58 protein-coding genes and 1 tRNA gene (2 of these 59 only partly in view) are annotated in these 56797 nt (G+C 53.1%); 20 read left to right on the top strand and 39 right to left on the bottom strand.

The genetic code is table 11. The annotated features are described in order from the left end of the window. Positions 1-483, top strand: partial view of a DUF1152 domain-containing protein gene (locus AACY98_RS00545; protein WP_339800248.1) — the 3' portion only. The gene continues 459 nt to the left of window position 1, outside the view; only the last 483 of its 942 coding nucleotides appear in the window; its start codon lies off the left edge, out of view; the stop codon is at positions 481-483. Between the two features lie 65 nt (positions 484-548). On the opposite strand, the gene AACY98_RS00540 is transcribed toward AACY98_RS00545, so the two are convergent. The 4 genes from AACY98_RS00540 to prfB form a co-directional block, all read right to left on the bottom strand. Beyond that, a tRNA-Thr gene (locus AACY98_RS00540) sits at positions 549-624 on the bottom strand. A gap of 85 nt (positions 625-709) precedes the next feature. Further along, the gene (locus tag AACY98_RS00535) at positions 710-1705 is read right to left on the bottom strand and encodes a class 1 fructose-bisphosphatase (protein WP_339800245.1); all 996 of its coding nucleotides are present in this window, start codon (positions 1703-1705) and stop codon (positions 710-712) included. Positions 1706-1708: 3 nt separating this feature from the next. Next, positions 1709-4414: an aminopeptidase N gene (gene pepN, locus AACY98_RS00530; RefSeq protein WP_339800242.1), complete on the bottom strand. Its 2706-nt coding sequence runs from the start codon at positions 4412-4414 to the stop codon at positions 1709-1711. A 93-nt stretch (positions 4415-4507) separates the two neighbouring features. Beyond that, positions 4508-5606 (bottom strand): peptide chain release factor 2 gene (gene prfB / locus AACY98_RS00525; protein ID WP_339800943.1). Its coding sequence is split into 2 segments (ribosomal slippage): positions 4508-5524 and positions 5526-5606, totalling 1098 coding nucleotides; the frame shifts between segments, so codons are not numbered across the junction. A gap of 329 nt (positions 5607-5935) precedes the next feature. On the opposite strand from prfB, the gene AACY98_RS00520 reads away from it, so the two are divergent. The 5 genes from AACY98_RS00520 (at position 5936) to AACY98_RS00500 (ending at position 8937) form a co-directional block, all read left to right on the top strand. Further along, positions 5936-6463: a GNAT family N-acetyltransferase gene (locus tag AACY98_RS00520; protein WP_339800239.1), complete on the top strand. Its 528-nt coding sequence runs from the start codon at positions 5936-5938 to the stop codon at positions 6461-6463. Between the two features lie 17 nt (positions 6464-6480). Next, positions 6481-6975, top strand: a complete 495-nt coding sequence (gene ybaK / locus AACY98_RS00515) for a Cys-tRNA(Pro) deacylase (protein WP_339800236.1) — start codon at positions 6481-6483, stop codon at positions 6973-6975. A gap of 117 nt (positions 6976-7092) precedes the next feature. Next, complete coding sequence (gene plsY / locus AACY98_RS00510; RefSeq protein ID WP_423817506.1) at positions 7093-7719, top strand: glycerol-3-phosphate 1-O-acyltransferase PlsY; 627 nt, start codon at positions 7093-7095, stop codon at positions 7717-7719. Positions 7720-7723: 4 nt separating this feature from the next. Continuing rightward, positions 7724-8086, top strand: coding sequence for a RidA family protein (locus AACY98_RS00505; protein ID WP_339800231.1), 363 nt, complete (start codon positions 7724-7726; stop codon positions 8084-8086). 212 nt (positions 8087-8298) lie between these two features. Further along, positions 8299-8937 carry a hypothetical protein gene (locus AACY98_RS00500; protein ID WP_339800228.1) on the top strand — a complete coding sequence of 213 codons (639 nt, stop codon included), beginning with the start codon at positions 8299-8301 and terminating at the stop codon, positions 8935-8937. 67 nt (positions 8938-9004) lie between these two features. Here the strand turns inward: AACY98_RS00500 and AACY98_RS00495 are convergent, their stop codons facing one another. Next, positions 9005-9493, bottom strand: coding sequence for a YajQ family cyclic di-GMP-binding protein (locus AACY98_RS00495; RefSeq protein WP_339800226.1), 489 nt, complete (start codon positions 9491-9493; stop codon positions 9005-9007). Positions 9494-9586: 93 nt separating this feature from the next. Between AACY98_RS00495 and murB the strand changes: the two genes are divergently transcribed. Beyond that, on the top strand, positions 9587-10606 hold the full coding sequence (murB, locus tag AACY98_RS00490; RefSeq protein WP_339800223.1) for a UDP-N-acetylmuramate dehydrogenase: 1020 nt from the start codon (positions 9587-9589) through the stop codon (positions 10604-10606). Positions 10607-10608: 2 nt separating this feature from the next. Here murB and AACY98_RS00485 read toward each other — a convergent pair whose 3' ends face one another. Continuing rightward, positions 10609-11217 (bottom strand): hypothetical protein, encoded by a 609-nt coding sequence (locus AACY98_RS00485; protein ID WP_339800220.1) that lies wholly within the window; start codon positions 11215-11217, stop codon positions 10609-10611. A 260-nt stretch (positions 11218-11477) separates the two neighbouring features. Here AACY98_RS00485 and AACY98_RS00480 point away from each other — a divergent pair, with 260 nt between their 5' ends. Beyond that, on the top strand, positions 11478-12593 hold the full coding sequence (locus tag AACY98_RS00480) for an AbrB family transcriptional regulator (protein ID WP_339800216.1): 1116 nt from the start codon (positions 11478-11480) through the stop codon (positions 12591-12593). A 78-nt stretch (positions 12594-12671) separates the two neighbouring features. Here AACY98_RS00480 and argG read toward each other — a convergent pair whose 3' ends face one another. From argG to AACY98_RS00455, 5 genes are all read right to left on the bottom strand, one after another. Further along, positions 12672-14018 carry an argininosuccinate synthase gene (argG, locus tag AACY98_RS00475; protein WP_339800213.1) on the bottom strand — a complete coding sequence of 449 codons (1347 nt, stop codon included), beginning with the start codon at positions 14016-14018 and terminating at the stop codon, positions 12672-12674. Positions 14019-14279: 261 nt separating this feature from the next. After that, complete coding sequence (argF, locus tag AACY98_RS00470) at positions 14280-15215, bottom strand: ornithine carbamoyltransferase (protein ID WP_126979589.1); 936 nt, start codon at positions 15213-15215, stop codon at positions 14280-14282. A gap of 191 nt (positions 15216-15406) precedes the next feature. Further along, a complete protein-coding gene (locus AACY98_RS00465) occupies positions 15407-15709 on the bottom strand; it encodes a hypothetical protein (protein ID WP_339800210.1) in 303 nt (100 codons plus the stop codon). Continuing rightward, positions 15706-16257 (bottom strand): hypothetical protein, encoded by a 552-nt coding sequence (locus AACY98_RS00460; protein WP_339800207.1) that lies wholly within the window; start codon positions 16255-16257, stop codon positions 15706-15708. The genes AACY98_RS00465 and AACY98_RS00460 overlap by 4 nt, the downstream gene beginning before the upstream one ends. Next, positions 16244-17368 (bottom strand): cupin domain-containing protein, encoded by a 1125-nt coding sequence (locus tag AACY98_RS00455; protein WP_339800204.1) that lies wholly within the window; start codon positions 17366-17368, stop codon positions 16244-16246. Before AACY98_RS00455 ends, AACY98_RS00460 begins: the two co-directional genes overlap by 14 nt. 14 nt (positions 17369-17382) lie before the next feature. On the opposite strand from AACY98_RS00455, the gene AACY98_RS00450 reads away from it, so the two are divergent. Beyond that, positions 17383-17901: an FKBP-type peptidyl-prolyl cis-trans isomerase gene (locus AACY98_RS00450; protein ID WP_126979581.1), complete on the top strand. Its 519-nt coding sequence runs from the start codon at positions 17383-17385 to the stop codon at positions 17899-17901. A gap of 18 nt (positions 17902-17919) precedes the next feature. Here AACY98_RS00450 and AACY98_RS00445 read toward each other — a convergent pair whose 3' ends face one another. Both AACY98_RS00445 and AACY98_RS00440 read right to left on the bottom strand, forming a co-directional pair. Then, entirely contained in the window at positions 17920-18234 is a 315-nt protein-coding gene (locus AACY98_RS00445; RefSeq protein ID WP_339800199.1) for a DUF3861 domain-containing protein, read from the bottom strand. A gap of 86 nt (positions 18235-18320) precedes the next feature. Further along, a complete protein-coding gene (locus AACY98_RS00440) occupies positions 18321-19064 on the bottom strand; it encodes an SDR family NAD(P)-dependent oxidoreductase (RefSeq protein ID WP_339800195.1) in 744 nt (247 codons plus the stop codon). A gap of 260 nt (positions 19065-19324) precedes the next feature. Between AACY98_RS00440 and AACY98_RS00435 the strand changes: the two genes are divergently transcribed. From AACY98_RS00435 to AACY98_RS00425, 3 genes are all read left to right on the top strand, one after another. Beyond that, a complete protein-coding gene (locus AACY98_RS00435) occupies positions 19325-20263 on the top strand; it encodes a DMT family transporter (protein WP_339800192.1) in 939 nt (312 codons plus the stop codon). Between the two features lie 102 nt (positions 20264-20365). Beyond that, a complete protein-coding gene (locus AACY98_RS00430) occupies positions 20366-20728 on the top strand; it encodes a rhodanese-like domain-containing protein (RefSeq protein ID WP_338056653.1) in 363 nt (120 codons plus the stop codon). Between the two features lie 28 nt (positions 20729-20756). Beyond that, the gene (locus tag AACY98_RS00425; RefSeq protein ID WP_339800185.1) at positions 20757-21518 is read left to right on the top strand and encodes a pseudouridine synthase; all 762 of its coding nucleotides are present in this window, start codon (positions 20757-20759) and stop codon (positions 21516-21518) included. A 126-nt stretch (positions 21519-21644) separates the two neighbouring features. On the opposite strand, the gene AACY98_RS00420 is transcribed toward AACY98_RS00425, so the two are convergent. Together AACY98_RS00420 and AACY98_RS00415 are read right to left on the bottom strand one after the other, a co-directional pair. Continuing rightward, positions 21645-22631, bottom strand: coding sequence for an LLM class flavin-dependent oxidoreductase (locus AACY98_RS00420; protein WP_339800941.1), 987 nt, complete (start codon positions 22629-22631; stop codon positions 21645-21647). Positions 22632-22673: 42 nt separating this feature from the next. After that, positions 22674-23573 carry a recombination-associated protein RdgC gene (locus tag AACY98_RS00415; RefSeq protein WP_162615278.1) on the bottom strand — a complete coding sequence of 300 codons (900 nt, stop codon included), beginning with the start codon at positions 23571-23573 and terminating at the stop codon, positions 22674-22676. Between the two features lie 154 nt (positions 23574-23727). Here AACY98_RS00415 and AACY98_RS00410 point away from each other — a divergent pair, with 154 nt between their 5' ends. Continuing rightward, on the top strand, positions 23728-25323 hold the full coding sequence (locus AACY98_RS00410) for a glucan biosynthesis protein (RefSeq protein WP_339800182.1): 1596 nt from the start codon (positions 23728-23730) through the stop codon (positions 25321-25323). Positions 25324-25373: 50 nt separating this feature from the next. Here AACY98_RS00410 and AACY98_RS00405 read toward each other — a convergent pair whose 3' ends face one another. The 19 genes from AACY98_RS00405 to AACY98_RS00315 form a co-directional block, all read right to left on the bottom strand. Next, complete coding sequence (locus tag AACY98_RS00405) at positions 25374-26039, bottom strand: DUF2242 domain-containing protein (RefSeq protein WP_126979567.1); 666 nt, start codon at positions 26037-26039, stop codon at positions 25374-25376. Between the two features lie 173 nt (positions 26040-26212). Further along, positions 26213-26800, bottom strand: a complete 588-nt coding sequence (locus AACY98_RS00400; protein ID WP_339800177.1) for an IMPACT family protein — start codon at positions 26798-26800, stop codon at positions 26213-26215. A gap of 87 nt (positions 26801-26887) precedes the next feature. Then, entirely contained in the window at positions 26888-27685 is a 798-nt protein-coding gene (thiM, locus tag AACY98_RS00395) for a hydroxyethylthiazole kinase (protein WP_339800175.1), read from the bottom strand. A gap of 161 nt (positions 27686-27846) precedes the next feature. After that, complete coding sequence (locus tag AACY98_RS00390) at positions 27847-29514, bottom strand: mucoidy inhibitor MuiA family protein (protein ID WP_339800172.1); 1668 nt, start codon at positions 29512-29514, stop codon at positions 27847-27849. Positions 29515-29575: 61 nt separating this feature from the next. Next, positions 29576-31249, bottom strand: a complete 1674-nt coding sequence (locus tag AACY98_RS00385) for a mucoidy inhibitor MuiA family protein (RefSeq protein WP_339800169.1) — start codon at positions 31247-31249, stop codon at positions 29576-29578. A 282-nt stretch (positions 31250-31531) separates the two neighbouring features. Then, positions 31532-32395, bottom strand: a complete 864-nt coding sequence (locus AACY98_RS00380; RefSeq protein WP_126979557.1) for a pirin family protein — start codon at positions 32393-32395, stop codon at positions 31532-31534. A 192-nt stretch (positions 32396-32587) separates the two neighbouring features. Continuing rightward, positions 32588-33820, bottom strand: a complete 1233-nt coding sequence (locus AACY98_RS00375; RefSeq protein ID WP_339800165.1) for a porin — start codon at positions 33818-33820, stop codon at positions 32588-32590. Positions 33821-34001: 181 nt separating this feature from the next. Next, positions 34002-34859 (bottom strand): isocitrate lyase/PEP mutase family protein, encoded by an 858-nt coding sequence (locus tag AACY98_RS00370; protein ID WP_339800162.1) that lies wholly within the window; start codon positions 34857-34859, stop codon positions 34002-34004. Between the two features lie 33 nt (positions 34860-34892). Then, complete coding sequence (locus tag AACY98_RS00365; protein WP_126979551.1) at positions 34893-35591, bottom strand: ABC transporter ATP-binding protein; 699 nt, start codon at positions 35589-35591, stop codon at positions 34893-34895. Then, entirely contained in the window at positions 35584-36330 is a 747-nt protein-coding gene (locus tag AACY98_RS00360) for an ABC transporter ATP-binding protein (RefSeq protein ID WP_126979704.1), read from the bottom strand. The genes AACY98_RS00365 and AACY98_RS00360 overlap by 8 nt, the downstream gene beginning before the upstream one ends. A gap of 17 nt (positions 36331-36347) precedes the next feature. Further along, the gene (locus AACY98_RS00355; protein ID WP_126979549.1) at positions 36348-37301 is read right to left on the bottom strand and encodes a branched-chain amino acid ABC transporter permease; all 954 of its coding nucleotides are present in this window, start codon (positions 37299-37301) and stop codon (positions 36348-36350) included. Continuing rightward, positions 37298-38170, bottom strand: coding sequence for a branched-chain amino acid ABC transporter permease (locus AACY98_RS00350; RefSeq protein WP_126979547.1), 873 nt, complete (start codon positions 38168-38170; stop codon positions 37298-37300). Before AACY98_RS00350 ends, AACY98_RS00355 begins: the two co-directional genes overlap by 4 nt. An 85-nt stretch (positions 38171-38255) precedes the next feature. Continuing rightward, on the bottom strand, positions 38256-39479 hold the full coding sequence (locus AACY98_RS00345) for an ABC transporter substrate-binding protein (protein WP_239442154.1): 1224 nt from the start codon (positions 39477-39479) through the stop codon (positions 38256-38258). Positions 39480-39573: 94 nt separating this feature from the next. Further along, entirely contained in the window at positions 39574-40980 is a 1407-nt protein-coding gene (locus tag AACY98_RS00340) for an FAD-dependent oxidoreductase (RefSeq protein WP_339800158.1), read from the bottom strand. 45 nt (positions 40981-41025) lie between these two features. Beyond that, positions 41026-41646, bottom strand: coding sequence for a 3-isopropylmalate dehydratase small subunit (gene leuD, locus AACY98_RS00335; protein ID WP_339800156.1), 621 nt, complete (start codon positions 41644-41646; stop codon positions 41026-41028). Then, complete coding sequence (leuC, locus tag AACY98_RS00330) at positions 41643-43070, bottom strand: 3-isopropylmalate dehydratase large subunit (protein ID WP_339800153.1); 1428 nt, start codon at positions 43068-43070, stop codon at positions 41643-41645. Before leuC ends, leuD begins: the two co-directional genes overlap by 4 nt. Next, a complete protein-coding gene (locus AACY98_RS00325) occupies positions 43063-43995 on the bottom strand; it encodes a polysaccharide deacetylase family protein (RefSeq protein WP_339800151.1) in 933 nt (310 codons plus the stop codon). The genes leuC and AACY98_RS00325 overlap by 8 nt, the downstream gene beginning before the upstream one ends. 12 nt (positions 43996-44007) lie before the next feature. Further along, on the bottom strand, positions 44008-44925 hold the full coding sequence (locus AACY98_RS00320) for a polysaccharide deacetylase family protein (RefSeq protein ID WP_339800148.1): 918 nt from the start codon (positions 44923-44925) through the stop codon (positions 44008-44010). Continuing rightward, positions 44922-45599 carry an isochorismatase family protein gene (locus tag AACY98_RS00315; protein WP_126979539.1) on the bottom strand — a complete coding sequence of 226 codons (678 nt, stop codon included), beginning with the start codon at positions 45597-45599 and terminating at the stop codon, positions 44922-44924. The genes AACY98_RS00320 and AACY98_RS00315 overlap by 4 nt, the downstream gene beginning before the upstream one ends. 331 nt (positions 45600-45930) lie before the next feature. Between AACY98_RS00315 and AACY98_RS00310 the strand changes: the two genes are divergently transcribed. Both AACY98_RS00310 and AACY98_RS00305 read left to right on the top strand, forming a co-directional pair. After that, positions 45931-46794 carry a GntR family transcriptional regulator gene (locus tag AACY98_RS00310; RefSeq protein ID WP_339800144.1) on the top strand — a complete coding sequence of 288 codons (864 nt, stop codon included), beginning with the start codon at positions 45931-45933 and terminating at the stop codon, positions 46792-46794. 177 nt (positions 46795-46971) lie between these two features. Then, entirely contained in the window at positions 46972-47826 is an 855-nt protein-coding gene (locus tag AACY98_RS00305) for a DUF2071 domain-containing protein (RefSeq protein ID WP_339800141.1), read from the top strand. 84 nt (positions 47827-47910) lie between these two features. Here the strand turns inward: AACY98_RS00305 and AACY98_RS00300 are convergent, their stop codons facing one another. Then, the gene (locus tag AACY98_RS00300) at positions 47911-48192 is read right to left on the bottom strand and encodes a GNAT family N-acetyltransferase (RefSeq protein ID WP_339800138.1); all 282 of its coding nucleotides are present in this window, start codon (positions 48190-48192) and stop codon (positions 47911-47913) included. Positions 48193-48412: 220 nt separating this feature from the next. On the opposite strand from AACY98_RS00300, the gene AACY98_RS00295 reads away from it, so the two are divergent. Beyond that, a complete protein-coding gene (locus AACY98_RS00295) occupies positions 48413-49375 on the top strand; it encodes a hypothetical protein (RefSeq protein WP_339800134.1) in 963 nt (320 codons plus the stop codon). 140 nt (positions 49376-49515) lie between these two features. Continuing rightward, positions 49516-50400, top strand: a complete 885-nt coding sequence (locus AACY98_RS00290) for a hypothetical protein (protein ID WP_339800131.1) — start codon at positions 49516-49518, stop codon at positions 50398-50400. A 119-nt stretch (positions 50401-50519) separates the two neighbouring features. Here AACY98_RS00290 and AACY98_RS00285 read toward each other — a convergent pair whose 3' ends face one another. Continuing rightward, a complete protein-coding gene (locus AACY98_RS00285; protein ID WP_339800128.1) occupies positions 50520-50849 on the bottom strand; it encodes a zinc ribbon domain-containing protein YjdM in 330 nt (109 codons plus the stop codon). 263 nt (positions 50850-51112) lie between these two features. On the opposite strand from AACY98_RS00285, the gene AACY98_RS00280 reads away from it, so the two are divergent. The 3 genes from AACY98_RS00280 to AACY98_RS00270 all read left to right on the top strand — a co-directional run bounded on the left by AACY98_RS00280 (position 51113) and on the right by AACY98_RS00270 (position 55184). Continuing rightward, positions 51113-51520 (top strand): hypothetical protein, encoded by a 408-nt coding sequence (locus AACY98_RS00280; protein WP_339800125.1) that lies wholly within the window; start codon positions 51113-51115, stop codon positions 51518-51520. Positions 51521-51918: 398 nt separating this feature from the next. Then, complete coding sequence (locus AACY98_RS00275; RefSeq protein ID WP_339800122.1) at positions 51919-54144, top strand: TonB-dependent siderophore receptor; 2226 nt, start codon at positions 51919-51921, stop codon at positions 54142-54144. Between the two features lie 158 nt (positions 54145-54302). Further along, positions 54303-55184 (top strand): alpha/beta hydrolase, encoded by an 882-nt coding sequence (locus tag AACY98_RS00270; RefSeq protein ID WP_339800119.1) that lies wholly within the window; start codon positions 54303-54305, stop codon positions 55182-55184. A 95-nt stretch (positions 55185-55279) separates the two neighbouring features. Here the strand turns inward: AACY98_RS00270 and psiE are convergent, their stop codons facing one another. From psiE to AACY98_RS00255, 3 genes are all read right to left on the bottom strand, one after another. Next, positions 55280-55696 carry a phosphate-starvation-inducible protein PsiE gene (gene psiE / locus AACY98_RS00265; RefSeq protein ID WP_339800116.1) on the bottom strand — a complete coding sequence of 139 codons (417 nt, stop codon included), beginning with the start codon at positions 55694-55696 and terminating at the stop codon, positions 55280-55282. A gap of 138 nt (positions 55697-55834) precedes the next feature. After that, entirely contained in the window at positions 55835-56653 is an 819-nt protein-coding gene (phnX, locus tag AACY98_RS00260) for a phosphonoacetaldehyde hydrolase (RefSeq protein ID WP_339800113.1), read from the bottom strand. Positions 56654-56712: 59 nt separating this feature from the next. Then, positions 56713-56797: the 3' portion of an HAD family hydrolase gene (locus AACY98_RS00255; protein ID WP_339800110.1), read on the bottom strand. Its footprint extends 698 nt past the window's final position; 85 of the gene's 783 nt are visible here — the last part of the coding sequence; the start codon falls outside the window, past its right edge; it ends in the stop codon at positions 56713-56715.

The raw sequence follows: 56797 nt of genomic DNA, 5'->3' as shown, positions 1-56797 counted from the left end.
GCAGCATCCCAAACTGGCATTCAAAAAAGCTACCTTGTTGCTACAGGATTCGGGGTGGAACAATTCCACCACCTGGATCATTATGCCTGCCTTGAAAATATCGCCACCCTTGCAAAAGATGGTACATATAAAGGCGCAATCTCACTCACTACAGAAATGAGTGAAGCAGGCAGTTACCTGGAACTGGTCAGCTATTTAAACCAGCAGATGCCATCCTCTGAAAGTATCGTAGCCAACTCAATTGCCAGTTCAATACAGGGAGAGTTCGGCAACCATCACGCCACGCAAAAAACAAAGGGTAGCGAGCTTTTTATCAACCCTTTTATGAGCATATACTGGTTCTTTACCCTTCAAGGCATTGCATCAAAAATTAAATTTGCATCCAAAATCGCTAATAGCCAAACCATGACGGAAGTAGCTCAGTGCTTTAAGCTGTACCGCGCAATGAACACACGCCGTGCGACAGGAAAAATTCCTTTTTGATTCTATTCGTTTATTTCAGACAGCCATAAAAAAAGCAGCCTTTTTAAGACTGCTTTTAAGATTTCTGGTGCCGGATAGAGGAGTCGAACCCCCGACCTTCTCATTACGAATGAGCTGCTCTACCAACTGAGCTAATCCGGCAGCAAGGTAGCTATTTTAGTGCATGTTGCCAATGCCAGGCAAGCCGCTTACAGATTAGCCTGAAAAGCGGCTTTTCCAAAGGCCATCAGGAATGGTAGGAGGTGGCCCGCTCCACCTCGTTTTGCGCACCCAGTATGACCGGAACCCGCTGGTGCAGCTTTTCAGGCTGAATATCGAGAATACGCTCTTTGCCATTGGTAGCCTTGCCGCCAGCCTGTTCAATCAGCAGGCTCATCGGGTTGGCTTCGTACATCAGGCGCAGCTTGCCGGGTTTTTCAGGCTCGCGCTTGTCCCACGGATACATGAAAATACCGCCGCGCGACAAAATACGGTGCACTTCAGCCACCATAGAAGCGACCCAGCGCATGTTGAAGTTTTTGTCGCGTGTGCCATCGGTGCCATCCAGGCATTCCTGAATATAGCGGCGAACCGGCTCGGCCCAATGGCGCATGTTGCTCATGTTGATGGCAAATTCTTTGGTATCTGCCGGTACGGTCACATTTTTACGGGTGAGTACAAATTCCCCTGTCGTGGTATCCAGCGTAAACATGACCACCCCTTGCTTCACAGTCAGCATCAGCGTGGTTTGCGGGCCATACAGGCAATAGCCTGCGGCCACCTGGTCGCGCCCGGGTTGTAGGAATTCAGCTTCTGTCAGTTGGCCACTGCCGGTGCGTTTGAGCACACTGAAAATGGTGCCAATGCTCACATTGACATCAATGTTGGAAGAACCGTCTAATGGGTCAAACAGCAGCAGGTAGTCGCCCTGGGCAGCCGCTGCATCCACCGGCAGGATTTCGTCCATTTCTTCCGAGGCCATACCTGCCAGCACGCCCATGCATCCGCACCCTGCCACCAGCATTTCATTGGCAATGATGTCAAGTTTCTTTTGTTCTTCACCCTGTACATTTTCACTGCCAGCAGCTCCCAGCACGCCTGCCAGGGCACCCTGGTGTACTGCTGCGGCAATGCGCTGGCAGGTTTGCGCGACGGACAGGATCAGTACCGAAAGTTCAGCCGGCAGTTTTCCGCTGCGTTGCTGCTCCAGCAAATATTGCATCAGCGTCACAGGTGCTTTCATACCTTATTCTCCTTGTTCAGGCAGTGCCAGGGCCCGGGTAATAATTTCTTTCACATCAGGCGACAGATCGGTGTGTGAAGCAACCTGCTGCAACGCCGCCTGCGCTTTTTCATGGTAGGGCTGCGCCAGTTTACGCCAATTGTCCAGCGCACGCGCCAGCCGTGCAGCGACCTGTGCATTCAGTTTGTTCAGTGCAAGTACCTGCTCCACCCAGAAGGCATAACCTGCGCCGTCGGCACGGTGAAAGCCTGCCGGGTTGGCTTGGCAATAGGCACTCATCAGGCTGCGGGCACGGTTGGGGTTGCTCAATGAAAAGTCGGGGTGTTTCAGCAACTCGCGTACACGCGGCAGCACATCGCCGTCATGGTCGCTGGCGGTAGACTGCAGGGTAAACCATTTATCTACCACCAATGCTTCATGGTGGTATTGCGTTAAAAAGCGCTCCATCGCAGGCTGGGCCAGTTTACTGCGGCATGCCAGCAATGCACGCAAGGCACCCAGTCGGTCTGTCATGTTATCTGCATCTTTAAAGCGCTGGTAAGCCTTGCCTTCCCATACCGCCATGCCTTCTTTGGCCGCGGCGCGGCAAATGCATGACAGCGCCAGGTTTGCCAGGGCACGCTGCCCTGCCGCAACATGGTTCAACTGATAGCCACCTGCTGGCTGATTGGCATTCCATACAGCAATCCAGTCGCCGTAAAGCAGTTCAGCCAGTTGCTGCTGCATGGCTTCCCGCACCTGGTGAATACGCTGCGGGTCAACCACGTCAAACTGTTCTGCCAAATAGACTTCTGAAGGCAGCGTCAACACCAGTTCTTTGAAACCGGCATCGAGTTTTTCGTCGCGCAGCACGGCACGCATGGCATCGACAAAAGGTGCATCCAGTTGTACCTCGGCATTGTCTTTGACAAACCGGATCGCGCGATCCAGCGCCAGCCGCTGCCCTGCTTCCCAGCGGTTAAACGGGTCGGTGTCGTTTGCCAGCAAGGTCAGCCAGTGCGCATCGGACATGTGCATTTCCAGAATCACCGGTGCTGAAAAGCCTCGCAGCAGTGAAGGCACGGGCTCTGTATCCAAGTTGACAAAAGTCCAGCTCTGCTCTGCTTCGGTCAGGGTCAGAATGCGGGTACCGTCCTGGCCAATTTCTTCATTGGCAAACTGCACTGGCATTTCACCGCCATCGCTGGCGGCAATCAGCCCGACGGCCACCGGAATGACAAACGGTTCTTTTGTCGGCTGCCCCGGCGTAGGCGGGCAACTTTGTGAAAGTGTCAGCCTGTAAGTGTTGTTGCCTGCATCATACCAGCCGCTGGCTTTGATACGGGGCGTGCCGGCCTGGCTGTACCAGCGTTTAAACTGGGGCAGATGTTTTGCCAGCTCGGAATGCGGATTGGCGTCAGCAACGGCCTGGGCAAAATCATCGCAGGTCACGGCCTTGCCGTCAAAGCGTTCAAAATACAGGCTGATGCCTTTGGCAAAGCCTTCGCGGCCCACCAGCGTTTGCATCATGCGGATGACTTCAGCCCCTTTTTCATACACTGTGGCTGTATAGAAGTTATCCACCTGCGCGTAGGCGTCAGGTCGTATCGGGTGCGCCATGGGGCCGGCATCTTCAGGGAATTGCACGGTCCGTAAAGCGCGCACGTCTTCAATGCGTTTAATGGCTTTGGCACTGGCTGTGCCGGCCATGTCCATGCTGAACTCCTGATCGCGGAAAACAGTCAGGCCTTCCTTGAGCGTCAGTTGAAACCAGTCACGGCAGGTGACACGGTTACCCGTCCAGTTATGGAAATATTCGTGCCCGACAACGCTTTCGATATTGAAAAAATCAGTATCGGTTGCCGTGGAGGGGTTTGCCAGCACATATTTGGTGTTGAAAATATTCAGGCCCTTGTTTTCCATCGCGCCCATGTTGTAGTCGCTCACGGCCACAATCATGTAGCGGTTCAGGTCCAGCAGCAGGCCAAAACGGGCTTCATCCCACGCAATGGCATGCATCAGCGAATTCATGGTGTGTTCGGTTTTATCCAGGTCTCCTGAGCGCACAAACACCTGCAACAGATGCGACTTGCCCACCCCTGACCGGATGCGCTGTTCACGGCAAACCAGGTTGCCTGCCACCAGCGCAAACAGGTAGCTGGGTTTGGGAAACGGGTCATTCCAGACTGCATAGTGCCGGCCATCGGGCAAATCGCCCTGATCGAGCAGGTTGCCATTGGAAAGCAATACCGGATACTGTTTTTTATCGGCCCGCAGCATCACCGTATATTCAGCCATGACGTCTGGCCGGTCTAAAAAGTAGGTAATGCGCCTGAAACTTTCCGCCTCACACTGGGTGAAAAACGTGCCCTGCGACACATAAAGCCCCTGGCATGTGGTGTTTTTTTCAGGCTTGCAGATGGTAAAGATTTCCAGATCGAACTCTTCTGCCGGCACCTGCTCAATCACCAGTTGGTTACCACGCTCAGACTCCTCAATGCGAAAAGTTGCGCCCTGCCCGTTGATCAGTACACGCACCAAATCCAACTCCTCACCGTCCAGCCGCAACGGCTCAGGGCGTGTGATATGGGTATTGGGTCGCACCCGCATGCGGTTGAGCACACGCGTTTTGGCCGGGTCCAGGTCAAAAGTCAGATTTACATCGCTGATCCAGTACGCGGGAGCAGCATAATTTTCGCGCCGAATAGATTTTAAAGCAGCGTCTTGCATAATGTTCTCTTTGGTCACCAGTTATATATCAATAAGTCGCGTATATGCACAAGGGCACAACCTCCCCTTGTGTTCTCGCACATCTGCACAATATCACACGCCTTGTTTCAGGCTCGCCTCAATAAACATATCCAAGTCGCCGTCCAGCACTTTCTGGGTGTTGGAGACTTCTACATTGGTACGCAGATCTTTTATCCGGCTGGAGTCCAGAACATAGCTGCGGATCTGATGCCCCCAGCCCACGTCCGTTTTGCTGTCTTCCAGCTTTTGTTGTTCTTCCATGCGCTTACGCATTTCATAGTCATACAGGCGCGAGCGCAACCGCTGCCAGGCCACATCGCGGTTACTGTGCTGGCTGCGGCTATCCTGGCACTGCACCACAATGCTGGTCGGTATATGCGTTAAACGCACGGCCGAATCCGTTTTGTTGATGTGCTGCCCACCTGCGCCACTGGCACGATATGTATCCACCCGCACATCTGCCGGGTTGATATTCACCTCAATCGAGTCATCAATTTCCGGATACACAAACACACTGGCAAAACTGGTATGGCGACCACCTGAAGAGTCAAACGGCGACTTGCGCACCAGCCGGTGCACACCGGTTTCGGTACGCAGCAGGCCATAGGCATATTCACCTTCAATATGAATCGTTGCCCCCTTGATACCTGCCGTATCGCCCGGGGTTTCATCTTCCAGCGTGGTTTTAAAACCTTTGCGCTCACAGTATTTCAGGTACTGGCGCAACAGCATAGAGGCCCAGTCACACGCCTCGGTTCCACCGGCACCAGCCTGAATGTCCAGAAAACAATTGAGCGGGTCTGCCGGGTTATTGAACATACGGCGGAATTCAAGCTGTTCCACCTGCGCTTGAATCTTGTCGGCTTCCTGACCGATGGTTTGCAGCGCATCCTCGTCGTCTTCCGAGAGCTCAAACAGCTCGCTGTTGTCAGCCAGCTCCTGGGTGATGTCATCCAACACCAGCACCACATTCTCCAACGTACGCTTTTCTTTGCCTAATTCCTGGGCACGCTTGGGCTCATTCCAGACATCTGGCTGCTCCAGTGCCGCATTGACTTCATTTAAACGATGCTGTTTGGCATCAAAGTCAAAGATACCTCCGTAAATCCTGCGAACGCTGCGTCAGATCATGCAGCTGATCGCGAATGGCATTGATTTGTTCTGCTTCCATCATTGATCGCCTCTAATTCCTAAAATTCTGTAAGTCGCAAGTATATAGGCCCAGCTTGTCACAAGACAAATTAGCCTTTAGCCCGGTAATTTTCTCATGTATAGCAACTTCGCAGAGCAAGCACAGAAAACATCCTTGCAGACAACGAGAAAATAACCTGTCGGCATCAGCTAATTTCACGGCGTTTGAGCGCACATCAGGCATGCCCCACCAGTCGGGATAAGCCCACCGGCACACTCACAACCCATACCATCACAAAACGAAGAGTGCCATAATATATAGTTTTATAACAAATCACCGTGATTTAACGCTTTTTGCCCATTCTAACCATGTCAACCGAACAAACCACTTCCGTCCACATCCGGCCGGCAACCCCGGACGATGTCAACACCATACAAGAACTCATCCTTGCGCTGGCAGAATACGAAAAACTGACCCATATGGTCGAAAGCACACCGGAAATGCTGCATGCCCAGCTTTTCGGCCCGCGCCCTGCAGCAGAAGCCGTCATTGCAGAAATTCAGGACCAGCAGCAACAGGTTCACCGGGTGGGGTTTGCGCTGTTCTTCCCGAACTTTTCCACCTTCCTGGCGCAGCCCGGCCTGTACCTGGAAGACTTGTTTGTACTGCCGCAATGGCGTGGTTATGGCATTGGCAAAGCATTGTTGCAACACCTGGCAGGCATTGCTGTAGAGCGGGACTACGGGCGCTTTGAATGGAGCGTACTGGACTGGAACCAGCCGGCCATTGATTTTTACCATGCCGCAGGCGCGCAAATGATGCAGGAGTGGCGCATTTGCCGCGTCACCGGACCGGCACTGCAAACACTGGCCAAAGGTTTCCCGGCAGCAAAATAAGCCCCTTGCAGCAACACATGGCTAAATCAGCACACAGCTCAGAAACACCGGCCACCCAATGGCTGCGCCAGCACGGTGTGGCATTCACCACGGCCACCTATGACTACATAGACCATGGCGGCTCTGGCGAGGCAGCCAGACAACTCGGCGCAGATGAACACCAGGTCATCAAAACCCTGGTCATGCAGGATGAAAAAGAGCATCCGCTCATCATCCTGATGCATGGCAACATGCAGGTCAGCACCAAAAACCTGGCACGTCAGATACAGGCCAAAAGCGTCACACCCTGCAAGCCCGACATTGCCCAACGCCACAGCGGCTACATGGTAGGCGGCACATCGCCTTTTGGCACCCGTAAAAACATGCCGGTTTACGTTGAGCAGAGTATTTTGGATTTGCCCGAAATATTCATCAACGGTGGCAAACGCGGTTTCCTGCTGAAAATATCACCGCAGGCATTGACCAGCCCCTTGGGGGCACAGCCCGTGCAATGCGCTTTAGAAAATGGTTAACCCCTGAGCCACCGGTTTTACAAAACAGGTTTGAACTCACCCTATAATGAACATCCCTCACAAACTGACCCCTTTGAAACCGACCTTTTTACGCCACTCAACCACCCATTTATATCCATCATGTCTATCCTAACCGCTGCCATTGCCATCATTGCAGCCTATTTGTTAGGCTCTATCTCGTTTGCCGTTGTCGTCACCCGCGCGCTGGGCATACAAGACCCGCGCACCTATGGCAGCGGCAACCCCGGGGCTACCAATGTACTTCGCTCCGGCAGCAAAAAGGCGGCCATCCTGACATTGCTGTTTGACGCGCTTAAAGGCTATATTCCTGCCGTTCTGGCACTCTGGCTGGCACCCCGGCTCGGCTGGTCGTCATACGTGGTTGCAGGTGTTGCTCTGGGTGCATTTTTAGGGCATCTGTACCCTGTATACTTCCAGTTCAAGGGTGGCAAAGGTGTTGCCACAGCCGCTGGCATCATACTGGGGCTTTCACCTTTGACAGGTCTGGCGATACTTGCCACCTGGCTGCTGATCGCGGTTGTATTCCGCTACTCCTCCCTGGCAGCCCTGGTTGCAGCCATTTGCGCACCCATTTACTACTATTTCATTCAGGGCCACCCCGCCAGCATGCCAATACTGGCGGCCATCATCATCATTGTCGTGCTGATGATCTACCGTCATAAACAAAACATTCAAAACCTATTAGCCCACAAAGAATCCAAAATCGGAAAAAAGAAGGAGTAAACCCATGTCGCTTATCCAGCGCTATCACGTCGGCAAACGCTTATCAGAAATGGCTGTGCATAACGGTGTGGCTTACCTGGCCGGACAGGTTCCCGAAGACCTGACACAAGACATTGCCGGGCAGACCCGCGAAGTGCTGGGCATGATTGACCGCCTGCTCGCACAGGTAGGCAGCGACAAATCACGCCTGCTTTCCGTGCAGATCTATCTGGCCGACATCAAAGACATCACCGCCATGAATGTGGTGTGGGATGAGTGGATTGGCCAAGGCTCCGCTATTGGCAATGCCCCGCCACGCGCCACTGTGCAGGCTGCGCTTGCTAACCCCGCATACAAAATTGAAATCGTGGTTAAGGCAGCTTGCTGATGTCTATGCCCTTGCTTCAACCCCCTCCTTTTCTGTAGAAAAACAAGGACATGTACGCAGGTTTCGCTATCTACAACACAGATACACTCACTCCCATACAGGCTTATGCACTGGGTGATTCATTCTTCGCCAGCATCCGTACCAATATTACAGGCTCCGGGTATTACCAATACCTGTTGAAAAAAGGAGATCACCCGGGAGATCACACCATTGTGGAAACCTCGTTTGCCGATCTGAAAAAGAAAATTCTCGCCAATCAAGCCAGTGCTTTCAGGTTGTATTGCCAGAACAAAACCGCCAAGCCGTGGCTGGCTTCTTTTGGGTATTCCACAAATACATTCGGCAGTGGTTTTTTTCATGTCGATGCACAATATCCCGACACAGGCACGCACTTTGAAGAACTGATTGCCCTGATCAAAGAATTAGATCGCCTAGCCTGTTTTTCCTATGGGATAGCTTACTCTGCCTCGGAAGTCACCGATGCTTTTTACTATGCAACCGGCAACAATTTCGTCAACATATTTCCATATGAAAACAGCTCCGCCTGGAAACGTGAACTCCCAGGCCTTTACAATGGGCAAGCACGTTACCAAAACAGCATGTTAAGAATGGTTTACCCCATTAACATCATCAATGATCATCATCTTGACATCGATGTTGCCGGTAGCACACTCAGAGAATGGATAGAAAGCAATGCTATCCATGGTTCACTGGAAAAACTGAACCGCATGTGGCTGTGGAAGGTAGATATGAACAACCTCGATCACGTCAATCAATGCTGCGGAGAAGCTGGCGTCTTGATCTCATGGCGCAAGCCTGTAGCAAAAACAGCAATCAGAAAACTGCCTTAACCTCTACGTCATTTGATCATTTCCCCGATATAACAGACTGCCCTTGCGTTCTGGTCTGCCACGAACCTCAATCGCGAAAATTGTTGAACGACAGCGGTGCATCTGTCATCTCTTTGCGAATCAGCGCCATAGCGGCCTGCAGGTCGTCTTTTTTGTTACCCTGCACCCGCACAGCATCGCCCTGAATGCTGCCCTGCACTTTCATCTTGCTGTCTTTGAGCAGTTTGACGATTTTTTTGGCCAGCTCGGTTTCGATACCTGCTTTCACCACCACTTTTTGTTTGAGCTTGTCGCCGCCGATTTTTTCCGGCTTGGCGCCCAGGTCCAGAAAACGTACATCCACGTTGCGTTTGGTCATTTTGCCCAGCAGCACATCGCGTACTTGGTTCAGCTGAAAATCGCTGTCGGCATACAGCGTCAGCTCTTTATCTTTAAGCTCCACGCGGGCATCGGTGCCCTTAAAGTCAAAGCGTGTGCCGATTTCTTTATTGGCCTGATCCACTGCGTTGCGCACTTCAACCATATTCGGGTCTAGTACAGTATCAAAAGATGGCATACGTCAAATCCTTTCCGCAATTCCCTGTGTCCTTGTAAATGAAGTATATGCTCCCATTGTTGGGGTTTTCGCTGCATGGGAGAATACAGGACTATGTTAATTGAATCCCCGGCCAACCTCAAGCCTTACAACTCTTTTGGTGTCGCAGTACAGACACCCACGCTGGTGCGCGTCCACAGTGCAACAGATATCCGGCAGTTGCTGGCAGACCCGGACCTGGGCCCAAAAGACAAGCTGGTACTGGGCGGGGGCAGCAACATGCTGTTTACCCGGAATCTGGACAGCATGGTGCTGAAGGCCGAAATTAAAGGCAAACGCCTGCTGGAAGAGCGCGAGGATGCCTGGATTGTGGAAGTGGGTGCAGGCGAGTTGTGGCACGATGTCGTTTCCTGGACACTGGCCAACGGCTGGCCCGGGCTGGAAAACCTGGCGCTGATCCCGGGCACGGCAGGTGCTGCACCGGTACAAAACATTGGCGCTTACGGCATAGAGCTGGCCGACCGTTTTGAATCGCTGGATGCGGTTGACCTGACTACCGGCCATACCATCACGCTTAACAAAGCCAAATGCCAGTTTGCCTACCGCCACAGCGTGTTTAAAAGCTGGCTGGCCGGCAAAACCATGGTAACGCATGTCCGCCTGCGGCTGCCGCGCCCCTGGCAGCCTGTTGCCGACTACCGCGACCTGGCACTGGCGCTGGAACGCCGGCCGATACAGCGCGACCCCAGCGCGCAGGAGATTTATGAGCTGGTGTGCGACATACGCCGCAGCAAACTGCCAGACCCGGCAGTGATTGGCAACGCCGGCAGTTTTTTTAAAAACCCGATTGTCACTGAAGAGCAGTGCCGCGATATCATCGGGCGTGACCCGGCTGTGGTATTTTACGAATTACCGGACGGACGCTTTAAACTGGCAGCCGGCTGGCTGATTGACGCCTGTGGTTGGAAAGGCAAATTCATCGGGCAGGCCGGCGTGTATGACAAGCAGGCCCTGGTGCTGATTAACCTGGGAGGGGCATCTGGTGCGGAAATCCTGACCCTTTCCCAGGCGATACAGGAAAGCGTTTACGGGCGCTTTGGCATTCGGCTGGAACCCGAGCCGGTAATCCTCTGACCTTATTCAGACATGTAGCAGCTATCGCCCACTTCGCGCTGTAGCTGGGTGATTGTTTTATCAGGATTGCTGTAAATCAGATAAATATAGCTCTGTGCAATTTCGGTATTGGCCCGCATCGTGACCGGATCATCATCCTTAAAAGGTACAGTCAGCCTGCTGACAAAGTCCTGATACGGCTTTCCTTCATCCCGCCCGGAAACCACTTTCGGCGCATAATTCACATACAGATCACACATTTGATTGATCTGCCGTATATGGGCCTGATTCAAACCGCGGCTCAGACAATATTGCTGCAGCCCCATTGCCAACATTGAAGGATCCATGTCTTCTGAAGTGTTGCTGTAAGCTGGAATGAGGTTGCCGTGTAACAGCTTGACCCGCATCACCGCATCGGGCGGCGTAATTAACGCATATATTTCTTCCGGGGTTTTCCCCTGCTGCGTATATTCACTGACTGAGTACAGCAAAGTAGAAAGATGCTCACAGCTCAACTGCCTGTAACCATCAGCAGGCGGAATATCCGCCGGTGCATTTTGCGCAACAACAGGGCTTCCAGAAAAAATCAGCAGGCCAGCCAACACCCATAAGCATTTGTTTTTTAAAGCCATGTGATGAAATACCTTTCAAGCAAACCGGGTTGCTCTCTATCATACGTGCTTTTTTATGCCATCGGAAATACTTTTGGCACGGCATTACTCCTGCTGCCAGCACCTGTTTACCCTTTAGGCTCTGCCATCGCATCACGCCCAAGTACCATTCTGCACAATAAAAACCACACATTTCGCAGCTTTTGAGAAATACTGCACGTTCACAGCAACTCTCCCCATTGCGATAGGCGTAAAATAAGCTAACCTGTTTCGAGAATGCCATGCAGTCAGCTTTTTCATCCTTTGCATCACGCCCGCGCTGGCAGCAATGGGGTATTTTGTTGACGCTGTCTGCGGCGTTTATCGGAATTCTAGAGCTTGTGCGCATTCCTGCTGCGTGGCTGCTTGGCCCCATGTTTGCAGGCATCATTATCGGCGCATCTCAGGGCCGTATCCAGGTTCCATCGCTGGCATTCAAAGGCAGCAAAGCCATTATCGGCTGTATGATCGCCGCTTCGCTTTCACCGCAGGTGATTGCGCATTTCATGCATGACTGGTGGCTGTTTGTCGGCATTATCCTCTTGACCATCGTTGCCAGCAGCATCATGGGCTATATCATGGCCAAAATGCATGTCATGCCAGGCACCACCGCTGTCTGGGGCACAACACCCGGGGCAGCGGCCACCATGGTGATCATGGCGGAGACCTTTGGCGCCGATGCCCGGCTGGTGGCTTTCATGCAATACATGCGCGTTCTGCTGGTCACCGTTGCGGCATCAGTCATCGCATTGTTTGCAGTACCATCTGCGGCCGATGAAGCTATCCGCACCACGGTGGGCTTCGCATGGTTCCCGCCTATTGATCTGGTGGCATTTGGCTCAACCCTGCTGGTTGCCGGTATTGGCAGCGCCGTTGCCGGCAGGTTCCATATGCCAGCCGGCTACATGCTCATACCTTTGCTGCTGGGCGGTTTATTGCAGGGGATGGGGCTCATTGAAATGCAGTTGCCGCGCTGGCTGCTCGCACCCAGCTTTGCACTGCTGGGGTGGCGGATCGGCCTGACGTTTGACCCCTACAGCCTGCGCCATGCCTACAAAGCGCTGCCAGCGGTGTTGACTTCTGTAGTCCTGCTGATGGCGTTCTGCGGTGTTCTGGCATGGGTACTGGTGCAGGTGCTTGGAGTCGACCCGTTAACCGCATATCTGGCCACCAGCCCGGGCGGGCTGGATACTGTGGCTGTGATTGCTGCCTCCCGTCCTTATGTCGACATATCGTTTGTTGTCACACTGCAAACCGCGCGTTTGTTTTTACTCAGCGTCATTTGCCCATCGCTGGCCCGCTACCTGGCCAAGCGCAGCCACGAGCAGGATACCATGGCTGATTCCTCCTCTGCCTGAACCTGCTGTGTGCCCCATATAAAAAAGCCAGCTCGCACGTTAACGTGCTGCTGGCTTTTGAACATCATACCAATGCTGTTATTTTTTGCTTTCGTTCGGGTTGTTTTCCAGCTCCGGAATGGCACTGCCCTTGTTGGAAGTCAGCAGGCCCGCCTTGCTGTATACCATCAGTTTCTGGCGTGTATCGGTAATGTCCAGGTTGCGCATGGTCAACTGGCCGATACGGTCGCTTGCGGTAAACATGGAATCGCCCTTTTCCATCGTCAGCCGTTCTGGCTCATAGGTCAGGTTGGGTGATTCGGTATTGAGAAGCGAGTAGTCATTGCCGCGGCGCAATTCCAGCGTGACTTCGCCGGTAATGGCGCGTGCCACCCAGTGCTGGGCACTTTCGCGCAGCATCAGCGACTGGGAATCAAACCAGCGGCCCTGATACAGCAAACGCCCCAGTTTGCGGCCGTTTTCACGGTACTGTTCAATGGTGTCTTCATTGTGAATACCCGTCACCAGACGCTCATACGCAATAAACAGCAATGCCAGTCCGGGGGCTTCGTAAATACCACGGCTCTTGGCTTCAATGATGCGGTTTTCAATCTGGTCGCTCATGCCCAGGCCATGCCGCCCGCCAATGCGGTTGGCTTCCATCATCAGCGTCACCAGGTCAGGATATTCCACCCCATTGAGTGCAACCGGACGCCCTTCTTCAAAACGGACGGTCACTTCTTCCGGTTTGATGACCACATCCTCACGCCAGAAAGCCACGCCCATGATCGGCTCAACGATCTTGATACCGGTATTCAGCTGCTCCAGGTCTTTGGCTTCGTGTGTGGCGCCCAGCATGTTGGAGTCGGTCGAGTAGGCTTTCTCTTTAGACATTTTGTAGTCAAAGCCCGATTTGCGCATGAATTCGGACATTTCCGCGCGTCCACCCAGCTCATCGATAAAAGTGCGGTCCAGCCAGGGTTTGTAGATTTTCAGTTCCGGATTGGTCAGCAGGCCATAACGGTAAAAACGCTCAATGTCATTGCCCTTGTAGGTGCTGCCGTCCCCCCAGATGTTCACATCATCTTCTTTCATGGCAGCCACCAGCATGGTACCGGTCACGGCACGCCCGATAGGAGTGGTGTTGAAATAAGTCAGCCCGGCCGTCGTGATGTGAAAAGCGCCGCACTGCAACGCTGCAATACCTTCTGCCACGAGCTGGGCACGGCAATCAATCAGGCGGGCTTTTTCAGCACCATAACTGGAAGCCTTTTTCGGAATGGCATCGTAATCCGACTCGTCGGGTTGCCCCAGATTGGCCGTATACGCATAGGGAATGGCTCCCTTCTGGCGCATCCACAGCAAAGCCGCGCTGGTATCCAAACCTCCAGAAAATGCAATACCCACTTTCTGGCCCACAGGAACTGATTCAAGAATAGTCGCCATATTTCCTCTGATCTTTTGGCTGAAGTCAAATAAAAACGGATTCGCAGGCACACCACCAACCCTGGCCTGCTGGCCATTTCTCAAATGGGTGCCTGTTTAATGTTACCGATTTTAGCCAACCTGCCGGTAACTGGCAGAACAGCTTGCCAGTCAACCTTTTCCAGCAGTCATGTTCAAACAAATAGCCCGCATACAATTTGTACACGGGCTACCTTTTTACAGGCCCAAATCAGCACCTGTGCTGATCAGGAAACTAATCGGCTAATCGGCAACGCGCCCCAGCAGCAAATACTCCATCAGCGCCTTTTGCACATGCATGCGGTTTTCGGCTTCGTCCCACACCACAGACTGCGGACCGTCAATCACCTCTGCGGTAACCTCTTCACCGCGATGCGCCGGCAGGCAATGCATGAACACTGCATTTTTTGCTGCTGCGGCCATCATTTCGTCGTCCACACACCAGTCGGCAAACGCCTTGCGGCGAGCTTCGTTCTCGGCCTCAAAGCCCATGCTGGTCCACACATCGGTTGTCACCAGATCGGCTCCGGCGCAGGCCTGCATCGGGTCTTTGAATATTTTGTAGCATTTATCATCGGTAATGCCAGCAAGCGCCAGGTCCACGCCATACCCGCTGGGGGTGCTGATATGCACCGTGAACCCAAGCAATTGGGCTGCCTGCAACCAGGTGTTGGCCATGTTGTTGCCGTCCCCCACCCAGGCCACCACTTTGCCTTCAATGGAACCGCGGTGTTCAATGAAGGTAAAAATATCGGCCAGTATCTGGCAAGGATGGAACTCGTTGGTCAGGCCATTGATGATTGGCACACGGGAATAGCGGGCAAATGTTTCGAGCTTATCCTGACCAAAGGTACGGATCATCACAATATCGGTCATGCGGCTGATCACACGTGCGGTATCCTCAATCGGCTCGGAGCGTCCGAGCTGGCTGTCACCGGTGGTCAAATGCACCACAGAACCACCCAGTTGGTACATGCCAGCCTCAAAACTCACACGCGTACGGGTAGAGGCTTTTTCAAAAATCATCGCCAGCGTGCGGTCAGCCAGCGGATGGTACTTCTCATACGTTTTGAAGCGATGCTTGATGATACGCGCGCGTTCAAACAGGTATGCGTATTCTTCCGCATTGAAATCCTTGAATTGCAGATAATGACGAATCAGCCGATCACCGGGTAACATGACAAAAATCCTTTTTAGAATAAGCTCGATAGTATCAATTCTGTGCATTACATACGAAGCAGGCTGCTCACAAAACTGCCCATACCCTTGCACCACTCACAATTTTTCAGATAGATAAAACGGATTTGGCATCATACCAAACATCTATACACTGCGGCATGACTTCATACGCCAAAATGTTGTCTTTAGAATCACCTGCTGGCACCACCGGCCTGCATATCTGCATCGTGTATGCGCTGATCCGTCTGCAAAATCTGCTCCTGTGCCGCGCGCGCCCTGTCTAAAGGCTGCTGCACATGCTCGGTGATCTGCTGTGCCGCTCTCTGGCTGGCTGGCTCGCTTTGCGCAGCAGTTTCACTTTTTTCACAGGCGGCCAAAACCATTGCCGCCGCCACACAAACAGCACCAGACACAACCCTCATCATTGTTCTCAACATTGTTTTTTGCAAAATACCCTGCTCCATTTCAACCCCATTGATATTGACTTTGCTCACCACAGCCCCAGCGTGGATGCCGGAAATGCCGGATCAGACTGCCGTATAAACTCGTCCAGCCGCCCTTTTTCGCGGATGATGCGCTGCCCTTCCCGGCTCATCATACCGGTGCAGCGTTCCCGGTCATGCACAACCACCATGTTCTGCCGGCTCCAGAACACGCCGGGTAAATTCGGATCGGCCTGTGCATTCAACTGCCAGCACTGCACCCGATGATCCCAGATCTTGCGCCAGCGCACCCAGGCCCCATGGTTTTGCTCAATAAACCCGTAGGTGGCCGCCACCATCACCAGCATACGCTGGTTGGAGGTTGAATTGGCCCAGCCCTGCAATGCAGCAATGATGGCCTCATCATCCAGCGGCCAGTTCGAAAAATCCGTATCGCAAAAAACAAGGTTCACCGCACCTTGCTCACATGCCGAAACCACACAGGAGCGCACCAGCGACACAAACTCAGCCTGCCCGCTGAATGTCTGGAACTGCGGCAGCAAGCCTTCTGGTTCCGCAGAGCCGCCGGCGTCAAAATCCTGCTGGTCACTCACTGTCATAAAGCCATCCGTCGTCACGCCAGGCCTGCAGCAATTCTCTGGCCTGAGCGCTGGCGCGCCGCACCTGTGCCGCCGTCAGATAGCGCTGGTTGGCCAAGGCGCGCATCAGCGTTGCATCACGGCCTGACATTTTGTACGACTCACCATTGATATAACAATGCCTCTCATCATAAAGCATACGCGTTGCCGCGGCCAAATGCACTGCCCCTATTGGCGTCTCCAGAATAGCCCCTTCAAACCAAATCCCCGGTTTTGGCTCGCTCATATATTCGCCCAGTGCCCGGTGCAATACCTGCGGCGAAGCCAGCGCCTTGCGAACCGCTTTTTCCGCATATTGCTGCAACGCCGCCGGAATGGCCGCAGGCGTGTCTGTTGCCTTCTGGGACGGATCGGTGTAATACACCTCATCATCAGGCTGATCTTCCAGCATGCGGAAAGTCACTTCACGCGCCAGCTCGGTGCGCTGCGGCGTGCGAAAGCCCACCGAATACGTCACGCACTCACCCCCGGCACCTGTGCCATCATGCCCCCACAGTGGCGGCAGGTACAGCAGGTCGCCCGGCTCCAGAATATATTCATTTTCGGGATCAAAATGTTTCAGAATTCTCAGCGGCACATCATCACGCAAATCCTGAAAATCATGCACCGGCCCGATGCGCCAGCGCCCTTTGCCCTGCCCCTGAATCAAAAACACGTCATACGCGTCATAATGCGGCCCGACACCACCGTCGGCACTGGCCCAGGCCATCAGCACATCATCGAGCCGTGCATCGGGAATAAAGCGGAACTGCTGCATCAGTTCATGTGCCACAGCCTGGTGTGTATCAACCCCCTGCAGCAACAAAGTCCATTTGGGCCGGGAAACCGGCGGCAAGGAACGCCGCTGGAAAGGCCCCTGCCGCACACGCCAGACGCCTTTGGGCGTACACTCCACAACCTTGGACTCCACATCCTCCCGCTCGGCCATGGCAAACATTTCCTGCCGTGAAATCGGCCCGGTAAAACCGGGAAAAGCCTGCCGGACCAGCAGGGGTTTCTTGCCCCAGTACTGGCGCATGAACTGCTGTGGCGTCAAACCGCCCAGAAAAACCTGTGGTTGATTAGCTTGCATATAAAATAGACCCTATGAATATCAAATCACCGTGCGTCATTACCCTGACCTGGACTCTCAGAGACTCCCTGAACAACATCATTGATGAACTCAAGGAGCCCACTGCCTATCTGTATGGCGGCAATGACCTGCTGCCCAAAATTGAAGAGGCCCTGCTTGATCATACCAAAGGCGAGCAGTTAGACCTGTATCTGGAGCCTGAGCACACCTATGGCGATTATGACAGCGATCTGGTCTTTTTTGAGGCCCGAAACGTCTTTCCTGACCCAATCAGCCCCGGTATGCAGTTTGAAGGCCTGCCCCAGGGTGCCAAAAGCCAGGCCCCGGCAGACACCATCTATACCGTAACGGAAGTCTATGACGCATATGTCGTGGTTGACGGCAACCACCCGCTGGCGGGCATATCACTGAAGCTGCACCTTAACATCAAAGACGTGCGCGAAGCCACCCCGGATGAAATTGAACGCGGCAGCCTGGCAGCCGGCATGTTTGAAGTGGCCGATTTGCTGCCGCTGGGCAAAAAGATTCACTAACAACTCACACTATGCTACTCAGTGCTGCTGAGGCAAACGCTCTTTAATACCTGCCTTCAGCTTTGGCATAAAGGCAGTGATTGCCGGCTTGAGTTCGGCAAACAGCGGATCATCCTTGTTTTCCAGCACCACTTCGGTCAGCAGTTTCAGACCGACAGCAAAGGCGGTTGCGGTATTTTCATCAAAATGCGTACCCTGCCTAATCCGCTGCACAATCTGCAAAATATCGTCGTGGTTGCCCACCTGAAAACTCAGTGGCTGGCTGGTTGACTCGCGCCCTTCAGAAGATACCACGGGTTCCACCGTGATTTTAAACTGGTATTTTTTAGCCATTTTCATCCTTATCATGGCAAAAGCGCCGACTTTCCTTTAATAAAGGTGTGTCAGCGCTTTTTTAGTTCTGCAATTCTTATTAACTCTTATTGCGCGGTGTAACCACCATCCACCATCACGCATGAGCCGTTGACAAACGATGCATCATCACTTGCCAGGAACAGCACCACGGCAGCCACTTCTTCCGGTTTGCCCAGACGGCCTTCTGGATGCAATGCCTCCAGCGCTTTTTTCGCTTCAGGGCCAATGTGATCCAACAGCGGCGTGTTAATATACCCCGGGCATACAGCGTTCACGCGCACACCCTTGGCCGCATAATCAATGGCCAGCGTCTGTGTCAGCAGTTTCACGCCGCCCTTGGCTGCTGCATAGGCGGTTACACTGTTTTTCCCCACATGGCTGTGAATAGAGCCGCAGTTCACAATCACACCGCCGCGTTTGTGTTTCTCCCAATACGCAATGACAGCACGGTCACACAAGTAGACACCGGTCAGGTTGATGTTGATGGTTTGCTGCCAGTCTGCCAGTGAGAGTTTGGTTACGGCGTTGTCACGCGCAATCCCGGCATTGGCAAACAGAATATCCACCCCGCCAAAACGCTCCACGGTTTTATCCAGCATCTGCTGAACAGCAGCTTCACTGGCAACATCGGTTTTGACAAACAGTGCCTGGCTGCCGTTCTTTTGCAACTGGTCTGCCACGTCCTGCCCTTTGTCAGAAAAATCGGCAATGACTACTTTGGCACCTTCTTTGGCAAACGCCTGCACGCTTGACAGTCCAATACCGCTGGCCCCTCCGGTCACAATGGCTACTTTGTCTTTGAATCTCATTATTGTTCCTCCTTAAGTGAGTTGGTCCGGCCAGCCACCTGCTTGCTACCTGCTGTTTTAAACTGAAATGCTTTTGCAAAGGCAGAAACTGCTGGCCTGTATCTGTCATGATACATCTGTCCAGCATGGCGTATTTCTATGCATGGACATGCAGTTCATCTTACATCAAACTTTGACCTGATATCAGCGTTGGCATTTTCCATTTTGCTGCATTTGCGCATGATGCTGACACGCCAAGCCTGTTATGTCACAATCGCCCCATGAAAAATTCTGCTGTCAATCTTCCTGTTTTGGGTATCGGCATGGCCATACTGGCCGCCATGCTGTGGGGCACCACCGGCACAGCACAAAGCATGGCCTCCGGCGCTACTTCACCATACTGGACGGGTGCATTACGGCTTGCATTTTCCTGTGGTTTTTTTCTTGTTCTCATTTTTTACAAACGGTTCAGACAAACGCCTCATTCAGCAGATGTTTACGCGCAGCGCCCTACACCGTTAAAGCAAAAGCCTTACTTGGCAACCGTTCTGATTGCAGGTACCTGCATGGGTTTATACAACCTGTCTTTTTTTTCCGGCGTTAAAGCCACCGGTATTGCCATTGGCACTGCCGCAGCCATTGGCAGCGCCCCGATCTGGGCCGGACTGTTGCAGGCGCTGATCACCCGCAAGGCCCCTCCCTGGCTATGGTGGGCTGGTACGTTGTGTGCCACTGCAGGCGGTATCTGGATGGTATTGTCACAGGCTACGCCATGGCAGTTTGACCCCAAAGGGCTGGCCTTGTGCCTGTCAGCCGGCCTGACCTACGCCATTTACACACTGGTCAGCAAACGCCTGTTGAAAATGGCTTCACCGCTGACCATTACCAGCCATACTTTTGGCATCGCAGCCCTCATCGCCATCCCTGCAGCCTGGCTGCTGACCGGGCCTTTAAGCATCACGCCATCCGACTGGCTGATCATGCTCTACCTGGGTGTGGCGGCCACTGGCATTTCCTACCTGCTGTTTACGCAGGCGCTCAAACACATTTCAGCAGCCACCGGTGTAGCGCTGGCCTTGTTTGAGCCTATTACCGCATTTGTGCTGGCCATTGTGGTGGTGGGCGAGCCTGTACAGGCCTGGGCCTTTGCCGGCTTGTGCCTGATTCTGGCTGGACTGGTACTGGTTTTGCGCACCGAAATGCGCGCGACAACGGCCTGAATTTTCAGATATCCACGATTCAATTTATCGCAATTTGTATAACCCGCCACGCTTTATTTCGCCATAGCGGATAATATGCCAACGTAAGAGGATGGAGTTCATATGATCAAAAATGCTCAAACACTTGTTGCAGAAGCTAAAAAAAACATTCATGAGATTACAGTTAATGAGGCCGATGCAGCCCTGAAAGCGGCAGACATCATTATTGATGTGCGCGAGCCTGCAGAATACCAGGCCGGGCATGTGCCTGGAGCCGTCAATATTCCGCGCGGGCTGCTCGAATTTAAACTGGGAGAAATTCCTGAATTGAATTCAGCACAGGCCAGAATTGTCATGTACTGCAAAACCGATGGCCGTTGCGCACTGGCAGCACAGACGCTGCAGGATATGGGTTACCAGCAGGTACAGTCCATTGCAGGTGGTATCAATGCCTGGATCGATGCGGGCAAACCAATCGAACTTTAAACACTTTATCCACATTTCTGAAACGTTTATGCTTGTTCGCCTTTCCAAACGCATGGCTGAATTGGGCCTGGCCTCGCGCCGTGAAGCTGATGACTGGATTGCCAAAGGCTGGGTTCAAGTCAACCAGCAGCCCGCCACACTGGGACAAAAAGTGCCGGCAGATTTACCGGCTGCGCAAATCAAAATTCAACGGGCTGCACAGACAGAGCAGCAAAAACGCGTTACCGTGATTCTGCATAAGCCCGTGGGCTATGTTTCGGGGCAGGCAGAGCATGATTACACGCCTGCCATCGCGCTGATTGACCCCGCCCGGCACTGGAAAGAGGATTCATCGCAGCAATCTTTTTCCCGCCAGCAGCTCAGAGGACTGGCCCCGGCCGGCCGGCTCGATATTGACTCCACAGGCATGCTGGTGCTGACCCAGGACGGCCGCATTGCCCGCCAGTTAATTGGTGAAGATTCTCATCTGGAAAAGGAGTATCTGGTCCGGGTGGCCGATGAACAGGGAAGCGAAAATATTCAGGAGCGCTTTTCAAAAGACAAGCTGAAACTGCTCAACCACGGCCTGGCGCTGGACAATGTGCCACTCAAGCCGGCACAGGTTAAATGGCTGAATGCCAACCAGTTGCAGTTTATCCTGGTTGAAGGGAAAAAGCGCCAGATCCGGCGCATGTGCGAACAGGTCGGGCTGAAAGTTGTCGGCCTGAAACGCGTACGCATGGGGCGTATCCGCCTGGGCGCACTGCCACAGGGGCAGTGGCGTTATCTGGCACCGCATGAGCAGTTCTGATATACAGAGGCAATAACCTGTTGCCTCTGATGCTGCCACTTCCCAGAGCATGCATCCGCACCTGCCAGAACAGTCTCATCTGAAACCTCTGGCAGGATTTTCACAGCAAGGCTGCGCACCGCAGTATTAATCTTCATCCCTGATCTGTGCCAACAGTTCATATGAATGCAACCGGGCCTCGTGATTGTAGATGGCAGAAGCCACAATCAGCTCATCGGCCTGGGTCAGCGCAACAAACTCTTTGATCTGCTGACGCACTGTTGCAGGAGACCCAATGGCAGAGGCCGCCAGGGTCTGCCGGACAATGGCCGTTTCAGTAGAATCCAGTTGCGATAACAGGTTGGCCTTGGGCGCAGGCAGTTGCGAAGGCCTGCCCATGCGATTATTGATAAAAGACTGCTGTGCGGATGAAGCCAACAGCATCGCTTCATCATCGGTCTCAGCCACAAAAGCGTTGTAGCCCACCATGACATAAGGCTCATTCAGATATTTGGACGGCCTGAACTGTGAGCGGTACACCTCCAGCGCCTGCATCATCATGGCCGGTGCAAAATGTGATGCAAACGAGTAAGGCAGCCCCAGCGCGGCGGCCAGTTGGGCACCAAACAGGCTTGACCCCAGTATCCAGACAGGCATACGGGTGCCTGCACCGGGAATCGCACGCACCGCACGGCGCGGTGAATCTTCAAAATACTCCATCAGCTCAACCACATCTTCCGGAAACGCCTCCGGGTCAGACATCAGGTTGCGTCTGAGTGCGCGCGCTGTTTTAGGGTCCGACCCCGGCGCCCTGCCCAGCCCCAGCTCAATACGGCCCGGATACATCGCCTCCAGCGTTCCAAACTGCTCTGCAATCACCAGCGGCGAATGGTTGGGCAGCATGATGCCGCCGGCCCCTATCGTCAGCGTCGAGGTGCCTGCCGCAATGTACCCCATCAGTACCGCTGTGGCAGAGCTTCCAATACCCGGCATGCCATGGTGTTCTGCCACCCAGTAACGCTGGTAGCCCCAGCGCTCGGCATGTTGTGCCAGATCCAGCGTATGCCGGAAAGATTCAGCAGCAGATCCCCCTTCATTAATGGGTGACAAATCCAGAACAGCTATTGCAACCATCATCTATCCTTTTCACTTGATATGTGCATAAAACAAGCCCCCTTAACGCACCGATGCCTGCTCGCCATCCAGCGCACGAACCAGATCCTGCAACAAAGGCATTAATTCACCTGTTGCAATGGCCGCATCGGCATCAAACACATCGTCTGAGTCATTGGGGTTGGACTCAAACACCACATCCAGGAAACTGATGCGTTTGAGCTTTAACTCCTGCGTCAGTATCAGGCTGACCCGGCTGTTCCAGGTCAAAGCCATTTGTGCCGGGTGCATACCCTGCTCAAGGTGCTGCCGGATCTCGGGCGTATCCAGCGAGAGCCGGGCATAACGCAGAACCGATTTCATTTCACTGTCTGAGCGCAGCTCACAATCCATATCCACTGTCCATGGTGCAGGCTCACCATCCAGCAGCCACTGTGCCATAGCCACTGCCGGAGACGTTTTGGTCTGCATATCGCTGACAGCCAGGCCATCCAGCGCCTTGACCAGCGCAGTAACAACTATGCCCGCATGGGTGGTACTGGTGGCATCCACCATGATCCAGCGGTTTTTAGGCTCTATCCAGATATTAAACCCGCGCTGCCGCGGAAACGCCTGCGGCAACAATTCCTGCGTGACCTGCTCCTTGAGTTCTTTCTGGTACTGGCGTCCGGGGCGGCGTCCGCTGTCTTTTTCAATTTTGTCGCACACCTCCTGCAAACGGCGTTTGATAACCGCCGCCGGTACCGGTTTGTCCTCTACCAGCAGGCGCAGCAGCCATTGTCCATTGACAAACTCAACCAAAGGCCCGTTTTCAGCTCCACGCGGCTCTACCCATCCGATTGACTGCGACTGGGAGCCTGCACACGGGGTAAAACGATTTTTCTCCAATGCCGCCTCCATGGCCTGCATTTCCGGTTTCCACTTATCCGCATAACGAAACAACATCAAATTCTTAAACAACACGCCATCCATTCCTTCTTGATAACAACCTCATTTTGAACCTTATGCCACAATAAGCACCATAGGTCAGAGCAAAGGGTTTACATCTTTGCAGCAAGTGAACTATTTTGCCAGTTTGCCGCTCAACTTACTTTTCACGATAACAAAACACAATATTATGGATAGACGACACTTTCTTTCTTCCTCTGGTAAAGCCATTGGTGCTGGCAGCGTTGTATCAGCACTGTCACTATGGTCTACCCTGACACAGGCCGAACAGCTCCGGGTGTTAGGCGCTTCACAGCGTTTTGATCTTGATATTCTCAAGGCGCACGCTCAAAAAATGGCTTCCGAAGCTTATGTTGTACACAATAACCATCTGCCTGCCGAGGTTTCTAAACTGAACTGGGACCAGTACCAAAGCATCCAGTTCAAGGATGACCACACCCTGTGGGGTGACGACAAGCTGCCGCTGGCTGCTAAATTTTTCCATCTGGGGCTGTTCTTTAAAACTCCAGTCCAGATGTACCAGGTCGTCGACGGGCAGGCCCAGGAACTGGCTTATGACCCGGCCATGTTCAACTACGGCAAAAGCGGTCTGGACGGCTCTAAACTGCCGGCCGACCTGGGCTTTGCCGGCTTCAGGCTGCTGAATACCCAGGATATGACACGCGATATTGCCGCCTTTTTAGGCGCCAGCTATTTCCGCGCTGTCGGGGTTGAAAAGCAGTATGGCCTTTCCGCCCGCGGGCTGGCCATTGACACCGCCATGCCGTACCCGGAGGAATTCCCGGAATTCATCGCTTTCTGGCTGGAAAAACCTGCGGCCGATGCCAAAGCGCTTAAGGTATATGCGCTGCTTGATTCTCCCAGCATCACCGGCGCCTATCAATTCACCATCACCCCCGGTGATACGCTCACCATGGATGTCGCGGCTTATCTGTACCCCCGCAAAGAAATTGCCCGCATGGGTATTGGCCCTTGCACCAGCATGTACCAGTATGGTGAAAATGACAAGCGCATGGCCTGGGACTGGCGCCCGGAAATCCACGACTCCGATGGCCTGCAACTCCATACCGGCAATGGCGAATGGATCTGGCGGCCTCTGGCCAACCCGGTCCATCTGCGTTTCAACGCTTTCCAGGACAATAATCCGCGTGGTTTCGGACTGGTACAAAGAGACCGCAACTTTGACCACTATCAGGACGACGGCATTTTTTACGAACGCCGCCCCAGCCTGTGGGTAGAACCACAAGGCAACTGGGGCGCAGGGTCGGTGGACCTGGTTGAAATTCCCACTGTGGACGAAACGTTTGACAATATCGTGGCGTTCTGGACCCCGGCGCAAAAACCACAACGCGGCGATGAACTGGTCTATCAGTACCGTTTGTACTGGGGCGGCCTGCCCCCGGTCAGTTCACCGCTGGCACACTGTGTTGACACCTATACCGGGCTGGGTGGTGTAGTCGGCCAGAAACGCACCTACTATTCGCAGCGCTTTGTGGTGGATTTTGTCGGCAGCATACTGGAAAAACTGCCCGAAAATGCCACCGTCAAACCGGTTATCACCGTATCACGCGGAGAGGTTGAGCTGGCTTCTGTACGGCCACAGTACGAGAAAAAAGGCTACCGCGCCATGTTTGACCTGAAGCCTGATGACAGCACCAGCCAGATCGACATCCGCCTGTACCTTGAACATGAAGGACAAGTATTGAGCGAAACCTGGCTGTATCAGTGGAACCCGCCACCGCTGAACCAGCGTACGCTGTATTAAAACAAAGCTTTTGGAAATATCCGGCGCCTGAAAAGGTGCCAGATGTTTTTTTAAAACACGATACGCTCAGCCGCATTCCCTACCGGGGCTTCCGTTGCCGGAGACGTGGCTCTGGGCAGCGCAGGCTGCTGCTCCATATCAAGCTGGTAATGGTAATAAATGCTTTGTTGCAGCAATGCAAAGAACCGGTCATAAAAATCCCCGGAAACAATGGTTGCACTCCCCACTTTCACCAACGAACTGCCAGAAGAAAATAACGGTACAGAAACCGACCCCAGCGCCGGCAGCCCCAGGCTCGCCGAGGTATTGTCCGTGGTTAAGGTATAGCGGTCCTGCACGGCTGTCGCATAAACCGTGGTACGTTCTTTGCCCCTGTTATCGGGCTCGGCAATGCAGACCACATGAAAGTTGATTTCCACATGCTCTTCACCGGTAGGTTGAAAAGACTTTGTGGCCATGATCTGCTCCCTGTTGGAGTTGACCATGATATAGCCCTGGCTGAGCAGTGTTCTTCTGGCCGCCTCGCAGGCAACATTCTGACTGACAGCAAATTCCTCATGGAAATCTCCACCGCCGTGGAATTCATTGTCATCATAAATCTTGTAAGAAGTCGGCAAAATATTCAGGCAGCCGCCCAGCAGCGCGCACACCCCGGCCAGGCCCAACAGCCTGCCGTAGCGTTGTATTGCCATCCGTACTTTGGATACATTCAGCATGATGTGCCTGATTTCACACAGCACCTGACAGACTCCTTCATGGTCCTGTTGCCCGTTGGTTCATTTAAAATAATATGCCGCAGCCCGCCGAATCATACGTCATTGTCTGTTTTTTGAGTATATGTACGTCTTTGCGGCATGACTGATCATGTGCCTATTATACGCTGCCGGCCTTATGCCTCACTCCATGAGGCTTTCCCCTGACTCATCGCCATCATCTGCTCATACAGTTGATTCTTCTGTGCCTGGGGCACATCAAAATACACTTTCACCTGCTGCGCATGCTCCATCTGCTTGATGACAATTCCCTCCTGCTCAAGCGCATAACGCACACGGCCTTCAAGTGCATAGTCAAATTCACAGACCACCGACACCGTGACAATGAGAGGGATTTTCTCCGCATTCAACAGCGCCTGTGCCACCGCATCGGTATAAGCACGCACCAGCCCGCCTGCACCCAGCTTAACACCGCCAAAATAGCGCACCACCGTCGCCAGCACGCCTTCCAGGTCCTGATGGCGCAACACCTCCAGCATCGGGCGCCCTGCCGTACCGCCGGGCTCACCATCGTCCACCGCCGCCGACTGCCCTCCCGCCAACAACGCCCAGCAGATATGTGTGGCTGTCGGGTGCTGCTGCCATAACTGGTCCACCACTTCCTGCGCCTGCGCACGGTTGGTCGCAGGCTGAACACAGCCGATAAACCGGCTTTTTTTAATGATCAATTCACTGTGTACAGGTGTGGCAAGTGTCTGTGGCATAGGGGCAAAGCCTATCACAAATTGGCCAGTTCATGCCAGCCCATTTGTTATAAACAGGCGTTCCTATTCGCAGCCGCAGATGCCAACTCAGACCTGCCGGCACTGAAGCTGCTGTACACCATTCTGTGCCAGCAAATCCAGCTCGTCCAGCAACGCCACCGCAAAACTGCCTACCGCACGCGTGCGGCCAGCGGCCAGTTCCCCTGCAATTCCCATATGTGAAAGTGCCGCTAAAGCGGCCAGCAACGGGGTTTCACAAACGGCACAATAAGCCGCCACCATCGCTGAAAGTGAACAGCCTGCACCGGTAATGCGCGTCAGCTGCTCATGGCCATTATCCAGCGCATACGTGCTGACGCCATCTGTCACGTAGTCGGTCTGGCCGGTCATCGCCACGATTGTCTGATGCTGCCGTGCCAGTTGGCGGGCACACTCCAGCACCTCATTGCTGGAGGTCAGGCTATCCGTTCCTTTGCTCAGGCTTTTCTGCCCGCCCATTGCGGCAATTTCCGCTGCATTGCCCCGGATCACGGCAGGCCGATATTGCAGCAACCCATCACAAAAACGGGTTCTGAAATCCAGTACACCATAAGCCACCGGGTCCAGCACCCAGGGTTTCCCGGCCTCGTGCGCAGCGATCACCGCCGCTTTGATCGAATCTGCAAGCTCCGGCGTTAATGTGCCCACATTCACCAGCAGCGATGAGGCAATCCGGGCAAAAGGCACACTTTCCTCCCGTGCCATCACCATGGCCGGGGAAGCGCCAATTGCCAGTAACACGTTGGCGGTAAAATTTACCACCACATCATTGGTCATGCAGTGCACCAAAGGTCCTGTCTGGCGCACCTGCTGCAACTGCTGCATCAAAATCTGCTGATTCAACATACCACGATTCCTGCTCACACGTTTATTCAATGATGCGTATTTTGCCCTGAAAACAATTCATTGCTCTGATCCAGCTCATTGAATGCATGGCATATAGGGGCAGAACACATCAAAAAATGGAGGTGTTCCCACCTCCATTGAAATGTCTGCCCTCCCGTTGATTACAGCCCGGTGATATTGGCATCCTTCGGATAACGCACCACATAAGAATAAGTGATGTTGCGCTGCTCACCTGCTTTTAGGCTCAGCGTCCACTTCACTTCACCGGTTTTATCATCATGCACACCGCCAGCCAGTTTGAGGTCATTGAGCGTGACTTCACTGTCACGGCTCACCGGCAACTGGTCTTTGATGACCAGTTGAACGGCCTCGCCGCGTGTATTGCGTATGTTGAATGTGTAGGCAAACGTCCGCTGAGCACTGCCACCAAACAAACCAGCAGTACCCCGGTTGTTCTGGTCTTCGACACGTTCGACTATGATGCGCTTGTCACGACCCAGAGAAACATCCAGCCCTTCCTTGATGTTGTTCAGATCAATCCGGCCCTGCCCAATGAAAGAGTTTTCAAAATACACATTGGTAGTACCCGGCAACAGGTTCAGGTTCTGCCAGTCGGTCAGGCGTGCCTGCAAAAAAACATCCTGATCGAGCTTGGGCGTTGCCACATACTGGTAGCTTGCCGGAACCTGGGCACTCTGAATCAGAATCATATGCCCTTTACCATCTGTCGGTACGGTATAGGGAATGGCAATATCAAAACTGGTGTTCACGCCCTGCGCGTTGGTGGTCACATAGCCGTCCAGCGCATTGGTCTGTATCCGACCGTACAATGCCGTAGTAGGCGCTTCAGCACGCATAGCGACAGGTGATGGTTGCGGCATATACTCCCTGCTGACAGATCCGCTAGCAGTGGCTGCTGTACTTACTGGCTGTGGCCTGGCCACAGCAATATGCCAGGGCCGCAGCGTGGGTACCTGCACGCCCTGTGACGGGTTGCCGGTGGACAGGGTCAGGTTCACCTTGTCCCAGTTGATGCCGGTATTCTGGAACACATTGGCCTTGTATGTCACATTCACCGGCGCCCCCACTTTGGGCACGTGCAGATCATAAGCCGGAACCCAGCCGGCATCATTGACCACATACGACATGCGAACCTGGCTGGTGGTAGCCTGTGGTGCATAAAACTTCACCACCACCTGGCCGCCAGGCTGATAGCCTTTGTTGCGCTCCTCATCCAGTTGCTGCTCCAGTTTGCCAATGCGCTCATCCAGCTTGGACACATCCAGATTCAACTGCACCTGCTGTTTCAACGCCGCAGTCATGCGGGTAGAAATCAGGTCCAGCATTTTGCCGATTTCTGCAGCAGAAATCCGGCCATCGCTTTGCGCCAGTTGGCGGTTTGCCTCCAGCACGGCCAACTGCTCCTGGATCACGCTCAGTTGAATCTGCAGGCCTTCGCGCTCGGCCTTTACCGCATCCAGCTCTTTCTGAATCTCCTGCGCTTTGGGAGACAGGTTTTCATCCACCAGGTAATCATTGCGAATGCCCGAAGACAGCACCATCACGCCGTTACTGGCCGAGATAGACAGGCTTTGCTCATTGATGCGCCCGGCCACATTGGTGAATACAACCTCGCTTTCACCGGCAGGCAGCCGCACAGAGCCGGAGTTGAACAGCTCGGCGCCGCGTAAAAATACCGTCACATTGTCCAGATTGATTTTCTGCGTGGTACTCTGTGCATAAGCCTGCAAAGACATCATGCCGCACAGCAGCGGCACCGCCACCACCGAGGCTAAAACGGTACGTATTTTGGTTTTCAGTGAGTACATATCAGTTCCTCATTGTCGTTGTTTCATGGTTCAATTCAGGGCAGTTGCTCAGGCGGTGCTGTCACAGACCCATGATCTGCGCATCTTTCGGGTAACGCACTGCAAAAGAATATGTGATGCTGCGCTGCTCGCCGGCTTTCAAATCCAGCGTCCATGTCACTTCACCTGTTTTATCATCATGCACGCCGCCAGCAAGTTTGAGGTCATTGAGCGTAACCTCGCTATCCTGGCTGACCGGCAACTGCTCTTTGATCACCAGTTTGATGGCGTCAGCACGTGTATTGCGCACATTGACAGTGTAGGCAAATGTGCGCTGCGCACTGCCGCCAAACAGTCCGGCGGTTCCCCGGTTGTTTTTATCTTCCACACGGTCAATGATGACGCGTTTGTCACGACCCAGCGAAACATCCAGCCCATCCTTGATGTTGTTCAGGTCAATCCGCCCCTGGCCGATAAATGAATTTTCAAAATACACGCTGGTAGCGCCCGGCAACAAATTCAGGTTCTGCCAGTCGGTAATGCGCGCCTGCAGGAACACATCGGAATCCAGCTTGGGTACGGTAACATACCGGTAGTCTGCGGCCATATCAGCGCTTTGCACCATGATCACATGGCCTTTGCCATCCGAAGGAACAGTGTAAGGAATACTGATTTCAAAACTGGTATTGATGCCCTGGGCATTGGTGCTTACATAACCATCCAGCGTATTGCTCTGTACCGCCCGGCGTGGTGCCGCCGGGGCCATGGCCGCCATCGGTACCGCTTTTTCTTCATACATCACGCTTTCAGCCACGCGAGCCATATCCTGCTGCGCCAGCGCCACCGGATGATCCACCGTTACAAACCACGGGTACAGATGAGGTGCCTGCACGCCCTGCGATGGGTTGCCGGTGGAAAGCGTCAGGTTCACTTTGGTCCAGTCAATCCCGGTATTCTGGAATACACGGGCCTTGTACGTCAGATGAACCGGTTCACCCACTTTCTCCACATGCAGGTCATACGTGGGCACCCAGCCCGCGTCAGACACCACATACGACATTTTCAAATCTGTCGTGGTCGCCTGCGGCGCATAAAACTTCACCACAATACGCCCCCCCGGCTGGTACCCTTTGCTGCGCTCTTCCTCCAGTTGCTGCTCCAGCCTGCCAATGCGTTCATCGAGCTTATGCAGTTCCAACTGAATATCTGCCTGCGCTTTAAGCGCCGCGCTCACCCTGGCTGCCACAAAATCCAGCATCCGGTTCAGCTCATCTACCGAAACGCTGCCCCCATCCTGCGCCAGCCTGCGGTTGGCCTTCAGTACCGCCAGTTGCTCCTTGATCACATTGATCTGCACCTGCAAACCTTCCCGCTCCAGCCTGGCAGCATCCAGTTCATCCTGAATCCGCTGCGCCTGGGGCGAAAGGGTCTCATCCTGCAGGAAATCATTCCGCACCCCCGAAGACAGCACCATCACGCCATTGCTGGCCGAGATGGACAGGCTTTGCTCATTGATACGCCCGGCCACATTGCTGAACACCACCTCGCTCTCGCCAGCCGGCAATGTCAGTTTGTCAGAGCTGAATAACTCTGCACCGCGCAGAAAAACCGTGACATGTGTCAGTTTGACAGGTTGAACCGTTGGACTCATGGTTGTTTGTGCTCCCGAAGAAAACGCCACCATGCCCAGTGCAGTGGCAAAAACCAGTGATAAAAGAGACCCTCTTTTATACAGCCGATGACAGAAATTGTTCATAAACATTCCTTGGCATATGGCCCCAAAATTACAGGCCGTTTCAAATACTGAAATGAGAGAATTGAACAACAAAATGATCAACTTCAGCATACAGATGCCCTGTTATACGGAGCAAATCCGCCAACGGGGTTAAATGGACACCCTATTTTTATACAAATACGCAAATAAAGGCTGATTGGCTGTAAAAGCACTTTCCCAGATAAAAATAAACCATGTGGCTGCACGCAACCACATGGTCATCACACCAAGGAAAAAGGTGTTTTTTTCAGACCGTTATCAGAATCACGCAAAAAGCCCGTTCTGATAGTCCAGAGCAGCCTGCAGAATTTCCTCACGCGTATTCATCACAAAAGGCCCATACTGCACAATAGGCTCATGCAACGGCTTACCTGCCAGCAGCAAAACACGGGCATCTGCCGTATTGCCGGCCGGGGCCTGCAATACCACGCCATCGGCCCCGGCGTCATTATTGAGAATACCCATGCGCTGCTGCGGCACGGTTGTCCCCTGCACATCCACATTCTGCCGGTACACATAAATGAACGCATTGGCCTGCGGCGCAATGGCCTGGGCAAACCGGGTTCCGGGCGGCATGGTGATATCCAGATACAGCGGTTGCGTGATCTCACGCTGGTGTGCGCCCTGCACATCACCGGAAATGCCTGCAATGACTTTCACATTCACCCCTTCAGGGGTGGTGTAGGCCGGAATATCCTCAGCCTGAAAGTCCTTATACCAGGGCTTTAGCATTTTTTGGCTGGCCGGCAGATTCAGCCACAACTGAAACCCTTCCATCACACCGCTTTTCTGCTCGGGCAGCTCACTGTGCACAACGCCACTGCCGGCAATCATCCACTGGACGCCGCCACTCTCCAGCACACCTTCGTGCCCGGCACTGTCACGGTGCCGCATACGCCCCTGCGACATCAGCGTAATGGTTTCGAACCCCCGGTGCGGATGGTTTGGAAAACCTTCAATGTAATCGTCAGGATCATCACTGCCGAAATGGTCCAGCATCAAAAAAGGATCCAGCCTTTTTTGCATGATCGGCTGTGACAATACACGCGTCAGGCGCACGCCAGCGCCATCACTGGTCTCTTGTCCGGCAACCAGTTGTTCAATGGTCCTGCTTTGTTTGATATTCATCGTGACCTCTTCTTTCTAGGGCGTTTTAACACGCCCTCATAACCGTTGACAATAAAGACCATACCATATTAAGGGAACAGTCAACACCCTTGCCCCCAATGGTGTCTTTCACTTGCAGCAGCAAGCTCTGCTGTAAATAAAAACGCCTGCAGTTGCAGGCGTTTTAACTGTTATGACTGGAGAATCACAACATTAAAAATCATGAATCATGCCCAGACCAAAGCTGTACTTGCGTGAAGCTGCCAGATACGCTTTAGCATCGTTATTGATACCGCCATACTGTACATACAACTGGGTACGTTTGGACAGGTTATACAAGGCAAACAACTCCCACGCCACCGGCTTCACCTCTTTATCGGTATAGCTCTGATACGCCGACCAGTTGTTGATGTCCCATAACCCGGCACCTGACACCCCTGTGTTCGGAGCCCATGTGTACTGGCTTTCCAGTCCGGCCACAGCATCGGTGTTATAGCCCACTTGTGCACCCAAAGTCAGCGCGCCTACGGGCACTTTCACACTCATGTAAAAACCTTTGCCGTCACTTTCATAATGGTTGTCAAAATACCCGCCGGCAAGCTGGAACGACCCGAAGTCATATTTGGCGGCAAGCCCCCACGAAGCGCCGATTGAAGTGCCCGGAGAACTGAAAGGCTTGCTTTCATAGGCTGCGGCCACCGTCAGGCCGCCATGGGTATAGGTGGCGCCCACCGAATACATATTTTTCGCCTGTGCATAACGGGGAAGTGTCATGCCCCAGACCGGGTCGGGATAAGCCACACTGTTATCTATGGCGAAAGCATTGTCATTTTTAAGAATCACCGCTGCCTGAAAACTGAACCCGCTGAAATCAGGCGAGATATACGCCAGCACAGAATCCGCCCGGGTCAGGCTGTTGCCAAACCCCGAACCATCCACCACATGCGGATTACCCCATGCGTCAAAATCCACTTGCCGGCCATACCCCAATGCCTGGGTAATGGCAGACAGCCCGGAATTAACCGTAGCAGATGTCAGCCCCGGTGTGCCTGAAACATCAAACTGCCCCAGCACGTTATACATCACGGTATTCTGCCTGCCGGCCTGAATTGAACCAAAGCCGCCCGACAACCCTACATAAGCCCCACGGTCAAAACCATCGCGCATTGGTTTTCCGCTTTCGGGCTGAAAGCCCTGTTCCAGCCCGAAATAGGCTTTCAAGCCGTTACCCAGATCTTCAGAACCTTTGATACCCCAACGGGAAGTATTTCTGGCGCCCCCCCATTGCTGAAACTTGCCTTCATGGCCCGGCGCGCCCTCGGCCTTGCCGCCATTACTGACACCATAGCCCACATCGATCTTGCCATACAGCGTCAGATTTGACTGTGCTGCAGCAGTGCCGGCCAGCACTGCCAATATGCCCAATGCAATCGCTTTTTTCTTCACGGTAGTCTCCTTTATAGTGATTAATGCCATATCAATAGAATTTTTTAGACAAAGATACCCCTCTCCATATGCTGGAGCTTTGGTGAGTGAATCCATCCGGTAAAAACACGCCTGCCTCTATGCAGGCGTTTGCTCAGCCCTGCAGGTCTAAAACAACCTTACAGACAATTACGCATGAAACTCATGCTTCGTATTGCTGCCCTAAAGCCAGCATTTCAGGTGTGCCAATCAACTGGTTCAGGCCATCAAAGTCATACATGTTTTCACGGAAAGGCTCATTGGTCTGGTTCTGGAACAAGGACGCATAATAACGGTTGGCCGTTAAGGCAATGGCACGCACAATGCCACCAGGGAAGATAATCAGCTTATAGCCGATATCACCCAGCTCTGATGCGTTGTGCAGCGGCGTGAAGCCGCCTTCCACCATATTGGCCATCAGCGGTGTGTACTTGCCAAGGCGCAGGTTGATCTGCTGCATTTGTTCGCGACTGCGCGGCGCTTCAACAAAAATCACATCGGCACCGGCCTGTGCATACTGCTCGGCACGCTCCAGTGCAGGCTCAAAGCCTTCCACCGCAATGGCGTCGGTACGGGCAATGATCAGTGTCTCTGCTGAGGCCCTTGCATCGACTGCCGCTTTCACCTTGCCCACCATTTCTGCGCATGAAATCAGTGATTTGCCGGACAGGTGCCCGCAACGCTTGGGCAGGCTCTGATCCTCCAGTTGCAGTGCACTGGCCCCGGCGCGTTCAAACAAACGTACAGTCCGCTGCACATTCAGTGCATTGCCATAACCGTTATCGGCATCCACTACCAGAGGTGTCGCCACCCGGTCCCGGATCAGGTTGATGGTTGCAGCCACCTCCGTCACCGAAACCAGCCCGATATCGGGCCTGCCCAGACGGGTATAGGCAATGCCGGCACCGGACAGGTACAAAGCCCTGAAACCGTACTGCGATGCAATCAGCGCCGTCAGTGCATCATAAACGCCCGGTGCAATCACCGGCTGTGCCGCTTGTAAGTCTTGTTTCAACGACATGCAAAATCTCTCCATTTAAAAATCCGCCTGTGGTTACAGGCCAAGATAAGTACGCTGCAGCTCCGGATCATTCATCACCGTTTGTGCATCCCCTGAAATCGCGACTTCGCCGTTTTCGATGATGTACGCCCTGCTGGCAAGCTCCAGAGACTGGATAACGTTCTGCTCCACCAGCATGATCGTCATGCCTTCATCGTTAAGGCGCTTGATCAGGTTGAACATTTCCTCCACCAGCAGCGGCGACAGGCCCAGCGACGGCTCATCCAGAATCAGAAACAGCGGCTCGGCCATCAGTCCCCGCCCGATCGCCAGCATCTGCTGCTCACCACCGGACAGTGTCCCGGCATTCTGATCCATGCGCTCCCGCAGGCGGGGAAACACATCGAACACATGCTCCAGGTTTTGATGCATGCGCTCAGACGCACGCAAAAAACTCCCCAGCTCCAGGTTTTCCAATACACTCATGTTCGGAAAAATTTTTCTGCCTTCGGGCACATGAATCAACCCGCTGGTGACCACCTTGCTGCTGTCTTTGCCCAGCGGCTGGCCGTTAAACATGATGTTTCCTGCACTGGCTTTCAAAATCCCCGAAAGCACCATGTTCAGCGTCGTTTTACCCACGCCATTGGATCCCAGCACCGCAACCAGTTCACCTTTTCTGACATCCAGATCAATGCCCCGCAACACCTCTACCGAACCGTAACCGGCCCGCAATCCGCGAATTTCAAGCATGCTGTGTTTCCTTCTCAGCTAAACGTGCCGCCGCACCATGGCCCAGGTACGCTTCAATGACATGCGGGTCCGCCACAACCTGTGCAGATGTTCCCTGCGCAATCAACTGCCCCTGCGACAACACATAGACATAGTCACACAGGCTGACAACAGCCTGCATCACATGCTCAATCATGAACACCGTCACACCGCTGGCGCGGATATCCTGAATCACCGGTATGATATTTTTGATCTCCGACGGATTCAGCCCGGCCAGCACCTCGTCTAGCAAAATCAGTTGCGGCTCGGTCGCAAGTGCGCGAGCCAGTTCCAGACGTTTACGGCCTGAAATCGTCAGCCCCGAAGCAGGCCGGTTCAGCTCTTTTTCCAGCCCGACCCGGATCCCCACCTCACGCGCTTTTTGGAATGCATCATCCCGATGGGTATGGCGCAGGTAGGCGCCAATCGTGATATTTTCCAGCGTGGTCAGTCCTGCAAACGGCTGCACAATCTGAAATGTACGGGCCATGCCCATGCTGGCACGTTTATAAGGCGGCAACGCCGTAATATCCTGGTCGTTGAACAACACCTGGCCTTCATTGGGCTTTAAAAATCCGGAGGCCACGGTAAACAGCGTTGTCTTACCGGCACCGTTCGGGCCGATCAGCCCGGTGATGGACCCTTTTTGGACATCCAGTGAAGCATCCTTGTTAGCCGTCAGGCCACCAAAACGCACGGTGATATTTTTCATCTGAAGCATCATGGCGACTCCTCCGGTTATCTGAGATATTTTTTCTTACGCAAACGGGTGCCCAGACTCAACAGCCCTTTCGGCAGGAAACAGACCACCATGATCAGCACCGCGCCGTAAATCGCCAGATCAATGCCCGGAATATCACCGGCAAACACCTTGACCACTTCGCTCAGCACATGAAGCGCCAGAGCACCCACCAGCGGCCCGAATACCGTGCCGATACCGCCGACAATGGCCGCCAGAAGCATTTCCACCGACATCTTGCTGCCATACACCAGCGACGCATCGATATACAGGAAACATTGTGCATACAGGCAACCGGCCGCCGCCGTCATGGCCCCCGAAATGGCAATGGCCTTGAGCTTGGTCGCCAGCACATTGATGCCCAGCGCCTGCGCGGCCCCCTCATTTTCACGAACTGCAACCAACTGAGCCCCAAACCGCGAACGCTGTATCCGCTTGACCAGCACCAGACTCAGAACCACCAGCGCCAGCGTAATCCAGTAAAAATAACGCCGGTCTGAAAACTGGAAATGCTCCCACCCGGGATTGATCGGCAGCAAGGACCCGGCCGCCCCGCCGGTAAAAGACGCCGCATTGGCCAGCACCCGCAGCACTTCGGCAATGGCCAGGGTGACCAGAGCAAAATAAGAGCCGCGCAACCCGGCACGAAATGCCAGATAGCCGATGATGGAACCCAATGCCGCCCCCACCAGCAGCGCAATCAGAAAGCCGACCCACGGATTCATATGCAGATTGGTCTGCCACAGGCTGATCACATAGGCCCCGGTGCCGAAAAAAGCCGCATGTCCAAAAGAATTCTGCCCGGCAATGCCAGCCAGCACATTCCAGCCCTGGGCTGCCAGACCAATGATCAGCGAATAAATCAACAGCGTCAGCAACACGTTGGAATCTGTCACCACAGGAAACAGGGCCAGTACAACCGCAACAATGAAAATGGGGAAATAAGGTTTCATGCTTTTGCTCCAAATAATCCTGTTGGACGGAAAAGAAGAACCAGAATAAAGGTCACAAAAATACCTATCTGCCCCAAACTTTCACCCAGAAAAAGGCCACTGAGACTCTCAATCACACCAATGAACAATCCACCGATCAATGCGCCCGAGATTGACCCCATGCCACCAAGCACCACCACGGTAAAGGCCACCAGCACAAACGTATTGCCGACATTTGGGCTGACATAAAAAATCGGCAGCAGCAGGCAACTAGCAACGGCCAGACACGCTGCGCCAATGCCAAATGTGATGGCAAAAATTTTCTGCACATTGATGCCTACCAGCCGCGCGCCCAACTGCTCTTTGGAAACCGCGCGTATGGCCCGCCCGATGCTGGTTTTAGACAGGAACAGCCACAATACAATCGCAGTCAGAATCGATGCCACCAGCCCGAACACACGGGCCTGGGAAAAAATGAACGGCCCCACCTCAAACACATCAAACGAATAACTCGTATTGATGGTGCGGATGTCTGAACGGTATATTGCCAGCAGCACATTCTCAATCACAATCGACAGCCCCAGAGTAATCAGCAAAACATTTTCATCTTTGCCGTGGCTGCCCGGTCCTATGATGTAGCGCTGCACCAGATACCCCGCAGCAAACATCAGCGGAACCAGTATGACAATCTGCCAGTAAGGGTCCAGACCGAACTTCTGGTGAATACTCAGCACAATGAACATGGCAGCCGCCAGCATGGCACCGTGCGAGAAATTAATGATATGCAAAACGCCGTATACCAGTGTCAGCCCGAGCGCTACCAAAGCGTAGATTGAACCGGTCAGCATACCGTTCAAAACAGCTTCAATGACAATACTTGGTGGATACATAAAAGCAGCTCTCTATTGTTTTATTGCAATCAGCCAAAAGGCAGAGCAAAGGCCGGCTCCCCCAGCCCTGGCTCTTTTTCGCCTATCAGGTCGGCAGCGGGTAATTGGGTTTGGCATCTGAAAATTCATGCGGGTACACCACCTTGATATCGCTTTGCTGTACCTGCAGCACCACAGGCATGGCGCCGGTGTTCTGCCCGTTTTCAAAACGTGTCGGCCCGTAAGGCATGATATGGCCTTCAAACGTCGATGAAGCCAGTGCCTCGTTGAGCGCCCCCGGGTCCACCGAAGCGGCACGCTCAATGGCGTCGGCCAGCAACTGTATCGCCGAGAAATTCAATGGCACGTTGTAATTCCAGCCTTTTTTGGAAACATCCACCTGCTTGCGGAAATCAAGCGCCAGTTGTTTGCGTGGGTCATGCCAGTGGTTGCAGTCCATGATGTTTTCCGCAGCCTGCGGAAACTCGTCAATAAAGCGCAGGTTGGACGCTGCGCCATTCAACACCGAGTACACCCCTTTGACCCGCACGCGTTGCTGTTGCAGCGTGCGCATCAGCAGCACCGTTTCAGCATAATAGGATGACGGCACGATCAGGTCCGGCCGCAGTGACCTGATGCGCAACGCCACGTTGGACATGTCTCTGGCCGGTGTCGGGTGGGAGATGGTGTCCAGAATTTCAAAGCCGTGCTTAGGCAGTTCCTGCGCCATCAGCTTTGCCAGGCCGGTTCCATACAGCCCATCCTCATGCACCAGCACAATGGTTTTGGCCGGACGCCCTGCCGCATTATTGAGCGTGACCAGATTATCAATGGCGGTTTTGGTGCAGATTTCAAACCCCGGTGAAAAACGGAAAGTATTTTTCAGACCACGCGTCACAATCTGCTCTGAAACGCCTACATCCACAATAAAAGGCAGGTTGTAGCGGGATGCCGCCTGCGAAGCCGCCAGACAGATCGGGCTAGAAAAGCCGCCAACAATGGCCGCCACACCATGCGCTTTCAGTTGCTCCACTTCCTGCACCGCCGCTTCGGGGTTGGAGCGGGCATCGGCAAACACCATCTCAAGTTTAGCCCCGCCCAATGCCTTAATACCTCCGTTGGCATTGATGTGCGCAATACCAAATTCAGCACCGGTGCGGCCATATCCGCCATCCATGGAGAAGGTTCCCGTCACAGGTTGCAGCACACCCACTTTGATTGTGGGGGGTGTCTGCCCCCAGGACAGATTTGGAACACTGATTGTCGCGGCACCGGCAACCCCGGCTTTCAGAAAGGTCCGACGACTGAAGTCATTGCGTTTCATGTTCATAACCATTCTCCAATTCAAGATCAAGTCTCACTTATAAAAATCATGCCCGAATTCAGCCATGATCTTGCTTTTTATCCGGCACCCTGCAAACAGGTCATGCCGCTTCTTCTTCGATTTGCTGCGCCGCAGCCAGTCCTGCAATGCGCCCCAGAACAACTGCCGACAACAAACCATTACCTGACAAATAGCCAAACGCCGCCGGTCCGCACAGTCCGCGTGCAGCACCCCCACCCGCATACAGGTTGGGCAAAGGTTCACCACCCTCACGCAACACCCTGGCCTGTGTATCAATCACCAGTCCGCCCTGCGTATGGAACAATGCACCTGTGACACGCGCGGCGCGATACGGTGTTGCCAGCGGCGGGTTGGTTGTAAAGTCGCGCCCGAGCGGATCCTGTTTTTCACCCCTGGCATAAGCTGCAACATCGGCCAGCGTTTTTCTGAGCGCGTCCAGCGGCAGGCCCGTCACCTGGGCCAGTTCCTCCACACTGTCTGCATGCCTGATACCGCCCAGCGACACAATCTGCTGGTAATCATGAAAAGCCAGTGCCGGTATTTCTGCGCGGGCGTCATAAATGTCCCACGCTAACTGCTCGGGCTGCTTCAGCACTTCTTGTGCATGTTCAGAATAACCGCGCATCTCATTGGCAAAACGCTCGCCGTTGATGTTGACCTGGATGCCTCCCTGGGCAATCACCGCCCAGGTCAGCGGTACACTGTGCGGCGAGGCAACCGACCCATGCCCCTGATAGGCGCCAAGATCTTTGGTTGCAGCGCCCAGCGCCACGCCCCAGTCCAGTGCATCCCCTGTATTGGACTCGTGCCCACAGTACTGGGCCTGCGCCATTTCAGGAATATACTGCCGGACTTTTTCCGGATTGCCGCCAAAGCCGTTACACGCCAGAATCACAGCATCGCAGCCAACCAGTTCCACGGAGCCATCAGGGCGGCTGAAACCAACACCAGCAACCCGGCCGTCATCGTGCACATACAAATCCTGTACAGAAGCTTCTGTCAGTATGTCAATCCCTGCCTTTGTGGCAGCACTCAGCAACATACCCTCCAGGTCTGCACCGGCCTGGCTTTTCGGCCCGTGCATGCGCAACTGTGAATGCCCCGGATAACGAAACCCCTCCACCAGATGAAAGTCCAGCCCTTCCTCATCAATCAGCCAGTCCATGGTGGGGCCGGACATTTCGGCAATTCTTTGCACGATCACCGGGTCGTTCAGGTCATGTGCCTTGGCTCTTAAATCGGCGGCAAACTGTTCAGCGCTGTCGGTAATACCTTTTTCGCGCTGCAACCGCGTATTGGCTGCCGGAATCAATCCTGCTGACAGTGAAGTGCTGCCCATCGGCGTCGCATCACGCTCCAGCACCAGAACTGCCACGCCGGACCGTGCCGCACTCAATGCCGCAACCAGCCCACAAGCGCCTGCACCAATCACCAGCAAGGGAACATAAATCTCAAATTCAGCCTGTGATGCGGGTTTAACCGGCATGTTGCCTCCTTTTTATTATCGAATAACTTAACTACAACGCAAGAATCAGGCCTGCATTTGCAGCCAAGGACGCTCACACAAATAACGCTGCTCAAATTCCTGAATTTCTTTCTGATACCCTAATGTCAGCTCCAGGTCATCAACCCCCTTGAGTAAACACTCGCGCCAGAACGGATCGAGCTCAAAGTGGCTTTTAGCACCATCGGGAAAAATCACTTCCAGCTTTTCAAGATCAACCGTCATGATGACATGCTCCGCCTGCGAGAGTTTCATCCGCTGGCTGGCAATCAACTGTTCATCCAGACGCACCGGAACAATGCCGTTTTTCAGACAGTTGTTATAAAAAATGTCCCCAAAACTGGGCGCAATGATGGTGCGTATACCATAGTCATACAACGCATAGACGGCTGCTTCGCGTGACGAGCCGCAACCAAAATTGGTATCTGCCAGCAGAATCTGAGCATTCCGGAATTTCGGCTGATTTAAAACAAACCCGGCAATCTCCTGCTCCTGCGCATCAAAACGCAAGTCATGAAAAAGTATGTGACCATAACCCTGCTTGCGGTCTGTTTTTAAAAATCTGGCCGGCACAATCTGGTCGGTATCAATATTTTTACCTTCCAGCGGTGCGGCACGGCCTGTTTTACGGATGAATGCCTGCATCATGCACCTGCCAGTTTTCGTACATCGGTTAAATGTCCGGTCACGGCTGCTGCGGCAACCATCGCCGGGCTCATCAGATGGGTGCGGGCACCCGGCCCCTGCCGGCCCACAAAATTGCGGTTGGAGGTAGAGGCACAACGCTTGCCCGCAGGCACCACATCACCGTTGATCGCTGCACACATGGAACAGCCGGAATCCAGCCACTCCAGCCCCGCATCTCTAAATATACGATCCAGTCCTTCTGCCTCTGCATCGCGTTTCACCAGCCCCGACCCGGGCACCACAATGCCGGGCACCACGGCCTTGCGCCCTTTCAATACGGCAGCGGCAGCCCGCAGGTCTGACAACCGGCTGTTGGTGCATGAGCCGATAAAGACTGTATCCACCGCCACCTGTTCCAGCGGTGTTCCCGGTTGCAAGTCCATATACTGAAGTGCCGCCTGTGCGGCTGACCGCCGCAGCGGATCGCTGATGGCATCAGGGTCTGGCACACAGGCACTGATTGGCAGTGCATTTTCCGGGCTGGTGCCCCAGGTAACCATCGGTTCGATCTGTGAGCCGTCTATCTGCACCTCGCGGTCAAACACCGCGTTGTCATCCGAAGGCAGCGTGCGCCAATATGCAACGGCCTGCTCCCACAAAGCGCCTTTCGGCGCCATCGGACGCCCGGCCAGATATTCAAAGGTGGTGTCGTCCGGAGCCACCATGCCACAGCGTGCACCTGCCTCTATAGACATATTGCACACGGTCAGCCGCTCCTCAATGGACATGCCGGAAAAAACATCGCCTGCATACTCAATGGCGTAACCCGTTGCACCTGACGAGCCAATGTGCGCAATGATGGCCAGAATCACATCCTTGGCGGAAACGCCTGCTGCGCGCTGCCCGTCGACACGAATGCGCATCACGCGCGGCCGGCCCTGCCACAGCACCTGTGTGGCCATGACATGTACCGTTTCAGACTGCCCGATGCCAAAGGCAATGCTGCCTAATGCCCCATGCGTTGAGGTGTGGCTGTCGCTGCACACCACCACCATGCCCGGCTGTGTATAGCCCTGTTCAGGCCCCACCACATGCACAATGCCCTGGCTCTGATCTGCCAGGGAAAAATTGGGAATTCCGGCCCAGTGCATGTTATCGTCAAACTGCCGGATCATGTGTGCAATCTCGGGGGTTGCGGCACCATCAGCCGTTCTGGCCCGGGTGGGCACATAATGATCGGCAATACCCAGTATCTGCCTGGGAGAGCGTACCGACAGATGGCGCTGACGCATCTGGGCAAACGCATGGAACGAACCTTCATGGATCATGGCCCGGTCAACATACAGCAATGTCGGCCGGTTTTCGCGCGCCATAATGACATGGCTGTCCCATATTTTCTGAAACATGGACTTGCCAGCAGAAGACGGATCACGCACCTCAGCCATGGGCCACCTTTTGCGACGCAATGAATGCATCCAGAATCTGCGCTCCGGTTGCAGGCCAGATGCCATCGTGCTGCAAAATGTACTCCAGCAGTTCGCGTACCTTGCCCACCCGATACGGCACTCCGGTCACCCATGCATGCAACGGAATGCTCATGACGCGGCCACCATATTTTTGCGCCTCACGGTAAAGCACGTCAAAACGGTCTTTCACCTGCTGCAGCCACTGGTCCTCGTTGTGGTGAAAATCCAGCATCACGACACGGTCGTCGGTTTCATGTGCCAGCGGCATCGCATAATGCTCGCCACTGTTCACATTCATGGCATAGGGCAAATCATCATTGGCCCAGTCACACGCATAACGCACGCCATTTTGTGCCAGCAGATGCGGCGTCTGGTCTGACTGCGCCCGCGCCGGTGACAGCCAGCCGGTCACCGCCTGCCCACTGGCCTGCCGCAAGACCGCCAGGCTTTGTGCAATCAGCGCTTGCTCATCAGCCATGCCGGTGTAATGTACATGCCCCATATCTTTGCCATGTGCCACAACTTCCATAGACCTGGCAACCACCGCTTTCACCAGCGCTGGATAGCGAAGTGCAATCTCAGCATTCATTGCCACAGAGGCCGGCAACTTGAGATCATCCAGCACTTTCAGCAGCCGGAAAATACCGACCCGGTTGCCATAATCACGGCAGGTATAGTGGCGAAAATCGGGAAACGGCATGGTCAGCCCGCCCGGCGCCCGAAATGGCTTGCTGGGCATATTCAGCGGAAACCACTGCACAATCGGCATGACCCATAATGCCATATAGGCACCGTTGGGCCATGCCACCGGAGCACGTTCATAGGGGTCAGACCATGCATACAGGCTCTGGTCCATGGCATGGCGGCGCTGGGGGTATGTTAGGTAATCCTGAGTTAAAGACATGATATTTCCCCCTTAACCGTTAACTGCTGCGATGCTCTTTTTCGCGGCATCGTAATAGTTGGACAAATAGTATTCGGCAATTTCGCGTCCGGTCGCCAGCCACACCTGCTCTTTATCCGCAATGTAGCTCAGTGCCTCGGCAAAAGCGTCAATGCGATGCGGCTGCCCGACCGCATAAGGATGCAGTGGAATGCACATGACCGTACCCGACTGCGCGCCTTCTTCATACAGTTGATCAAACTGGCGCTTGATCACTTCGCCATAGTGCCGCGGCGTATAAAAATCGGTGCTGTAAACGATGATGTCATTCATTTCCAGCGAATAGGGAACACTGATCAGCCTGCCATGCTCCACGTTCAAAGGCGTTGGCTGGTCGTCATGAAACAGGTCACAGGTATACAGCAGACCCTCTTCGGCCAGCAGGTCCATTGACCACGGATTATTGGACAACGCCGGCGAAAGCCAGCCGTCCAATCGCTGTCCGGTCCATTTTTTAATGGTCTCGCGGGAATCCACAATGATGGCGCGCTCCTGCTCAGGCGTCATGCCATACACGTAGCGCGTGTTATAAATACCGTGCGAAAAAAACTCCCAGCCCCGGTCGGCGCAGGCCTTGATAATTTCCGGGTGGTGCTCGCACATCGCCACATTCAGCGACACCGAGCCACGCACCCCCACTTCGTCCATGGCCGCCATGGTACGTTTCCAGCCGGCCCGGTTACCATAGTCACGGTGCGAGTACGCCAGCACGTCCGGATTGGGCCTGGCCCATGGTGAGCGCACCGGATTCGGCGGCGGATTAAATTCATAAAACTCGATATTGGGTGCCACCCAGACAGCAATACGGGCACCGTTAGGCCAGGTAATTTTGGGCCGCCCCTCATACGGGAAATAGTCATACAGCCCCAGCTCTGTCGTCATTTCTCTCATGCCGCATCTCCCGGGTACTGATTCAGCCAGGTAAATACCTCAGCCACCGGGATCACATCACCGTACTTGACTGCAATGTCATACAGGTTCGCAAAATGCGGGCTTTCGTGTTTGTCTGCCACACACTCTTCCGGCACGATCATCCGGTAGCCGCATGACAGGCCGTCCACCACAGCCGCCCGGATACAGCCCGATGTGGAACCACCGGTCAGAATGATCGTATCGCAGCCGTGCCAGGTCATCAAAGAGCGCAGGTGGGTTTCAAAAAAGGCCGACGCCATGCGTTTATTGATGATGATGTCGCGCACCTGATCCACCTGCAGGCGGTCATCAAACTCTGCGCGCCTGGAACCCACCTTGATATTCTGCAACGAATCCGGCGTGTTGCTGCGCGTTCCCCACAGGCCGCAGTCTTCGCCCGACTCCATATACGCCACATAAGTCCATGCCACAGGCAGGCCAAGCTGGCGGAACTTCGCTGCCAGTTGGTTCACATACTCCAACTGCTTAGGATCTGTTTCGTATGCCGTTGCAAACTCGCCCACACAGGTATAGGCTTTTTGCAGATCGATGCTGAGCAGCATGGGCTTTCGGCCAAAGCCAAGCCGGGGGCGCGTTGGTTTTGCCTTAATGGCCTCATAAAGTTGTCGTGCAGTCTGATCGGATCGTTCCATGCAATTCTCCTTGGCCTCAACATCGTTCAATGACTTAATGTTATATAATTAGGACATATTTGACATGAGTATTTCCCCTAATAGGGTTAATGTTTTAGCCAGCGGAGAATCCTTATGCCTTAATTTACAAGCGAAGTCAGCCGCATTACACTCTGGCTTGGTGATTCATTGCATGACTTGCTTGAAAGCAGTCAGTTGTTGCAGGGAGTGATATATACAAAAGGGAGATTGAATACATGCGCAACCGTCAAACATACGGAAGTGGCTTTACGCCCGCCTTTTCCAACTGCCGTTGCAGCTCAATCCATCATCCATTCTGATTTTTCCTGTCATGACCACTTTGAAAAAAACGCAAAACGGAACCGTTCCCGTATCCCACATACACGTCAACCTGGCGGATGCCTCGCTGCACGATAAATCCCCTCTGCCTTTGTATCACCGGGTTTACGTTGTATTGCGCGAGCTGATCATTGGCGGGCACTACCAGGTTGGCCAGATACTGCCGGCAGAAGCGGAACTGATGCAAAAATTCGGCGTCAGCCGCATCACCGTTAAACGTGCGCTGGACGAACTCGCGGCAGAAAAACTGGTTTCCCGCTCGCGCGGGCGCGGCACCATGGTCACCCAGCGCAACACGTCACAATCCGTTGGTGCGCCCATCACAGCCAGCATTGAAGGGCTGTTTACCAACCTGTCTCAAATTGCGGATAAAACCACCGTCAAAATCCAGTCGTTCGAATACCTGCCTGCACCGGCTTTTGTTGCACAACAACTGAATTTGCCGGCCGATACGGTTGTTCAGTGTGCCTCCCGGGTTCGCTATTTGAACAAGCAGGCCTTTTCGCACTCGGTCAGCTATGTGATTGAACCGGTTGGCCGCACATTTACCGCAAAAGACCTCAAATCACTGGCGTTGATCGACCTGTTGAAGCGCGCCGGCATCGTGATCAACCGTGTGCAACAGGCGATTGGCTGCACACTGGCAGACCCTGACTCTGCCCAGTTGCTCAATGTGCAGATTGGCAGCCCTTTGCTGCGCTTGCACCGCGTATTTTTTGACCAGAATGAGCGGGCGATTAACTTCTCCCAGATTCACTACCCCTCTGATCGCTTTGAATACTGCATGGCGTGGTCTCGCGGCAGCGACGACAAACTGCAGATCGAATCAGGCACCCGCACATCTTTTTCCCTCTGATGCGATACAGACCATTGGTTTGGTAAGCGCATTGTCTTGTTAATAATTTCTGTAATTAAAGAAATTATAGTAAAAATAGTATATACTGACAATAAAACGGCATACACCTATGCTTATTCAGAAGCATGCACATCCGTAAAGTGCCTTTGCGAAAGACAAATCAAAAGGAGATTCACCATGGATTCCAACAACGAATTCATCTACCCCAGCCCCCATTTATGGGGAAAGTGCTGCAATAAGCTGCTCAATAGCCACCGCCTGCTTGCGGCCAGACGGGCCACCATATCCAGGCTGCCGTTTGTCAAACTGGAAAGTGGTGTGCATGACATCGTTTACCTGAACTGGCTGGTTGATATTGATGCTCTGCGGGGCTATATTCCTGACGGCCTGCAGATCAAACAGCAAAATGGCCGCACACTGTTTACCATTCTCACGTACAGGCACCGCCATTTCGGCCCGATATTTATGGGCCCGCTGCGCGGCATATTCCCCTCGCCCCTGCAAAGCAACTGGCGGCTTTATCTGGACACCCTGCCCGATGGCACATCCGGCGCAGGTATTGTCCTGTTTCTTAAAAACATTTTGAACAGCTTCCTCTATACAGCCGGCAGCCGCATTTTCAGCGATGCATTGCCCTCGCACCTCGCGGCAGAATTTGAACACACCGCCGCAGAAGGCACCTACAGCACGCACATTTCATCAGGACAAGGCAGTGCGCCGGCACTCTCCTGCACTGCGCGCCAGATCTCACAAAAAAAACTGCCGCCTGAATTTTCCCAATGGTATGGCGACTGGAATCAGGCCTTAACACACATCTGCCTGCAACACAGCGCAGTGGTTCATGTGGAGAGCATCAACCGCATTGCACATGCCGGTATTGAGCTGCCCATTGATACCTCACAGGCACTGCCATTACAGGTTGATGACATACAACTGCCCTTTCTTGAGCAGTTGGGCGCCAATCCGAGCGAACTTTTTGCATTTGCAGTCCCCCAGGTTCAGTTCCAGGTTTTATGGGAGCAGATTTTATAGACCTATGCTTTGGCATAAAAGGCATTGGCCCACCGTCAAAGCCAAACCATACCTTTTGGTTATTTTGGTTACACCACGCAGGTTTTATTCATCCTGCGCCCAGATGTCCGCATATTCTTTTTTGCGCTCAAACAGGCGCTCTACATAACTGCAATGGGGCAATACTTTGCGGTTTTCTTTGCGCATGACTTCTGCGGCTTTTTGCACCAGCATTTCCGCAATGCTGTGGCCGCGCAGCTCCGGATTGACAAAGGTATGGTCAAAAGATGCCAGATCTGTTCCCATCCGGGTAAATGTAATTTCACCCACTTCCTGCTCACTTGCATCCACTGCAATAATGCGGCTTCCCTGATCTATGAAATGCATATGAATACCATCGGTTGAAATAACTCACAGTATAACGCTTGCCGCTAACCTCTTTCTGTCTCAGGCATGAACAGCACAGGCTACGCAGGACCTTAATACGCATAATGATAAGATCTGAATACCGTATCAACCTGATTGAAGTCATATTGCCATGTTATCCGTTGTTCAAGTCCGGGATCTTAAAGACAAATTTCCATTTCCAAAGTGGGTTAAAGAAGAAATGCGTATCCTGTTGCATCAGGGAGATGCACATATAGATGGGCACCTGCATCTGGACTGGGATCGCAACACGCTTTATGAACAATGGATTCAGTCAAATTCGGCATCCCAAAACATCCGCCTGAACGATATTGATGGTATTGTCATTACCGCAGACCTGCATGTCACGGAATCCATTTTGAATACCAGTGCGGATGGCGGCCCGTTCCTTATCGTGATGGGTAACTGCCGGGCCCGTAATATCGTCAGCGGCGGCGCCAGTATCATCATCAAAAAAGATGCGTCCATCTCAGACGCGGTATACGGGTTTTATAACCATGGAGAACTGGACATATGGGGCAGGCTGATAACCACTATTCTGATCAATGAAGACCACGCCATATCCATCGGCCTCAATACGTTTATTCAATCCGGGAAATTCAGCCCGAAAGATGTTGCCTGCCAGATAAAAATCACCGAAAGCATCGATAACAGCGCCCGGATTCCTGCCAACTTAAAACCGCTGTTATCGCCACGCATTCAGTTGTGGGGGGATATACTGCGCGCCCTGCGCGATGGCCAGCGTGTTATCGCAACCACAGATGAAAAAAAACCGGACAGCGTTGAAGACTGGGTTGCACTGGTGTGGAAAAACCCCGCTGTACTGAAAAAAGTGCCGAAACAACTGAAAACCACGGAAGCATTCTATCTGGCCTTATTTGCCGAAAACAGCCCGTTGGATCGTATGCTCCTATCCGAAATGGTCGGGCAGATTCCCCAAAACGCCTGTACCGAAAAAGTGATGGTCGCAGCCATGCAACTCTCTCCCAAAAGCCTGCTGCGTGTACCACTGGCTGTTGATCTGCATGCGCTGTATGAGCAATGCTTCATGCAGGTCAGGCATCCGCAAAAAATCTTTGAAGATATTCCGGAACAATTCCGCTCTGCAGCCATGCAGAATTACCTTCAGACACTGGGTCAATAGGCTGTTACACATTGATATCATTTAAAATAACTCATGCTCCAAACTGCCTGAACACCCGATGCTTTATATGTTCATCGTTGTGAAGAACCATTTACTTACGTGCGGGGCCGGCAAACGTTATTTTTAAAGTTAAAAACAGCATGTCGATTTCAGCCATCAAAAACCTGGTTCCCATACCGGTCCAGTCTTTTTTATTTTTGATCTCGCGCACCTACAAATATCTGTTTGTATTATGTGTCGGGCTGCTGATTGCAGGCTGGGTGATGGATGGCCGAATGCCCACCCCGGATGCCATGCTGCCGGAGCTCGGGCACGAGCCGCTGCAACAAAGCGCCCAAGTGGCAGAATTTACCCAGACCGAACACGGCACGACATATTACGTGAAACCGCTGTACACCTATGAGCTTTATGGGTTGGTGGTCAGCAAGCATGAGGCCAATTCCAGTTTTCTCAGCAACTCTCATGCGCGCTGGGGAGACTACCTGAATACGACTGACTTATGCGTGGTCTGGGGGAACAATGCATTCAGTGGCATCTACCAGCAGATTAAATTCAGAAGCGGCGAATGGACCTGCTTTTTTGAAAGCAAAGGCGGTTACGAAGTCTACCGCGCATTTGATATCAACCGTGTCAGCAATAACCACATGCTCATTGGCAACCAGGAGGTTGCGAAAATTCTGCGTGATGTCCGCATCGGCGACCAGATTTACTTCAAAGGCTACCTGGCCGAATACGGCACGGCCAGTCACAGAATCCGCGGTACCAGCACCACCCGGACAGATACAGGGCAAGGTGCGTGCGAAACAGTGTATGCCACGCATGTCCAGATCATTCAGGAAATTCCACGGATCTGGCGCCTGCTGATGTGGGCAGGTGTCTGGGGCATTGTGGCGCTTTATATATTATGGTTCTTCACACCGGCATCCAGCCCAACCCGGCAGGAAGAAGCTGACGATGATGAAAATGACGACGACCTGGACTGGAGAGAACGCTACCGCGCACAGCGCCCACATGAACGCCATTGAAAACAGCGTGCAAAAACGAATGCGCTCTTATGCACACTCAAAGCCAGGGGTCATAAAAGCCCGATGAACGCCGGCGATGCAAAGCCTATTCGTTGTTTCAGGCTGCTTTCAAGCTGTTTTCAGGCTTTTTTCACAAAACAGGCTTTAAGTGCCATTGAAACACCGTCCACCTTGCAGTCAATTTCATGGTCGCCATCAACCAGGCGGATGCTGCGCACTTTGGTGCCCTGTTTAATCACCTCGGAAGAACCACGCAGCTTCAGGTCCTTGATCAAGGTCACGCTGTCCCCGTCAGCCAGTACATTGCCATTGGCGTCCTTGACAATTCGGGCCGCATCTGAAGCCTTATCCTCCCGCTCCCATTCATGCCCGCAGGTGGCACACTCATAATGGTCGGGAAAGTCAAGAACATCGTTCAAAGAACAAACGGGGCAGGCAGGTTGGGACATGTCAAAATCAAAGTCAGTGTGCAGGCCGTTTTCTTTTCTTGAACCGCTTTCGGGTACAAGCAAAAATGAACGTCCGGCTTGTGTTATTGAGAAATGGCCCATCCGCACATGGCGGCGGCGGGCTATGAGCCGCCCATTATATAGAGCATTCTTTTTAATGCATCCATACCATCGGATAATGGTCTCTGAAAACCAAACGCCGTGCATACGATCCTTGGTATCATGCATGGTCAACGCCTTAACTCAGAAAAATAAGCATTCTGATGAATATAAGCATTTTTTTAACAGGCAAGCTTGAGTCCTCTTTTGATCTTGGAGGGTTGGAATTTGATGGGCTGTCCGGCTCTTTTACCAAGGAGAACTATGCCAGCCAGGATTTTCAAATGGTGTTTATCCTGCTGAGCGATTTTGCTGATGCCATGAGAAAAGACGACCATAAATTCACGCTATCCGGCAGAATCACAATCAATTATGACAATAAATCACAACGCCTTTATGTGAACCAGCTGCTCATAGAAAAAATGCCTTACCTTGCTTTGATGGAGCAGATTAAAGCGCTTATCGAGAATGCCATTGACATGCTGGCCTCTATAGGTATCCACGCATCTGACTCTGTGCTATCTGATCTTCAGACAGCGCTCGTGGAATTGAATTTACTTTTAAACGGCTGATACAAAGTTACGCATTGTTACCTGTTGCAAAGCATTGCACTTCATTGATTGCCGCCGTACAAATCCGGTACCAAATCCTCTGATTCCGTGCTTTGTGGCCACACGCGCTGACAACAAAAACCCGTTTCATTTGATGTTTTATTGCGACATTTCAAAAACCTTATGTTTGCATAAACATTAAATGATAATGATAATTATTCTTGTTTCCTTTCTCATTAAAGTTTATTTCTCGCTGGAAAAATTGATACCTTTGCATCACAAGTGAAGGTATCAATTTTTATAGCCGAGCAAATACATGTAATAATCATTATATTACATGTATTAATTAATGAGCGGAAATACCTCCAACGAATGTTACCAGTCCGCCTATTTATTCTTTATTGCAAGGGCTTCAATTCATGCACGTTTCCAAATTTTCCAAATCCAAAGTCGCTTTGTTGGTTTCCATGTTATTTGCATATCCTGTTTATGCACAATCCACAGACATTAATTCTGACGAGAGCAATAACAACGAGCAAGTCGCCTCAGAAGGCGGTTCTCTTGAAACCGTCCGAGTGATTGGTACGGCAGAAGAAGAAATGCGGCAGTCTCTGGGCTATTCCGTCATTACCGCTGAAGATATCGAAAAACGCCCCCCTGTCAATGACATTTCGGATATTGTTCGCACCATGCCAGGGGTCAACTTAACAGGCAGCTCTGCTTCGGGCCAGCGCGGCAACAACCGCCAGATTGAAATCCGCGGCATGGGGCCTGAAAATACACTGATTTTGATTGACGGCAAACCCGTCACCAGCCGCAACTCTGTGCGTTATGGCTGGCGCGGAGAGCGGGATACACGGGGCGACAGCAACTGGGTGCCTGCTTCAGAAATTGAACGCATTGAAGTTTTGCGCGGTCCCTCTGCAGCACGTTACGGCAGCGGTGCGGCTGGCGGTGTTGTCAACATCATTACAAAACGCAATACCGACAAGATTGGCGGCTCTATCACTGTGTACGCCAACAAGCCGGAACATTCCAACGAAGGCGCAACAACACGTTCCACGTTTGACCTGAGCGGCCCTATTGGGGAGAGGCTGTCATTTCGCATGTATGGCAACATCAACAAAACAGATGCGGATGATTCCGATATCAACAGCGATGCCACCATCTCTGGCAACTCGGCCGGCCGCGAAGGTGTGCGCAACCGCGACATTGCCGGACGCCTGACCTGGAACCTGGCCGATGGGCACACTATTGACTTTGACGGCAGCTTCAGCCGGCAGGGCAACATTTACGCAGGGGATTCGCAGAATAACATTGCCCTGGATGACAACAGAAGTTATCTGCTGGGCCGCGAGACCAACCGCATGTACCGCGAGTCATACAGCATCACCCACAACGGCATCTATGATTTCGGCACATCCATGTCGTACCTGCAATATACCAATACCCGCAATACGCGTCTGGTGGAAGCTCTGGCAGGCGGGCCGGAAGGGTCGATTACCTCTCCCAATGACTTCAATACAAGCAAATTGAGTGACTATGTTGCACACACTGAAGTCAATGTGCCGCTGAATACATTCGGGGTTCGCCATGTGCTGACAACCGGGCTGGAATGGTCTTTAAGCAAAATGGATGACCCCAGCTCCATGACGCAGAGCCTGAACTTTGGCAACATCACCCATATCCCTTACACCACCGGCGAGCGCAGCGGCCACATGTCCTCCAACATGAAGTCGTTTTTTGTTGAAGACAACATTGGCGTGACAGACCGTTTCATTCTGACACCCGGCCTGCGCTTTGACCACCACAGCATCTCCGGCTCAAACTGGAGCCCGTCGCTCAACGGCTCTTTTGATCTGACAGACCGCATTACCTTTAAAGCAGGTATTGCACGCGCTTATAAAGCGCCCAACCTGTTCCAGACCAACGCCAATTACCTGCTGGCAAGTAGAGGTAACGGCTGTTACGATTCAGGAAGCTGCTACCTGCTGGGCAACGCCGATCTGAAGCCCGAAATCAGCATCAACAAAGAAATCGGTTTTGAATATAAAACCCCGGATAACTTCCGGTTTGGTGTGACCTACTTCCGCAATGACTACCGCAACAAAATACAGGCCGGTACAGATATCATTGCCAAAACCAGCACAGGTTACAACATTTATGAATGGACCAACGTGTCCAAGGCAGTGATCGAAGGGCTGGAAGGCTCGGTCAACATTCCGGTTCTCTCCAACCTGAACTGGTCGACCAATTTCACCTACATGATCAATTCTGAAAATAAAGAAACAGGCGAAGTGCTTTCTTTAACACCAGAATACACAATCAACTCCACGCTGGACTGGCGCCCGACCGCTCAGTGGAGCCTGCAAGGCACACTGACCTATTACGGCCGCATTAAACCCATGCGCTACAGTTACAAGGGTGAGCTGTTGACAGGTCAGGCCGCTACAACCAGAGGCTCTTATGCCCTGGTCGGGTTGAGCAGCACCTATCAGGTTCATGACCAACTGCACTTCACCGTTGGTATCAGCAACCTTTTTGACAAACGGCTGTATCGCAGAGGGAACTCCACATCTGCCGGGTCTGAAACATTCAATGAACCTGGCCGTGCATTCTATATTTCTGCAACACACAAGTTCTGATAACTGTTAACTGAAAAGCTGGCGCCGGGCAATCAACACATTGCCCAACAGCCAGCTTTTACTTTTTTCAGCAACACTTTCACTGCAACCCTGAGCCATCCCTCATCATGACATCGCCTACTTCCTCTCATCGCACCAGCATGACCCGCAGAAACGCTATGCACACACTGCTTGGCGTATGGCTTGGAGCCAGTGCCCTGTCCAGCCTGGCGCAGCCACGTAATTTTGAGATAGTGGCAAACTATGCCATTTTCAATGCGCCTTTAAGCTCGCATCAGCTCAAGCGGTTCCAGTTAACATCGGCAAAAGGACATGCCTATGAGATATTCATGGCGGTTCCAAACAAAGCACCTGAAAATGCAGGCTATCCAATCCTGTACATGCTCGATGGCAATGCCGTCTTTGACCGCCTGACGCCCGAAATGCTTGCTCAAGTACCAGACATGGTCATTGTCGGTATCGGCTACCCGACCCCTTACATACACGATGTCATGGCACGCTCGCGGGACTATACCCCGCCCCTGCCACAAGGAAGCGAACCCACCGGCCGCGCAGCGGCACGCCCAACAGGTGAAGCCGCCTATTTCCTGGAATTTGTCCAAGGAGATTTACGGACCGCCGCAGAAAATGGACTACACATCGATACAAAACGCCGCGCTATCTGGGGGCACTCATATGGCGGGCTGTTCTCCTTATTCACCCTGCTGACAAAGCCGGATGCATTTTCAATCTATATTCCCGTCAGCCCCTCCGTCAGTTGGGGTGACGATATGCTGCAAACCCTGGCACCCAATGCACCGCATCGACAAAACAGCCAGCCAGCCAAAGTGCTCATCATGTTTGGAGACCAGGAACGGCGCCGCAATGCACCGGTTGAGCCGGAAGGGCAACCCGCCATCAGACCCAACCATGCAACACAAACCCTGCTGGAAACATTACAGCAGCGCAGCGATTTGAATGTGCAGTCACATGTATTTGAAGGTTTGGGCCACGGCGCCACCTTCTCAGCGTCATTTCCTTATGCTTTGGTAGCTGTTTGAGTTTTACCCAAACACATCACATACCCTCTGCTTTCCTGCCAGCGCTTTTAGCTGAAACCTGTTGTGGCCAATTTTTCCGGGCTGCATTTTTTCTTTTATATGCGTTTCAGCAACCCGGTATTGGCAATATAAAGCGCGCCCAACAGCACAAGAATCGCTACAGAATAAATCAGAGTGGCCATAGGCTTCTCGTGATCGACAATAATCAGGCGGACAATTGCAGTGATACCGATATAGATGAAGTAGCGCAAAGGAAAGTGGAAACCGGATTCAAAATACTTTCCGATCAGGGCAATAAATTCAAAGTATAAAAACCAGATGATGATGGCTTCAATCATGGCATAGCTTTTATGGTCTGAAGCGCCATCAAGCAATATGTCAATCAATACCCAGCTTTCCCTGACCAGGAACACCAATAAAATCACAGCCAACGTCAACAGCATGCATGCCAGTATCCACGTCATGACTTTGGCCATATGCCTGGCAGTGATACTTTCCTTCAGCCCTTTCATGTATTGACACATTTATTTAACATATGCCGTACGATAACAGCGCTATATGTCATTACCATGACAGCGCCGTACACTGTATCACCATGCAACAGTCTCAATGAATGCCTGCCATGTGCACCATGACGAATGTCCGGTATGTCACACCGGTTTTTCACCCTGTAAAATCCGGGCCTGGATTTCATCGAGCACAGGCTCCAAATCCGCCACGGTATCCACAACATAGTGGGCGCCAACCGCTTTCAGCTTGGCGCTTGCACGGGCTCTGAGGGTTTCCTGCTCCGCAGAGCTTAACGCCTGCCATTCGTGAAGTGAAAGCCCGACTTCGTTGCCGCTGACGGTAATACCCACAGTCCAGGTGCCCGCATTAAGCCCCTCCTGTATACCGACACCGGTATCATCCACTTTCACCACCGTTTGCGGATACCAGATGCCAAGCTCAGCAAAAGTCTGATACATCATGAAAGGCGCAGGACGCCCGGCCGGCAGATCTCCTGCACAAACAACGTTATCAGGCACATACCCTTTCTCAGCAGCCAACGGCGAAAGAATATCCATGATAATCCAGTTGTAGCCTGTGGTAGAGCCGATTTTCAAGCCACGTTCGCGCAAACGTTGAACGACATCAATCGCGCCAGGCACAATGTCGGCGTAATCCGAAATTACCTGTGCGTTCAGTGGTACAAACACTTCATAAAGATGGTCGACATCCATCTTATCCGGCTGTTTACCGTAAACTGTTTGCCACTGGCTGGCCACCTCAGGCAATAAAAGCAATGCCTGAATATGTTCCCACTTGGCCATTCCCATGGGGCCGCGTGCCTGCGCAACTGTCAGCCTGATGCCAAACTGCGCAAACAACTCTACAAATGCCCCCATGGGCGCGCAAGAGCCAAAATCCACGATCGTTCCAGCCCAGTCAAATACAACAGCGCTTAATTTTTCCCGTGTCTGTACCATGTTTTACTCTTCCCTTTACGTTATTTCACAGATATCAATGAATGGGCCACCACTGTCGGCTACCAAAGCCTTCTCACAGGCCAGCCTCTTATCAGCGACTCTTTCAGCAATCTGGCATCAGGATTCATCACCACCGGGCAACCC

The organism is Saezia sanguinis, from assembly GCF_963921665.1.
Lineage (GTDB): Bacteria > Pseudomonadota > Gammaproteobacteria > Burkholderiales > Burkholderiaceae_C > Saezia > Saezia sanguinis.
The sequence above is the reverse complement of the archived record's forward strand: the minus strand, read 5'-3'. Positions and strand labels throughout refer to the sequence as shown.

What these genes read in the sequence shown, in the direction of transcription:
- AACY98_RS00535 (WP_339800245.1), bottom strand. Translation starts at nt 1,705, where the DNA reads ATGAAAGCACCTGTGACGCTGATGCAATATTTGCTGGAGCAGCAACGC.
- pepN (WP_339800242.1), bottom strand. Translation starts at nt 4,414, where the DNA reads ATGCAAGACGCTGCTTTAAAATCTATTCGGCGCGAAAATTATGCTGCT.
- AACY98_RS00520 (WP_339800239.1), top strand. Translation starts at nt 5,936, where the DNA reads ATGTCAACCGAACAAACCACTTCCGTCCACATCCGGCCGGCAACCCCG.
- ybaK (WP_339800236.1), top strand. Translation starts at nt 6,481, where the DNA reads ATGGCTAAATCAGCACACAGCTCAGAAACACCGGCCACCCAATGGCTG.
- AACY98_RS00505 (WP_339800231.1), top strand. Translation starts at nt 7,724, where the DNA reads ATGTCGCTTATCCAGCGCTATCACGTCGGCAAACGCTTATCAGAAATG.
- AACY98_RS00495 (WP_339800226.1), bottom strand. Translation starts at nt 9,493, where the DNA reads ATGCCATCTTTTGATACTGTACTAGACCCGAATATGGTTGAAGTGCGC.
- murB (WP_339800223.1), top strand. Translation starts at nt 9,587, where the DNA reads ATGTTAATTGAATCCCCGGCCAACCTCAAGCCTTACAACTCTTTTGGT.
- AACY98_RS00485 (WP_339800220.1), bottom strand. Translation starts at nt 11,217, where the DNA reads ATGGCTTTAAAAAACAAATGCTTATGGGTGTTGGCTGGCCTGCTGATT.
- AACY98_RS00480 (WP_339800216.1), top strand. Translation starts at nt 11,478, where the DNA reads ATGCAGTCAGCTTTTTCATCCTTTGCATCACGCCCGCGCTGGCAGCAA.
- argG (WP_339800213.1), bottom strand. Translation starts at nt 14,018, where the DNA reads ATGGCGACTATTCTTGAATCAGTTCCTGTGGGCCAGAAAGTGGGTATT.
- argF (WP_126979589.1), bottom strand. Translation starts at nt 15,215, where the DNA reads ATGTTACCCGGTGATCGGCTGATTCGTCATTATCTGCAATTCAAGGAT.
- AACY98_RS00460 (WP_339800207.1), bottom strand. Translation starts at nt 16,257, where the DNA reads ATGACAGTGAGTGACCAGCAGGATTTTGACGCCGGCGGCTCTGCGGAA.
- AACY98_RS00455 (WP_339800204.1), bottom strand. Translation starts at nt 17,368, where the DNA reads ATGCAAGCTAATCAACCACAGGTTTTTCTGGGCGGTTTGACGCCACAG.
- AACY98_RS00450 (WP_126979581.1), top strand. Translation starts at nt 17,383, where the DNA reads ATGAATATCAAATCACCGTGCGTCATTACCCTGACCTGGACTCTCAGA.
- AACY98_RS00445 (WP_339800199.1), bottom strand. Translation starts at nt 18,234, where the DNA reads ATGGCTAAAAAATACCAGTTTAAAATCACGGTGGAACCCGTGGTATCT.
- AACY98_RS00440 (WP_339800195.1), bottom strand. Translation starts at nt 19,064, where the DNA reads ATGAGATTCAAAGACAAAGTAGCCATTGTGACCGGAGGGGCCAGCGGT.
- AACY98_RS00435 (WP_339800192.1), top strand. Translation starts at nt 19,325, where the DNA reads ATGAAAAATTCTGCTGTCAATCTTCCTGTTTTGGGTATCGGCATGGCC.
- AACY98_RS00430 (WP_338056653.1), top strand. Translation starts at nt 20,366, where the DNA reads ATGATCAAAAATGCTCAAACACTTGTTGCAGAAGCTAAAAAAAACATT.
- AACY98_RS00425 (WP_339800185.1), top strand. Translation starts at nt 20,757, where the DNA reads ATGCTTGTTCGCCTTTCCAAACGCATGGCTGAATTGGGCCTGGCCTCG.
- AACY98_RS00420 (WP_339800941.1), bottom strand. Translation starts at nt 22,631, where the DNA reads ATGGTTGCAATAGCTGTTCTGGATTTGTCACCCATTAATGAAGGGGGA.
- AACY98_RS00410 (WP_339800182.1), top strand. Translation starts at nt 23,728, where the DNA reads ATGGATAGACGACACTTTCTTTCTTCCTCTGGTAAAGCCATTGGTGCT.
- AACY98_RS00405 (WP_126979567.1), bottom strand. Translation starts at nt 26,039, where the DNA reads ATGCTGAATGTATCCAAAGTACGGATGGCAATACAACGCTACGGCAGG.
- AACY98_RS00400 (WP_339800177.1), bottom strand. Translation starts at nt 26,800, where the DNA reads ATGCCACAGACACTTGCCACACCTGTACACAGTGAATTGATCATTAAA.
- thiM (WP_339800175.1), bottom strand. Translation starts at nt 27,685, where the DNA reads ATGTTGAATCAGCAGATTTTGATGCAGCAGTTGCAGCAGGTGCGCCAG.
- AACY98_RS00390 (WP_339800172.1), bottom strand. Translation starts at nt 29,514, where the DNA reads ATGTACTCACTGAAAACCAAAATACGTACCGTTTTAGCCTCGGTGGTG.
- AACY98_RS00385 (WP_339800169.1), bottom strand. Translation starts at nt 31,249, where the DNA reads ATGAACAATTTCTGTCATCGGCTGTATAAAAGAGGGTCTCTTTTATCA.
- AACY98_RS00380 (WP_126979557.1), bottom strand. Translation starts at nt 32,395, where the DNA reads ATGAATATCAAACAAAGCAGGACCATTGAACAACTGGTTGCCGGACAA.
- AACY98_RS00370 (WP_339800162.1), bottom strand. Translation starts at nt 34,859, where the DNA reads ATGTCGTTGAAACAAGACTTACAAGCGGCACAGCCGGTGATTGCACCG.
- AACY98_RS00365 (WP_126979551.1), bottom strand. Translation starts at nt 35,591, where the DNA reads ATGCTTGAAATTCGCGGATTGCGGGCCGGTTACGGTTCGGTAGAGGTG.
- AACY98_RS00360 (WP_126979704.1), bottom strand. Translation starts at nt 36,330, where the DNA reads ATGCTTCAGATGAAAAATATCACCGTGCGTTTTGGTGGCCTGACGGCT.
- AACY98_RS00355 (WP_126979549.1), bottom strand. Translation starts at nt 37,301, where the DNA reads ATGAAACCTTATTTCCCCATTTTCATTGTTGCGGTTGTACTGGCCCTG.
- AACY98_RS00350 (WP_126979547.1), bottom strand. Translation starts at nt 38,170, where the DNA reads ATGTATCCACCAAGTATTGTCATTGAAGCTGTTTTGAACGGTATGCTG.
- AACY98_RS00345 (WP_239442154.1), bottom strand. Translation starts at nt 39,479, where the DNA reads ATGAACATGAAACGCAATGACTTCAGTCGTCGGACCTTTCTGAAAGCC.
- AACY98_RS00340 (WP_339800158.1), bottom strand. Translation starts at nt 40,980, where the DNA reads ATGCCGGTTAAACCCGCATCACAGGCTGAATTTGAGATTTATGTTCCC.
- leuD (WP_339800156.1), bottom strand. Translation starts at nt 41,646, where the DNA reads ATGATGCAGGCATTCATCCGTAAAACAGGCCGTGCCGCACCGCTGGAA.
- leuC (WP_339800153.1), bottom strand. Translation starts at nt 43,070, where the DNA reads ATGGCTGAGGTGCGTGATCCGTCTTCTGCTGGCAAGTCCATGTTTCAG.
- AACY98_RS00325 (WP_339800151.1), bottom strand. Translation starts at nt 43,995, where the DNA reads ATGTCTTTAACTCAGGATTACCTAACATACCCCCAGCGCCGCCATGCC.
- AACY98_RS00320 (WP_339800148.1), bottom strand. Translation starts at nt 44,925, where the DNA reads ATGAGAGAAATGACGACAGAGCTGGGGCTGTATGACTATTTCCCGTAT.
- AACY98_RS00315 (WP_126979539.1), bottom strand. Translation starts at nt 45,599, where the DNA reads ATGGAACGATCCGATCAGACTGCACGACAACTTTATGAGGCCATTAAG.
- AACY98_RS00310 (WP_339800144.1), top strand. Translation starts at nt 45,931, where the DNA reads ATGACCACTTTGAAAAAAACGCAAAACGGAACCGTTCCCGTATCCCAC.
- AACY98_RS00305 (WP_339800141.1), top strand. Translation starts at nt 46,972, where the DNA reads ATGGATTCCAACAACGAATTCATCTACCCCAGCCCCCATTTATGGGGA.
- AACY98_RS00300 (WP_339800138.1), bottom strand. Translation starts at nt 48,192, where the DNA reads ATGCATTTCATAGATCAGGGAAGCCGCATTATTGCAGTGGATGCAAGT.
- AACY98_RS00295 (WP_339800134.1), top strand. Translation starts at nt 48,413, where the DNA reads ATGCGTATCCTGTTGCATCAGGGAGATGCACATATAGATGGGCACCTG.
- AACY98_RS00290 (WP_339800131.1), top strand. Translation starts at nt 49,516, where the DNA reads ATGTCGATTTCAGCCATCAAAAACCTGGTTCCCATACCGGTCCAGTCT.
- AACY98_RS00285 (WP_339800128.1), bottom strand. Translation starts at nt 50,849, where the DNA reads ATGTCCCAACCTGCCTGCCCCGTTTGTTCTTTGAACGATGTTCTTGAC.
- AACY98_RS00280 (WP_339800125.1), top strand. Translation starts at nt 51,113, where the DNA reads ATGAATATAAGCATTTTTTTAACAGGCAAGCTTGAGTCCTCTTTTGAT.
- AACY98_RS00275 (WP_339800122.1), top strand. Translation starts at nt 51,919, where the DNA reads ATGCACGTTTCCAAATTTTCCAAATCCAAAGTCGCTTTGTTGGTTTCC.
- AACY98_RS00270 (WP_339800119.1), top strand. Translation starts at nt 54,303, where the DNA reads ATGCACACACTGCTTGGCGTATGGCTTGGAGCCAGTGCCCTGTCCAGC.
- psiE (WP_339800116.1), bottom strand. Translation starts at nt 55,696, where the DNA reads ATGAAAGGGCTGAAGGAAAGTATCACTGCCAGGCATATGGCCAAAGTC.
- phnX (WP_339800113.1), bottom strand. Translation starts at nt 56,653, where the DNA reads ATGGTACAGACACGGGAAAAATTAAGCGCTGTTGTATTTGACTGGGCT.